This window comes from Streptomyces xingningensis, from assembly GCF_054957865.1.
Map to the genome: position 1 here is coordinate 1 of NZ_JBDJPF010000059.1, position 48,109 is coordinate 48,109.

Here is a 48,109-nt window from a genome sequence, read left to right on the forward strand (position 1 = left end):
GTGGTCCTAATCCAGCCGCGGGGTGTTGGGGTGGTTGTGCCGGGGGCCCACCTGGTCGGCGGGGCGCGGGGGGGCGCCCTCCTCCCGCACCACCAGCGCCCGGTTGCGGGGCGTCTCCAGCCCCCCCCGCCGGCCCCCCACACCGCCCCCCAACCCCCGGGGGGCCCCGCCCCGCCCGCCCGCCCGGCCCCGCGCCTGGGTGGAGGACGAGCTCCTGGCCAACGGCCTGTTCGGCGCCGTCTGCGCGCTGGGCCGGGCGGTGCCCGCCACCGTTCCCGGCATCGCCGGGCTCACCAGCCGGGCGCTGTCCGCCCGCGGCTACACCGATGTCCCGTACAAGGTCTTCACCAGCCCGCGCCGGGTGCGCTTCCTGGAGATGGAGTACGCGCTGCCGCGCGCCGCGGCCATGGCGGCACTGTGCGAACTCCGGGCCGCCATCGAGCGCCGCGGTCTGCGGATCGGCTTCCCGGTCGAGGTGCGCACCGCGCCGGGCGACGACATCCCGCTGTCCACTGCCGCCGGCCGGGACACCGCCTATCTGGCCGTACACATGTACCGCGGTACCCCCCACCAGGCGTACTTCTCACTGACCGAGCAGATCATGATCGCTCATGGTGGACGGCCGCACTGGGGCAAGCTGCACGGTCGCGATGCGGCGTACCTGGCGGCGGCCTATCCGCGCTTCGCGGAGTTCACCGCGGTACGGGACCGGCTGGACCCGTACCGCGTCTTCGGCAACGACTACCTGCGGCGGGTGCTGGGAGACTGAGCGATCGCTCAGGGCGTCTCCGGTTGCCCCTGCGGCGGCTGGGTGCCGGGCTGCCGGCCGCCGCCGGTGCCCTTGCCGTCGTCCGGCGTGCGGGTCGGCCCGGGCGTCCGGTCCGGGGACGGCGAGGAGCCGCCGCCGGAGGGCGACGTCGACGGCCGGGGGGACGGCTCGGCGGTACCGCCGCCCTGCTCGGAGGCGCCGGGGGACGGCGTCGAACCACCCTTCCCCGGCTCCCGGTCCTCCGCACCGTGCGCCCCGCCCGGCCGAGGCGACTGCGGGGCCGGTTCCTCCCGCTGCTTCTTCGGCTTCGGCCCGCCCCCGTCGACGAGCCGGTTGACCGTCGTCCCGCTCACGCTGGAGCCCGAGGTCAGCTCGACCACGGTCAGTCCGCCCATCGCCAGTGCGAAGACCACACCGGCACCCAGCAACGAGCGCTTCCAGCCACGCACCCGGGTGCCGTGCACCGTGCCCTCGGAGTAGCCGCCGTCCGGCGCACCGGGGTACGCCCCGGGCCGCGCCGGTGGCGCCGCGGACCGGGACACCCGGGGCAGCAGCCGCGAATGGTCCTCGCCCTCCGGCAGCGGCGGAACCCCGCCGGTCCGCCCGGACGGCCGGGCACGGCCGGGGTCCGTACCGGACAGCACCGAGTCCGGGGCGCTGTCAAACCGGTCGCGGCCCACGGCCCGGCCCGCCTCGCGGACCGGGACCTGCCGCAGCGTGGGCCGCGCCGCCTGAGTGGTCGCCTCGCGGACCTGCTCACCCGTACGTTTGAACAGGTGCTGAAAGACCGTGCCACCCGTGGTGGCCACGATGCTGACGACGCCGGCACCGATCACGGTGCCGTACACACCGAGCTTGCCCGCGAGCAGTGCGGCGACCACCGCAGCCAGGGCACTGCCGGCGACCTGGGCGACACTCAAGTCCAGACGTTTCCTCTGGTTCTTTGTGTTTTTTGCGTCGCTTTCGGCTTTGTCGTCCATCTCCAGCCTCTGTCGTTCCTTTCATGCCCTCTTGCAGCCAGAAGAGACATTCGAGCGTAACGAACAGTTCCGAATCCGGCGATTGTGTGAACCTCGCCACCCATGGGAAGGTCCTGGGCGCAGAAGGACGCGTCCAACTCCCTTGTCGGACGTGAACATCGATGGCGCGCCGATCCACCCCCAGTGGTCCGAATGGAGTACTGTGGCCAGCCCTGGCCCCGGTAACCCCGTCCGGCTGCCCGGACCCGACGGGAGGGGCCCAGGCGGCTCTCGCCCCGTCAACTCGGCAATGTTGTGGCAGGCTGCTACCCGGGCAGGCCACACTCGACCAGCGGAAGCAGCGACGCACGTGACGTCGGCAGGCACCACCCGGGAGGTCCCCATGCCCGAACTGCGTGTCGTGGCCGTCTCCAACGACGGCACACGGCTGGTGCTCAAGGCTGCGGACAGCACGGAGTACACCCTTCCCATCGATGAGCGGCTGCGTGCCGCCGTGCGCAATGACCGCGCGCGCCTGGGGCAGATCGAGATCGAGGTGGAAAGCCACCTGCGCCCCCGCGACATCCAGGCCCGGATCCGGGCCGGCGCATCCGCGGAGGAGGTCGCACAGCACGCGGGCATCCCCGTCGAGCGGGTGCGGCGCTTCGAGGGGCCGGTGCTCGCCGAGCGCGCATTCATGGCCGAGCGCGCCCGCAAGACCCCGGTGCGCCGCCCCGGCGAGAGCACCGGTCCGCAGCTCGGCGAGGCCGTCGCGGAGCGGCTGCTGCTGCGCGGTGCCGAGAAGGACACCACGCAGTGGGATTCCTGGCGCCGCGACGACGGCACCTGGGAGGTCCTGCTGGTCTACCGGGTGGCCGGTGAGCCGCGCGCGGCGAGCTGGACGTACGACCCGCCACGCCGGATCGTCTCTGCGCTGGACGACGAGGCGCGGGCGCTCATCGGCGAGACCGAGGACACGCCCGAGCCCAGCTTCCCCTTCGTACCGCGCATCGCGCGGCTCCCCCGGGACCGGCCACTGGACCGGCAGGCGACGGCCTCGCCGGCGCCCGACGATCCCGTCGGCGCCCCGGGCGAGGACGGCGGCAAGGAGCGGGATTCGCTGACCAGCCTGCTCGAGGCCGTGCCCAGTTTCCGCGGCGACATGGTCGTTCCCGAGCCGCCGTCGGCGGCCCCGGCCTCCGACGCCCCGGCGGAGGAGACGGAGGCCGTCGAGCCGCCCGCCCCGGCGGCGAGCGCGGGGTCCGCCTACGCGGATGTGCTGATGCCCCGTTCGGTCGCCGGGCACCGCGAGCGGCTGATCGGCACGACGGACCGTCAGGCAGAGGCGGACGGCGTCCGGCCGGGTCGCCGGGCAGCGGTGCCCAGTTGGGACGAGATCGTCTTCGGCACCCGCCGCAAGAAGCAGGATTAGTGACGCGGCACTGACTCCGCTCACCCCGGTCATTCCGCAGGGCGCCGCCGGGACTTCCGGCGGTGCCGGGTGCACAACGCGCTCTGGCCAGACCACGCACGGTTGATCGATACTGGGCGCGGCAATGGCGCCGAAAGGGAAGCGAAACGCGAATTCCGTCTCTTCTTGCGGGAACCCGCGGGATCCCGCGGGAACCAGTGAAATCCGGCGCGGCCGGGGGACGCGTCCCGGCAGGTGGTGCAAACATCTGCTCAGGCACCGTCCCGCACCACCCCGCGCGCCGCAGTCCATGGGGCACCTCCCCCGCCGTTCAGGCAACGGAGGGAAGGACGCGCGGCCACCACGATGGTCCGAGGAGAGAGCGACGATGACCGAGGTATGGGGGTCCTCCCCCCGGCGGAGCGACGGGGAGGCTCGGCAGACACCCGGCACCCCGTGCTGGACGAGCCTCCTGGTGCACGACCTGGAGGCGAGCAAGGACTTCTACGGCGGGTTGTTCGGCTGGAGTTACTACAGCCCCGGCCCGAGCCAACTGGGCCCGTACGCCCGGGCGACGATCGACGGCCGCGATGTGGCCGGAGTGGCCGAACTGACGCCCGACCGTCAACTTCCATCCACTTGGACCACCTATCTGGCGAGCGATGATGCGGACGTCACCGCGGAGTGGATCCGCTGCTCCGGCGGCACGGTGGGCGTGGGCCCGCTGGCCGCGGCCCAGTCGGGACGTCTGGTGCTGGCCAGCGATCCGGCCGGCGCCCCCTTCGGGGTATGGCAAGGGCAGGAGCTGGTGGGCGCCCAACTGGTGGGCGTGCCGGGCACTCCGGTGTGGCACGAGCTGATCACCCACGACGCCGGCACTGCCGTCAAGTTCTACCGGGCCCTCTTCGGCTATGAGACCAAGTCGGCGGGCTCGGTGGACTCCGACACCCTCACCCTGCATGTGGACGGGCGCCCGGTGGCCGCGATCCGCGGCGTCGGCGCTGCGCTGCGGCGCCCGCACTGGATGACGTACTTCGAGGTGGCCGACCCGGACGCCGCCGCCCACCGGGTCACCGAACTGGGCGGGCGGGTGCTCGGCCCACCACAGGAGGCGGCAGCGGGCCGGACCATCGCGGTCGAGGACCCGGAGGGCGCCGCCTTCACCCTCCTGCGGACGGCTCGGTAACCAGCGGCGCCGGGTCGACCGGCAGCACATCCGGTGACAGCGCCGCGGCGCGCGCCGCGGCCGCCGTCAGCCGACGGCGGTGATGGCGACGGCACAGCACCTCGTAACCGACCACGGTCTCCGGCTGGTTGACGTCTCCGACCACGACCTGGGCCCCTTCGACGACCATCTGTCCGCCGATCGTACGGGCGTTGTGGGTGGCCCGGGCCCCGCACCAGCACAGCGCCTCGACCTGCAGGACCTCGATGCGGTCGGCGAGTTCCACCAACCGCTGCGAGCCCGGGAAGAGCTTGGTGCGGAAGTCGGTGGTGATGCCGAACGCGAAGACGTCGAGCTCGAGGTCGTCGACGATCCGGGCCAACTGGTCGATCTGTTCGGGCTCGAGGAACTGGGCCTCGTCGGCGATCACATAGTCGGCGCGGCCGCCCGCGGAGAGATGGCCGACGACATGTGCGTAGAAGTCGAATCCCTCGCCCGCCTCGACGGAGTCGGTGACCAGGCCGAGCCGGGAGGACAACTTGCCCTCGCCCGCCCGGTCGTTGCGGGTGTAGATCATCCCTTGCAGGCCGCGGGCCGAGCGGTTGTGCTCGATCTGCAGAGCGAGAGTGCTCTTTCCGCAGTCCATCGTTCCGGAGAAGAACACCAGCTCGGGCATGGGAAGGCCAATGCCTTTCGTTCGTAGGGGGTTCGGGAAGCGTCCGGGAGCGGGGACCGGAAAACGGTGCCTCAGGAGCGTACTTCCAGCAGCGGCACCAGTTGTTCGACGGGGGTCATCGAGCCGTGCAGCCCGACCATCGCCGACTCATTGGGCTCGGTCCCGGTCGCCACGATCGCGATGTCGTCGCGGGCCGCGGCGACCACATCGCCGATCCTGGCGTACACCCGGTCGTCGACGCCCTGTCCGGGCGGCCCGAACCAGCCGGCCTCGATCGCCTCATCGCGCCCCGCGACCCACATCTGCTCGCCGAGCACCTCACGCCACACGGTCAGCACATCACCGGCGGCTCCGGGCACCGCATAGACATGGCGGGCCCGGGCCTCGCCACCGAGCAGCGCCACTCCGGCGCGCAGCTCCCAGTCCTCGTCGAAGTCGATGCGCGACTGCGGGTCGAAGGGGATGTCGATCATGCCGTGGTCGGCGGTCACATACAGCGCCGAGCGGGGCGGCAACTGCTCGGCCAGGCGCTGGGCGAGCAGGTCCACGTACATCAACTGGCCGCGCCACTCCTCGGAGTCGACGCCGAACCGGTGCCCCTTGCCGTCGACCTCGCTGTAGTAGGTGTAGACCAGCGAGCGGTCGGCGGCACCCAGCCGCTCCGCGGCCAGGTCCATCCGCTCCTCGCCGGAAAGGCGGCCGTGGAAGGTGCCACCACTCAAGGCGATCTTCGTCAGCGGGGTGTGCTCAAAATCGGGTGCGGAGACCTGACAGGTGCTCACCCCGGCGGCGTCGGCGAGCTGGAAGACCGTGGGGTAGGGCTGCCAGCTGTGCGGGTCGGTCCACGGCCGCCAGCGCAGCTGGTTCATCAGCCGCCCGGTGGCCGGGTCGGCGACCGTATAGCCCGGCAGACCATGGGCACCGGGCGGCAGTCCGGTGCCCACCGAGGCGAGCGAGGTCGCGGTGGTGGAGGGGAAACCGGCGGTCATCGGCTCGCCGGTGCCGTTCAGGGAACTGCCCAACAGCGAATGCAGGAACGGCGCCTCGGCCGGATGGGCACGCAGCAGCTCCCAGCCCAGCCCGTCGATGAGGAAGACACAGACCCGGTCGGCGGGCGCCAGCTCCAGGCCGGAGCCGAGCCCGGGCACCCCCAGGCCCGCCGCGACCGCCGGCAGCAGATCGCCGAGTGAGCCGGTGCCATAGCGCGGCAGCGGCGCGGAACGCGGGTCCAACGGGGCGGGTTCGTGCCAGGCCGAAGCGGTGGTCGGGTGGGACATCAGCGGGCGGTCGCCGCGGTCGCCTCGGAGAGGGCCTGGGCGAAGGCGAGGGTCTGCCGGACGCTGTCCGGCCCGTCGCCCGCCTCGCTGACGCGCAGGCTCAGGTCGTCGGCGGTGGAGGAGCCGGTGTAGCCGTGGTCCGCGTCGCAGTTGGGGTCGCCGCAGGCGGCCGGCTCCAGATCGATACGGGACACCGCGCCCCAGCCGATGGTCAGGACGACCTCGCGGGGCGGGGTGCCCGGGGTGTACGACTCGGGGTTGGCCACCACCCGGCTGAGCACCACGGAGGAGATCCGCTCCAGCTTCACGGACTCGGTCGAGGTGGTGGCGTACGGCGACGGGGAGGTGCCGTCGGCGGCCTGCTCGTCGGTGTGGCTGACGATGAAGCGGGTGCCCGTCAGGACGAGCACCGTCACATGCCGGCGCACCTCGTTGGAGTCGAAGGTCGTCTCCTGGTGGACCAGGTACGACACGACCGGCTCCCCGCCCACGGCCGCCTCCACAGCCTCGGCCACGAGGGCCGGGTAGTAGCCGCTGCGCTCGATGGCCGCGCGCAGCCCCTGGGTCGTCGTACCGGTCTTCGCCATATGCCCATCCTACGGGGCGCACGGAGCCTGATTGCCGCCCCGGGCATCAATACGAGGGCAGGCTGCGGGGGCCCAGGTCATCGCGTGCCGGGGGCGGGGCGAGCCGCAGGGACGCGCCGAGGACATGGACGCCGTGCTGGGCGACGATCACCGGCTCGAGGTCGGCGCCCACCACTTCGGGGTGGTCGTCCACCAGGCGGGACAGCCGCAGCAGCAACTCCTCCAGGGCCGGGGTGTCCACGGGCGCGGAGCCGCGCCAGCCGAACAGCAGCGGGGCCGTGCGGATCGACCGGACGAGCTCCGCGGCGTCCCGGTCGGTGGCCGGGACGAGGCAGTGGGCGGTGTCGCCGAGCAGCAGGGAGGGAGCCCCGGCCAGACCGAAGGAGAGCACGGCCCCGGCACCCGGGTCGATGGCGGCCCGCACCACCGTGTCGACACCGCGCGGGGCCATCGACTGCACCACCAGGCGGATCTCGGAGGGCTTGCCGAGCAGTTCGGTCAACTCGCGGTACGCCCGGGTGAGTTCCGCCTCGCCGCCCAGGTCGAGGCGGACCCCGCCCAGGTCGGCCCGGTGGCGCAGGTGCGGGGCGGTGGGTTTGAGCGCCACCGGGAACCCGAGCCGCCGCGCCGCGTCGACGGCGGCGCCGGGGGTGGGTGCGGGCAGCGCGGGCAGGACGGCGATGCCGTACCGGGCGAGGAGGCGCTGGGTGTCGGCGGCGGACAGGGTGACGGCCCGGGGCCCGGTGGCGCCGTGGGCGGTGAGCAGGACGTCGATGTCGGCGGCGGCGCCCGCCTCGTCGATGTCGTCGAATGCCGGGGAGGCCGGGGAGGCAGCCATCCGGCCGGACCGTTCCTCGGTCCGGCGGCGCCAGGCCGCATACCGCACGGCCTCGCCGAGGGCGCGCACCGCCCGTTCGGCGGCCGGGTAGGCGGGGATCCGGACGCCGGTGCCCGCACCGGGAGCGGCGAGCGCCTCGGCGAGGCCCGGGATCTCCAGGTGGACGACGCAGATGGGCTTGGCGGCCGGGGCGGTGGCGGCCGCTTCGCGCAGGGCGGCGGCAAGCCGGGCCGATGCCTGGCCGGCCCGGCCGTCGACCCGGGGGATGGCGGTGACGACGACGGCGTCACAGCCGTCGTCCGCCAGGGCCTCGGCGAGCGCCTGCCGGAAATCCGCCGGCTCGGCGGCCGTGGTCAGGTCGCGCGGCGGCAGCGGGCGCAGGCCGTCGGTGCGGCAGGCGTCATAGGTGAGCAGGTCGAGGGACTCGGAGTTGCCGAGGATGGCGATGCGCGGGCCGGCCGGCAGCGGCTGGGAGGCGAGCAGCAGCCCGGTGTCGATGAGCTCGGTGACGGTGCCGACGCGGCTGACACCCGCCTGCCGCAGCAGATCGGAGACGGTGGCGTCGGGGAGGCGGCTGGCGGGCACGGCGTGCCCGGCGGGGGCGGCGGCGCCGTGCCGGGCGCCCTTGACGACGACGACCGGTTTGCGGGCGGCGGTGCGCTTGGCGAGGCGGGTGAACTTGCGTGGGTTGCCGAGGGATTCCAGGTACATCAGGACGACGTCGGTGTCCGGGTCGTCGTGCCAGTACTGCAGGAAGTCGTTGCCGGAGACATCGGCGCGGTTGCCGGCCGAAACGAAGGTCGAGACCCCGGCCAGCCCGGCGGACCGGCGGTGCAGCTCGGAGAGCAGGGCGATGCCGATCGCGCCGGACTGGCTGAACAGCCCGAGCCGCCCGGCGGCGGGCGGCTCGGGTGCGAGCGAGGCGTTGAGGCGGATGCCGTCGGCGGTGTTGACCAGGCCGAAGGAGTTGGGGCCGATGACGCGCATGCCGTACGAACGGGCCCGGCGGACCAGCTCGCGCTGGCGCTCCCGCCCCCGCGGCCCGGCCTCGGCGTATCCGGCGGTCAGCACGAGCAGGCCCTGGACCCCGTGCTCGCCGCAGTCGGTGACGACCGACGGGACCTGCTCTGCGGGCACGGCGACGACGACCAGATCGATGGGGCCGGTGATGTCGCTCAGCGAGCGATGGGCGGGGACGCCCTCGGGCTCCAGCACCGAAGTGCCCTCCGGAAAGGCCCGGTTGACGGCATGGAGGCGCCCGGTGAAGCCGCCCGCGAGGAGGTTGCGCAGCACGGAGCGGCCCATGCCGCCGTCCCCCCGGCCGGTGCCGACGACGGCGACGGAGCCGGGGGTGATCAGGCGCCGGACGGAGCGGGCCTCGGCGCGCTGCTCGCGGGCGCGCTGGACGGCGAGCGACCGGTCGGTGGGTTCCAGGTCGAGCTCGAGGCGGACGACGCCGTCCTCGAAGCTGCGCTTCTGGGTGTAGCCGGCATCCGTGAACACCTTGATCATCTTGGTGTTGGCGGGCAGCACCTCGGCGGTGAAGCGTCCGATGCCCCGCTCGCGCGCGACGGCCGCGATGTGCTCGAGCAGCACGGAGGCGACGCCGCGGCCCTGATGGGCGTCCTGCACCAGAAAGGCGACCTCCGCCTGCACGGCCGCATCGGCGCGGGCCCCGGCGGGGAGGCGGTCATAGCGCACGGTCGCGATGAACTCACCGCCGACGACGGCGGCCAGGCCCACCCGGTCCACATAGTCGTGGTGGGTGAAGCGGTGCAGGTCACGGTCGGACAGCCGGGGGTGGGGCGCGAAGAAGCGGTAGTACTTGGACTCGTCCGAGACCTGTTCGTAGAAGTCGACCAGGCGCTGCACATCGTCGGGGGTGATGGGGCGGATCTGGGCGGTGCCACCGTCGCGCAGCACCACATCGGCTTCCCAGTGGGCCGGGTAGGCGTGCTCTGGCGGCGTCTGCATGAGGTCAGCGTACGGCCGGGGACCGACAGCACGGGGCGCTGCGCCGGAGCACCACGCACCCCGTGAGACACTGGTCTAGACAACCAATTCGACTTGAAGGGCAACACCATGGTTGAGCGCCGCGTAAACGTCGGCTGGGCCGAGGGGCTGCACGCCCGCCCGGCGTCGATCTTCGTCCGTGCGGCGACTGCTGCCGGCGTCCCCGTGACGATCGCCAAGGCCGACGGCAGCCCCGTCAACGCCGGGTCCATGCTGGCCGTGCTGGGCCTGGGCGCCCAGGGCGGCGAGGAGATCGTGCTGGCCAGCGAGGCGGACGGCGCCGAGGCTGCGCTCGACCGGCTGGCGAAGCTGGTCGCCGAGGGGCTCGAGGAGCTTCCGGAGACCGTCTGAGCCGACGGCCCGCAACGGGGCCGTGGCAGCCCCGGTCGGGGCCGCCGCGGCCCCGTTGTGCTGTTGTGCTGTTGCCGCGCACCATGCGCGCGGCTACCCGGCCGGGAACCGCCACAATTCCCGGCCGGTCTTTATCAAGGAATAGCGCCCGTTTGTTAAGAACGAGCGCTCGCCGTGTTTACAGGCCGTTTCCGGCCCTGCTCGCCGACTCCCCCGGCCGGCCGCCACAACCTGAATTCCCCGGGAAAACGCCCGGCGCGCGCGGCGGCGAGCGCCCGCGCCCGTTCCGCGTCCCTTCTGGCGATGGCGTCGACGAGGGCTCCGTGCGCCTCCCAGGTCTCCACCGGGCGCGCGGGCGGCTCGGCCGCGTACACCCAGGCGATCTTGCGCCGCAGCTGGGTGAGGAGCGCGGCGAGGCTGGGGCTGCCGCAGGCCTGGGCGAGCGTCTCGTCGAACCAGTCGCCGAGCGGGCACAGCTCGCCGGTCCGCCCGGTGCGGGCGCGCTCCCGGCCGAGCCTCACCAACCCCCGCAGAACCTTCAGGTGCGCCTCGGTGCGGCGCTGTGCGGCCCGGGCCGCGCCCAGCGGTTCGAGCAGGGCACGCACATCGAGCAGATCGGCCGCCTCCTGCCGGGTGGGTTCCGCGACACAGGCGCCCGCATGCCGACGGGTGACCACAAAGCCCTCGGACGCGAGGGTGCGCAGAGCCTCACGCACCGGCACCCGGGAGACGCCGTAGCGACGGGCCAGCAGGTCCTCGATGAGCCGGGCGCCGGGCGGGAAGGTCCCGGCGACGATGTCGTCACGGATCGCCGTGCACACGGCGTGCGCGGAAATCCCGCGGCCCTCGTGCACCGCTTCGCCAGCACCATTCACGAGCCGTCCCGCATGGACGAACCTCCGCTGCTCAGAGAACTCGGCCGACTCTATTGCAATCACGTGCGATTTCCGATGGCCCCGGAGATCCCAGGGATATTTTTGGCCATGCGCGAAGGCCCCGGCCAAGGGGCCGGGGCCTTCGCGAAGTGTGGCATGGGGCCTGGATGTCGACTAGATGTCGACGCCGTGCGCGCGCAGATAGGCGACCGGGTCGATGTCCGAGCCGTAGGTCGGAGCCGTACGCGCCTCGAAGTGCAGATGCGGGCCGGTGACATTGCCGGTGGCGCCCGAGAGGCCGATCTGCTCGCCGGGGGTCACCGTCTGGCCGACGGAGACGCCGATGGACGACAGATGGCCGTACTGGGTGTAGGTGCCGTCGGCCATCTTGATCACGATGTTGTTGCCGTAGGCGCCGCCCCAGCCGGCCTCGACCACGGTGCCCGCGCCCACCGCGTGCACGGAAGTGCCCGACTCGGCATGGAAGTCGACACCGGTGTGGCTGCCGGAGGACCACAGTCCGCTGGTCGCCTGGTAGGCGGTGGAGACATAGGAGCCGTCGATCGGCAGCACAAAGGTGTTGAGGCGCTTGCGCTCCTCCTCGCGGGCGGCACGCTCCTTGGCGGCGCGCTCGGCGTCCGCCTTCCGCTTGGCCTCGTCCGCGCGCTTCTTGAGCAGCGCCGCCTGCCTCTTGGCGGCCACCTCCGCCTGGTGCCTCGCCTCGGCCTGGTCGGCGGCCCCGCGCTGGGTGTCGGCCTGCGCACCGACGTTCTGGGCCACGTCGTCGGTGATGACAATGGCCTGGGTCAGGCCGGTGTCCTCGTGAAGCGGAGAGTCGTCGGAGGCCGCGAAGGCCGGAGCGGCGACGCCGACGGCCACACCCGTGGCGGTGAGGGTGGCTATGCCCGCTATGTTGGCGCTGACGCGCACGGCACGGCTCGGACGACGGTGTTTCCCGGTAGGACGGGTGAACGCCATAAGCGCGGCTGATCCTTTCCTTCCCTCTCGCCTACCGGGTTAGCTGACGGGTTCGGAGCAGGAAGGTCTCCTACGGAGCCCTCCGGAGAGGGGCCCGATTCACCCCAGGGAACAAGTGGTTCCCCGGCTCCCCTGGCTCGCGCCGTACGGGGACTCGGCGATGGCTGCCCGGGGCCGCGGGTGCGGCTCCGATCTGACGGACTGCCGCACAGAAGCTAATCGGCGTCAGATTCGAACGGCAAACGGAACCACGATTTAGTGACACACGCCACAGGGATGGCGTGCAACCGCCGTGCCCACATCGGGCATATGGGAGGCGCAGGAGCCTCCATGGCCCCTGCGCCTCCCTGTCCGTCCGGCCCTTGAGCCTCCGTCAGGCGGAGCTGACCGTCACCTCTCCGATCCCCAGCGCCTTGACGGGCTCCAGGATCTCGGAGGCGTCACCGACGAGCACCGTCACCAGACGGCCGGCCGGGAAGGCGCTGACGACGGCCGCGGTGGCCTCCACGGTGCCGGTCTCCGCGAGGCGTTCGTACAGCCGGGCCTGGAAGTCGTCCGGCAGGTGCTGCTCGACCTGGTCGGCGAGGGTGCCCGCGACGGCCGCCGCCGTCTCGTACTTCAGCGGGGCGACGCCGACGAGGTTCTGCACGGCGACATCGCGCTCGGCGTCCGTCAGGCCCTCGGCCGCGACGGTGCGCAGCACCGCCCACAGGTCCTCCAGCGCCGGGCCGGTGTTCGGGGTGTCCACCGATCCGCTGATGGCGAGCATCGCGGCACCCGTGGAATCGGGGGCGGAGCGCAGCACTTGGGCGTAGGCCCGCACGCCGTAGGTGTAGCCCTTCTCCTCGCGCAGCACCCGGTCCAGCCGGGAGGTGAGGGTGCCGCCCAGGCAGTAGGTGCCGAGCACCTGGGCGGGCCAGACCCGCTCGTGCCGGTCGGCGCCGATCCGGCCGATGAGCAGTTGGGTCTGCACTGCGCCGGGGCGGTCGACGATCAGGACCCGGCCGGTGTCGTCGGCGGTGACCGGTGGCACGGGCCGGGGCTCGGCGGTGGAGCCGGTCCAGGCGCCGAGCGAGTCGGCCAGGGCCTGGTCGAGGTCCACGCCCGTGAAGTCGCCGACGATGACGGCGGTCGCGGTGGCGGGGCGGACGTGCGCCTCGTAGAAGGCCCGCACGGAGGCGGCGTCGATGTGCTCGACGGTCTCCTCGGTGCCCTGGCGGGGGCGCGACATCCGCGAGTCGGCCGGGAAGAGCTCCGCGGACAGCGCCATGGCCGCCCGGCGGGCGGGGTTGGCCAGCTCGTGCGGGATCTCATCCAGGCGGTTGCGGACGAGGCGCTCGATCTCGTTGTCCGGGAAGGCGGGGGCGCGCAGGGCGTCGGCCAGCAGGCCGAGGGCCTTGGGCAGCCGGGAGGCCGGGACCTCCAGGGAGACCCGGACGCCGGGGTGGTCGGCGTGGGCGTCGAGGGTGGCGCCACAGCGCTCCAGCTCGGCGGTGAAGTCCTCGGCGCTGAGCTTGTCGGTGCCTTCGGAGAAGGCCCGCGCCATGATCGTGGCCACGCCGTCGAGCCCGGCGGGTTCGGCGTCCAGGGGGGCGTCCAGGATGACCTCGACGGCGACCACCTGCTGGCCGGGGCGGTGGCAGCGCAGCAGGGTGAGGCCGTTGGGCAGTTGTGCGCGCTCGGGGGCCGGGAAGGCCCAGGGGGTCGCGGCGCCCGGCTGTGGCCGGGGGTGGAACTCCATCGCTGGGCTGGTGGTGCCTGCGGCTACGGCGTCGCTCACTGGGCCGTCTCCTCTTCCTGTGCGTTCTCGGCGGCGGCGCCGGGGGCTTCGGCGGCGGTGTCCGCGCCGGAGGCCGGCTCGTAGACCAGCACGGCGCGGTTGTCGGGGTGCAGGCGGTCCTTGGCGACGGCCTGCACCTCCTCGAGGGTGATGTCCAGGATGCGCCGGACCGCGGTGAGGGCGAGCTGCGGGTCGCCGAACAGCACGGCGAACCGGCACAGTTCATCGGCCCGGCCGCTGACGGTGGCGAGCCGGTCCAGCCACTCGCGCTCCAGCTGGGCCTGGGCCCGCTCCATCTCCTGCGGGGTCGGGCCCTCCAGCGCGAAGCGGGCCAGCTCCTCGTCGACGGCCGCCTCGATGGCGGGCACCTCCACCCCGGCCGAGGCCTTGACGTCCAGCCAGCCCAGCGAGGGGGCACCGGCCAGGCGCAGCATGCCGAAGCCGGCCGCGACGGCCGTGCGGTCGTGCCGGACCAGGCGGTTGTGCAGGCGGGAGGACTCGCCACCGCCGAGGATGGTCAGAGCGAGGTCGGCGGCGTCGGCCTCGCGGCCGCCGTCGTGCGGGAGGCGGTAGGCGGCCATCAGCGCGCGGGAGGGGACCTCCTCGCGCACCACCTCGCGCAGCTGCCCGCCGATGGTGTCCGGGAGGGAGCCGTCGCGCGGGGGCTGCTTGCGGTCATGGGCGGGAATGGAGCCGAAGTACTTCTCGATCCAGGCGAGCGTCTGCTCGGTGTCGATGTCGCCGACGACCGCGAGAACGGCGTTGCCCGGGGCGTAGTACGTGCGGAAGAAGGCGCGCGCGTCCTCCAGGGAGGTGGCGTCCAGATCGGCCATCGAGCCGATCGGGGTGTGGTGGTAGGGGTGGCCCTCGGGGTAGGCCAGGGCCGTCAGCCTTTCGAAGGCCGTGCCGTAGGGCACGTTGTCGTAGCGCTGGCGGCGCTCGTTCTTGACGACGTCGCGCTGGTTCTCCATGGACTCCTCGTCCAGCGCGGTGAGCAGGGAGCCCATCCGGTCGGCCTCGAGCCACAGGGCCAGCTCCACCTGGTGGGCGGGCATGGTCTCGAAGTAGTTGGTGCGCTCGAAGCTGGTGGTGCCGTTGAGCGAACCGCCGGCGCCCTGCACCAGCTCGAAGTGACCGTTGCCCTTGACCTGGGCCGAGCCCTGGAACATGAGGTGCTCGAAGAGGTGGGCGAGGCCGGTGCGCCCCTTGACCTCGTGGCGCGAGCCGACGTCGTACCAGAGGCAGACGGCGGCGACCGGGGTCAGATGATCCTCCGAGAGCACCACCCGCAGGCCATTGGCCAGGCGGTGCTCAGTCGCTGTCAGGCCGCCGGTGCCGGCCTGTTGCGTGGCCGTGTGACCCATGGGCATGTACGTCCCTTCGATCGCTGTGGGATCCCGTGCCGACTCGCGATGGCTCGCGATGTCCGGCGTGATGAAGACTGGTGTCACTGTATGCAAGCGCACTGACATTCCGCGAAGTTCCCGACCCGGTGCGCTCTTGCGGACGGGTCGCGGTCGGGGTTGTCGGTGAGGCGGTCCACAATGGACCGCGTCATTGAGAGTCCGCCCCCCGCCTCGGCAATCGATCGAAGGAGCCGCAGCCGCGATGGCCCGCCGCAGCACGAAGACCCCGCCGCCGCCGGAAGACTTCGAGGAGCGCATCCTCGACATCGACGTCGTCGACGAGATGCAGGGCTCCTACCTCGAGTACGCCTACTCGGTCATCTACTCGCGGGCCCTGCCCGATGCCCGCGACGGGCTCAAGCCCGTGCACCGCCGCATTCTCTACCAGATGAACGAGATGGGGCTGCGGCCGGAGCGGCCGTATGTGAAGTGTGCCCGGGTTGTCGGCGAGGTGATGGGCAAGCTCCACCCGCACGGCGACGCCTCGATCTACGACGCCCTGGTGCGCCTGGCGCAGCCCTTCTCGCAGCGGGTGCCGCTGGTCGACGGGCACGGCAACTTCGGCTCGCTGGGCAATGACGACCCGCCCGCCGCGATGCGGTACACCGAAGCCAGGATGGCCCCGGCGACCTCGCTGATGACCGAGTCGATCGACGAGGACACGGTCGATTTCGCCCCGAACTACGACGGCAGCGAGCGGGAGCCGGTGACCCTCCCGGCCGCGTACCCCAACCTGCTGGTCAACGGCACCTCCGGGATCGCGGTCGGCATGGCGACCAATATGCCGCCGCACAACCTGGGCGAGGTCGTCGCCGCCGCCCGGCACCTGATCAGGCATCCGGGCGCCGACCTCGACACTCTGATGAAGTACATCCCGGGCCCCGATCTGCCCACCGGTGGGCGGATCGTGGGGCTGAGCGGAATCCGTGAGGCCTATGAGACGGGCCGCGGCACCTTCCGGATCCGCGCCACCGTCTCCGTGGAGGATGTCACCGCCCGCCGCAAGGGGCTGGTGGTCACGGAGCTCCCCTTCACGGTCGGCCCGGAAAAGGTGATCTCCAAGATCAAGGAGCTGGTCGGCGCCAAGAAGCTCCAGGGCATCGCCGATGTGAAGGACCTCACCGACCGCGCCCACGGCCTGCGGCTGGTCATCGAGGTCAAGAACGGCTTCATCCCGGAGGCCGTGCTGGAGCAGCTCTACAAGCTGACGCCGATGGAGGAGTCCTTCGGCATCAACAATGTGGCGCTGGTGGACGGTCAGCCGCTCACCCTCGGGCTCAAGGAGCTGCTGGAGGTCTATGTCGACCACCGCTTCGAAGTGGTGCGCCGGCGCAGCGAGTTCCGGCGGAGCAAGCGGCGCGACCGGCTGTACCTGGTCGAGGGCCTGCTGGTGGCGCTCGTCGACATCGACGAGGTCATCAGAATCATTCGATCGAGTGAGAACGCAGCGGCGGCCAAGGAGTCACTCGTCGAGCGCTTCTCGCTCTCCGAGGTGCAGACGCAGTACATCCTCGACACCCCGCTGCGCCGGCTGACGAAGTTCGACCGGATCGAGCTGGAGTCGGAGCGCGACAGGCTCACCGCGGAGATCGAGGAGCTGACCCGGATCCTCGAATCCGATGCCGAGCTGCGCAAGCTCGTCTCCGGGGAACTGGCCGCCGTCGCCAAGCAGTTCGGCACCGACCGGCGCACGGTGCTGCTGGAGTCGGCCGGCACGCCGGTGTCGGCGGTGCCGCTGCAGGTCGCGGACGACCCGTGCCGGGTGCTGCTCTCCTCCACCGGCCTGCTGGCCCGCACGGCGGGGGCCGAGCCGTTCGCCGACGAGGGCGCCGAGGCCAAGCGCGTCAGGCACGATGTGATCGTCTCGGCCGTCCCGGCGACGGCCCGCGGTGACCTGGGTGCGGTGACCTCGACCGGGCGGCTGCTGCGGCTGTCCGTGGTCGACCTGCCGCAGCTGCCGGAGACCGCGGCGGCGCCGAGTCTGGCGGGCGGGGCGCCGGTCTCGGAGGTCCTGTCGCTGGAGGAGGACGAGCGGGTGGTCTGCCTCACCACGCTGGACGAATCCTCCCCGGGCCTGGCGATCGGCACGGAACAGGGCGTCGTCAAGCGGGTGGTCCCCGACTACCCGGCCAACAAGGAGGAGTTGGAGGTCATCTCCCTCAAGGAGGGCGACTCGGTGGTCGGCGCGGTCGAGCTGCGGACGGGCGAGGAAGACCTGGTCTTCATCACGGACGACGCCCAACTGCTGCGCTACCAGGCCGCGCAGGTGCGCCCGCAGGGCCGCCCGGCGGGCGGCATGGCGGGCGTCAAGCTGTCCTCCGGGGCGAAGGTGATCTCCTTCACCGCGGTCGACCCGGCCGATGACGCGGTGGTGTTCACGGTTGCCGGTGCCGCGGGCGGCCTGCCGGGTGCGGCCTCCCAGGGCTCGGCCAAGCTGACCCCGTTCGACCAGTACCCGCGCAAGGGCCGGGCCACCGGTGGGGTGCGCTGCCAGCGCTTCCTGAAGGGCGAGGACTGCCTGGTGCTCGCCTGGGCGGGCGCCGCCCCGGCCCGCGCCGCGACGGCGAACGGCTCCCCGGCCGTCCTCCCCGAGCCCGACCCGCGCCGCGACGGCTCGGGCGTGGCACCGGCCAAGCCGGTCGCGGTGGTGGCCGGTCCGGTCTGAGCGGATCCTCACCCTCCAGGGCGGGCTTGACCATTCAGCCCGTCCTGGGGCGCCTCCCGGCGCCGGCCGGGAGAAGGTCAGGAGCGGCACCCCCGGCGCTCAGCCCCGCGCATACCGCAGCACCCCCCACATGCTCCGGTCATCACCGCCAGGTGGACCCGCGTCCCGGCAGGCGAGGAGCTCCTCCCGCAACGCCTGCCCGTCGATCCCCCTGCCGATCAGCACCAGTTGTGTCGCCCGCCGCTCCGAGCGCGCCCACGGTGACGGGCGGAACCGCAGGAAGTCACCGACCGCGTGCACCACAAACTTGTCCCGGTGGCCGGCCACCCCGAAATGGACGAATCCCTTGATCCGGTAGAGCCCTTCCGGCCTGCGGTCGAGGAAGTCCATCAACCGCCGCGGATGCATGGGCTCATCGGAGACGAACTCGACGCTCTCATAGGCGGCATGCAGATGACCGTCGTGAGCACGCTCGCGCTCCCCCGCACAGAGATCCTCGAAGGAGAGCTGCCGCACCGCCTCTGCCAGGTCCTCCCGGGGCTTGCGGTCGAAGAGCAGCTCGGGATCCACCCGCCCGTACGAGGCGGTGACGACGGGCGTACCGGGCGCGAGCCCGGCGATCGTCTCCAACAGGCCCTCGCGTGCCGCGTCCCCGACCCGGTCGGCCTTGTTGAGGACCACCAGATCGGCGATGCCCAGGTGCCGGTCGAGCTCCGGGTGCCGGGCGCGGGTACCGGAGAACTCCGCCGCGTCGACCACCTCGACCAGCCCGCCGTACACAACGCTGTCGTTCTCGCCGGCCAGAATCATCCGGACCAGTTCCTGGGGCTCGGCCAGCCCGCTGGCCTCCACGACGATGACATCGATCCGGGCCGCCGGGCGGGCCAGCCGGTCCAGGAAACCGTCCAGCTCGTCGGTGTCCACGGCGCAGCACAGGCAGCCGTTCCCCAGCGACACCATGGAGTCGACCTGACCGGCCACGCTCATCGCGTCGATCTCGATGCTGCCGAAGTCATTGACGATCACGCCGATGCGGCTGCCCCCGCTGTTCTTCAGCAGATGGTTGAGCAGAGTGGTCTTGCCCGATCCCAGAAATCCGGCGAGCACTATGACCGGGATCTGTCGCTTGGCCACGGGGGCGCCTCCTCGTCGGTCGGGCGTCGTCAGCCGAGCGCGGCGGGGACCGGCTGCGGCGGGGGCGGGCCGACATAGCGGGCCGCCGGGCGGATGATCTTGGAGTCTTCCGCCTGCTCCAGGATATTGGCGCTCCAGCCGACCGCGCGGGCCGCGCAGAAGGTGGGGGTGAACATCTCCCTGGGCAGCCCGCACAGCTCCATGACCACGCCGGCGTGGAACTCCACATGGGTGTGCAGCTCGCGCCCGGGCTTGAGCTCCGCCAGGATCTCCTCCACCTGCCGCGCGACCTCGACCGCGAACTCCACCAGCGGCCCGCCGAACCCCTGGACGATCCCGCGCAGCATCCGGGAGCGCGGGCCCTCGGTGCGGTAGACGGGGTGGCCGAAGCCCATGATCCGCTCACCGGCGAGCACCCGGTCCCGGATCCAGGGGCCGATGCGGTCCTGGGTGCCGATGGCATCGAGGGTGTCGAGTGCCCGGCTGGGGCGCACCACCGTGCAGCGGCCCGGACAGGGCGCCGATCGCCCCGCACAGGCAGGCGGCGAGATCGGCGCCGGTGGAGGCGATGACGCGGGCGGTGAAGGTCGAGGCGTTGAAACCGTGGTCGATGGTGGAGACGAGGTACTGTTCGATGGCACGGGCCCGCCGCGGAGTGGGCTCCGAACCGGTGAGCATGTAGAGGTAGTTGGCGGCGTACGGGAGGTCGTCGCGCGGCTCGACGGGGTCCAGTCCCCGGCCCGGCCGGTGCAGCGCGGTGAGCAGGGTGGGTACGGCGGCGCAGGCCACGAGCGCGTCGGCACGGCGCCGGGTGGTGTCCAGGTCGTACAGCGGTCGCAGCCCGATGGCACCGCCGAGGAGGGAGAGCGCGGCCCGCAGCCCGGCGAGCGGGCCGGCTCCGGCGCAGGAACGGGCGATGCCCGGCAGGGCGTCCCATACGTCCGCGGGCAGGTGACACAGCGCGGCGGTACGGGCGGTGAAGGCGGCGCGTCCCGCCACGTCCGGCAGCCCGCCGTGGAACATCAGGTGCCAGACGTCCTCGAAGATGCGGCCCTGCGCGAGCTCGACGGCCGAGTACTGGCGGTAGTGGTAGAAGCCCTCGCGTGCGCGCACATCTCCCAGGGCGGTGTCGGTCACAACGACGCCCGCTCGGCGTCAAACCGGAGACGGTCTACGCATATGTGAGCCGGGGCCAGCTCAGCAGCAGCCGTGCCCCGGGCGGCCGGGGCAGCACCTTCGACGCGCGCGAAGTCGAGGCACTGGTGCGGCGGGGCGGCACCCGGCGCGAGCCTTCCTTCGGCGACGAGAGCACCATCCGCACCGGCATCACCCTGATCGGAGAGGACCGCTACTACTACCGCGGCGTGGATGCCGTCGCCCTCGCCGAACGGCACGGCTACGAAGAGGTGGCCGACTGGCTGTGGACCGGGCAGTTGCGGCCGGGCATCCGGTTCACCGCCCCCGAGGAGGCCCTGACCGCGGCCGGCCGCGCGTGACGGCACTGCCCGCTGCCGGCGGGTCGACCGACCGGCTGCGGGTGGCCGCGATCGCCGCGGCCACGGCCGATCCGCTGCGCTTCGACCTGTCGCCGGAGGCCGTGCTGGGCACGGCACGCGGACTGATCCCGACCCTGGTCGACGCCCTCCCGCCGGCCGGAACGCCGCACCGGGGTGACGGACCGCTCGCCCGGCGGCTGTGGTCACGGCTCACCGCGCGGAGACCCGACGAGGCATCGCTGCGCGCACTGGAGGCCGCGCTCGTCCTGCTCATCGACCACGACCCCGCCGCGTCCACCCTCGCGGTGCGGGTCGCCGCCTCGGCACGGGCCAACCCCTACGCCGTCGTCTCGGCCGGACTGGGCGCCCTCGACGGCCCGTTGCACGGCGCGGCCAGCGGCCTGGCGCACAGGATGCTCGCCGAGGTGCTGGAGCGCGGCAGCCGTGGTCGCGGACCAGCTCCGCGGCGGTCGGCGGGTGCCCGGGCTCGGCCACCGCCGGTATCCCGGGGCGGATCCCCTGGCCGGTGCGCTGTTCGCCCGGCTGGAGTCGGTCCCCGATGCGGCACAAGCCCTCGCGGCGGCGCGGGAGATCGAGGCGATCACCGCCCGGCATGTGTCACTTCACGCCAATGTGGACCTGGCGCTCGCCGTGCTGTCGGTCTCCGCGGGCATGCCGCCCGAGGCCGGGGAAACGGTGTTCGCGGTGGCCCGGACGGCGGGCTGGATCGCGCACGCGCTGGAGGAGTACACCGAGCGCCCGCTCCGGCTGCGCCCGTCCGGTCAGTACCACGGGCCCCGGCCCCCGCAGCCCCTTCCCTGACGGTTCGGACGCCGGGCGGCCCGGAAGTCGTACGAGCCGATCAACTCCCGCGCAGTGCGCACAAAGTCAGGTTAGGCTCGCCTACGTGAGTATGTGCTCGACCGCCTCCCGCCGACTGACCGAGCCCCTGGCCGGTACGGCGGCCACCGCACGGACCTGGTTGCTGATCGAACAGCCCGGGCCCTGGGGCGCCGACGCCCTCGCCTCCAGCCATCTCGCCCCGGCCGTCGCACGGGCGCTCGAAGCCGCGGCCGAGGGCACCGGGGTGCGCATCGCGCTGATCCGCCGCCCCGGGCGGCACGCGGACTGCCACCGGCCGGCCGGCCAGCGGGTCTTCGGCGCCCACACGTCCCCCGGCCGCTCCTGGATCCGCACCGCGGAACTCACCGACCCCGCCTGCCTTGCCGGGCTGGACTTCGCGGCGCTGGGGGCGGGCGAGCACGGGGGGCTGTGGGATCCGTACGACGGAGACCCGCTCGCCCTGGTCTGCACCAACGGCAAGCGGGACCGCTGCTGCGCCCTGCTGGGCCGCCCGCTGGCGGCGGAGCTGGCCGCCGCGGGCGGCGCAGAGGTCTGGGAGGTCACCCACATCGGGGGACATCGCTTCGCACCGACGCTGTTCGTCCTGCCTTATGGCTACGCATACGGGCGGGCCACCGCGCATGGCGTCAAGGAGGTGCTCCAAGCCGCCCGCGAGGGCCGCGCCGTCACCGTGAACTGCCGGGGGCGCTCCACCTGGGAGCGCCCCGCGCAGGCCGCCGAGCTGGCGGTCCGGGAACTGACCGGTGAGGAGGGCGCGGACGCCCTGGATGTGTCCGGGACCCGGGGCACGGCGCCGCGCTGGACCGTGACCGTGGTCCACACCGACGGCCGTGCCTGGCGGGTGGTGGTCGAGCAGGGCGCCGCGGAACCGCCCCGTCCGGAGAGCTGTGGCCGGGCGCCGGGCACCCCGGCCCGGATGGACGTCGTCTCCGTCAGCCCGCTTTCCTGACGAACTCCGTGGTGTAGGTCTTCTCCAGGTCCACCGAGACGTTCTTGAGCTCGGAGTTGAAGGACTTGAGGACCTCGTGCACGGTCCTCGGCCCGTCGGCGGGCATCACGCCGTCCTTGGTGAACATCGGCAGGGTGGCCCCGATCGCCTGTGTGTAGAGCTCCTTGCCGCCCTTGGCGTAGTCGGCGGGCATCTTGGCGGCGATCTCCCCCGGCTTGTGCACGGACATCCATTTGAGGCTCTTGACCAGGGCGTTGGCGAGCTTCTGAACGGTGTCCCGGTGATCGTTCGCCCAACTGCTGGTCATATAGAGGCAGGAGGAGGGGTAGAGCCCGCCGAGCGCGGCCTTGGAGCCCTCGGGGGTCCGCATGTCGAGCATGACCTTGCCGGTGTTCTTGGCGAGGATCTGCGCGACGGTGGGGTCGGTGGTCATGCCGCCGTCGATGGAGCCCCGTTGGAGCGCGGCGATGAACGTCTGGCCCGCGCCCACCGCGACCGGGGTGAACTCGCTGACCTTCACCCCGTTCTTGACGGCCAGATACTTCGTCAGGAAGTCGGTGGACGAACCGAGTCCGGTGACCCCCAGCTTCCTGCCCTTGAAGTCCTTGGGTGAAGTCAGCTCCGCCGCGGCCTTCCTGGACACCACCTCCACCTCCCCCGGCGTCTGCGCCAGCTGGACCACGGACTCCACCTTCTTGCCCTTGGCCTGGAGGTCGAGCGTGTGGTCGTAGAAGCCGACGGCACCCTGGACATCGCCGGAGACCAGCGCGGTGGCGGCCTGCACACCGGCGGGCTCGGTCAGCAACTTGACCGAGACGCCTTCCTGCTGGAAGTAGCCGAGCCGTTCGGCGAGCATCACCGGCAGGTAGATCACCTTGTCCAGACCACCGACCATGATCTTGACGGTGTCTCCCTTGGCCACCTCGTTGCCCTTGGCGGCGGCGTTCGACGACGAGTCGTCGGCACAGCCGGCGAGCACGAGACACAGCGCCCCCGCCGTCACCATCGCGGAGACCCTGGCGGACTTTCCGAACATACGCATGTGCGGTTCCTTATGGTCAGGGATATATGTCGGGGGGTGTGGATCCGGCGGGGGTCACCGCATCAGCGCTCGCCCGGCACCGAGGACTTCCAGCGGAAGAGGCGTTTCTCCACGAAGGTCAGCAGCCCCTCCGCGAGCAGTGCGACCACGGCCAGGATCGCCATCGCCGCATACCCCCCGGCCGTGTTGAAGTTCCCCTGAGAGGTGGCGACGAGCAGCCCGATGCCCTGGCTCGCTCCGATGTACTCACCGACAATGGCGCCGATCAGGGCGAAGCCGAAGCTGACATGCAGGCTGGTGAAGATCCAGGAGGTGGCGGCCGGGATGACGACCTGCAACGTCACCCGGCGGTTGCTCGCACCCAGGATGCGGGCGTTGGCGACCAGGTTGCGGTCCACCTCGCGGGCGCCCTGGAAGGCGTTGAAGAAGACCGGGAAGAACACCAGCACCACGGCCGAGGCGACCTTGGAGGCGGGTCCCAGCCCGAACCAGATCACAAAGATCGGTGCGAGGGCGATCCGTGGCAGCGCATTGAGCATCTTGATGAACGGGCCCAGGACTTCGGCGAGAAAGGACACCCGGCCGAGGGCGATGCCGAGCACCACCCCGATCGTCACCCCGACCACCCATCCGTACAGGGCCTCGTAGAGCGTGGTCCAGATCTGCTCCCCGAGTGATCCATACGCGGTGCCATGCATGGTCCACTGCACGATCTGATCCCAGATCTTCGATGGCATCGAGTAGTTGAAGGTATCGATGACACCCTTCCGGGCCATGACCTCCCAGGACCCCAGCACCACGGCGAGCAGCACCACACGTGCCGCGAACACCAGGACCCTGCGGTTACGGGCGGCCCGCGCCCTGGCCTGGGTGCGGCCCGAAGCACGCTGTGCCGCGGGCGCCCCGGCGGTGACGGACTCAGGCGACATGAGGGGTGCCCCTCTCTCGGGTGATGCGGACCTCTTCGCCGAGCGAGGACCAGATCTCGCGGTAGATCTCGATGAATCGCGGTTCCAGGCGCACGGTTTCGACCTTGCGGGGCCTGGGGAGGGCGATCGGGAAGACTTCCCTGACGGTGGCCGGACCGGCCGTCATCACCACCACCTTGTCGGCCAGCGCGATGGCCTCCTCGAGGTCATGGGTGACAAAGACCACGGAGGCGCGAGGCACGTTCCGCCCGTCCGCACGGAAACCGCCCCACAATTCGAGCAGTTCGTCCGACATCAGCGCCCGGGTCTGCACATCCAGTGCGGAGAACGGCTCGTCCATCAGCAGAATGGTGGGGTCGTTGACAAAGGTCTGGGCGAGCGCCACCCGCTTGCGCTGCCCGCCGGAGAGCTGATGCGGATAGCGGTCGGCGAAGGTCCCGAGGCCCACCCGGCCGAGCCAGTCCCGGGCCCGCTGCCGGGCCTCCGTCTTGCGGACGCCCCGGAAGCGCGGGCCGGCCATCACATTGGACAGCACGGTCCGCCAGGGAAAGACGGCGTCCTGCTGGAAGACGAAGCCGACCTCCGGCGGGATGCCGTTCACCGGCCGCCCGCCGACCAGCACTTCGCCCTCGGTCGGCTCCTCCAGCCCGCTCACCAGGGTGAGCGTGGTGGACTTTCCGCAGCCGGTCGGACCGACGACCGCCACGAACTCCCCCTGCCCAACGGTGAGATCGAGATCGCGCACCGCCGGGTGGTCCGCTCCCGAGGGCGTACGGAACACCTTGCTCGCACCGCGCAGCTCGATCGCCGGGACACCTCCCGACATGTTGTCATGGTTCATCCATCCGCCTCCGCTGCCGGCACTTCGGCCCCGCGATCCGGGGGCGGGGCACCGGTGCTGGAGGTTAGGAGCGGCGGATGACACCAGGGCAGCCTTGTGAGCGCTGTGCGGCTTAAGTGCACAAACCCTGTTCTACTCGTTTTGCTCGCGCTAGAACAAGTGACAGACATGGAAGGGCCGGGTAACCGGGCATGATCCACGCGGTGTTCGGCCCCTGCCGCCGAATCGGAACGCCGCACTCCGACAGGTGCCGACACGAAAGAGACACCCATGCGCCCCCGGTGGCCCCGACGCGTCTTCGCCCAGGTACTGTCCGTCCAGCTGCTCATCATCACCGGTGTCACCCTGCTCACCGCGGGCCTCTTTCTCGCCCCGCTCGGCTCCCGCCTGGACGACCAGGCCGAACACCGGGCGCTGGCCATCGCCCAGGCCACCGCGGCCCAACCCGGCATCGCCCACGCCCTGCTGGCCGGGCGGCCCGAGCCGGACGGCCCGGTCCAGACCGACGCGGAGCGCATCCGCCTTGCCACCGGGGCCAGTTATGTGGTGGTGACCGACGTCCAGGGCATCCGCTACTCTCACACCAACCCCTCGCAGATCGGCCAACACGTCAGCACCAACCCGGAGGCCGCGCTGTCCGGACGGGAATGGACCGGCATCGAGGTGGGCACCCTGGGCCGCTCGGCACGCGGCAAGGTCCCCCTTCGGGACACCGACGGCGCCATCGTCGGCGTCGTCTCGGTCGGCATCCCCTACGACAGCGTGCGCGTGCTGCTGCTGCACTCCGTGCCCGACATCCTGCTGTACGCCGGTGCGGCGCTGGGCGTCGGCGCAATCGCCGCGGTCGCCGTCTCGTGGCGGCTGCGCAAGCGCACCCATGGCATCGAACTCTCGGAGATCTCGGCCCTGCTCGATGAGCGGGAGGCCATGCTGCACGGCATTCGCGAGGGTGTGGTCGCCTTGGACCGGCATCAGCGCATCCGGCTCGTCAATGACGCGGCACAGCGCCTGCTGGGCCTGGGCCCCGAGGCCATCGGCCACCGGCTCGACACCGTCCTGCCCGCCTGCCGGACCGCCGATGTACTGGCCGGACGAGTGGCGGGCACCGACCTGCTCACCGTCCGGAACGACCGGGTTCTGGTCGTCAACCGCATGGCCACCGTCGGCCGAGGTGCAGTGGCGACGCTGCGCGACCGCACCGAACTCGAGCAGCTGAGCCGGGAGTTGGATGCCACCCGGGGGCTGACCGAGGCGCTGCGCGCCCAGGACCACGAGCACGCCAACCGCATGCACACCCTCGTCGGGCTGCTGGAACTGGGGCTGCACGAAGAGGCGGTCGAGTTTGTGTCGGAGGTGGCCGGAGCGCACCGGGCCACAGCCGAACAGGTCACCGAGCGGGTGCGAGATCCGCTGATCGGCTCCCTGCTGGTGGGCAAGAGCGCGGTCGCCGCGGAACGCGGGGCAACGCTGCGGGTGAGCGGGACGACCCATCTGCCGGGCCGGGTGGTGGACCCCAGGGACGTGGTCACCGTGCTCGGCAACCTGGTGGACAACGCCCTCGACGCGGCCACCGCCGCCCGGTCGCCGCAACCGCCCGCGGCACCCCTGGTGGAGGTCGACCTGCGCGCGGAGGGATCCACCGTCGTCCTGCGGATCTCGGACAACGGTCCGGGCATCCCCGCCGAGGCCCGGGAACTGGTCTTCACCGACGGCTGGACCACCAAGGAACCCGTCCCGCACCGCCGTCGGGGCCTCGGACTCTCGCTGGTGCGACGGCTGGCCGAACGGTACGGCGGATCCGCCCGGGTGGCCGAACGCCAGGGCGGCGGCGCGGTCTTCACCGTGGAACTGCCGGAAGCGCTGCGCCGACTCGAAGGAGTGAACCGATGATCGAAGTGCTCGTCGTCGACGATGACTTCCGCGTCACCCAGATCAACGCCGCCTATGTCGCCAGGATTCCGGGCTTCCATGTCACCGCCAAGGCCCACGATGCGGCGCAGGCCCTCGATGTGCTGGACCGGCAAAAGGTCGACCTGATGCTGCTCGACCACTACCTGCCGGACGAGACGGGCCTGTCATTGATCCGCCGCATCCGGCAACTCGGCCATCTGACCGATGTCATCATGGTCACGGCCGCCCGCGACATCGCGACCGTCCAGATGGCGATGCGCTACGGCGCCCTGCAGTACCTGGTCAAGCCGTTCACCTTTTCCGGCCTGCGGGTGAAGCTGGAGGCATACGCTCAGCTGCGCCGGGCGCTGGACGGCACCGCGGAGGCGGAGCAGGACCAAGTCGACCGGATCTTCGGCGCCTTGCGCACCGCCGCCGCCACCGCGCCGCTGCCCAAGGGGCACTCGGCCCCGACGGCCGAACTGATCCGCCAGGTGCTCTCCGCCGCGGCGCAGCCCTTATCGGCGCACGAGGTCGCGGCACGGTCGGGGCTGAGCCGCTCCACCGCTCAGCGCTACCTCAAGCGGCTCGAGGAGTCCGGCAGACTCAGCCTCACCCTCAGATACGGCGAGACGGGGCGGCCGGAGCACCGCTACGTCTGGGCCGTCCGGTGACACACCGCCGGCTCCCCCTGCTCCACAGGCCGTACGGCGCTCAGGGAGGCTGGGCGATGCCGTTCCGGAAGGCATAGCGGACCGCCTGGGCCCGGTCACGCACCCCGGTCTTGGCGAAGAGGTTGTTGATGTGCGTCTTCACCGTCGCCGTGCTCACATGCAGCCGACGGGCGATCTCCGCGTTTGACAGACCTTCGGCGACCAGGGCCAGAACCTCTGCCTCACGGGCCGTCAGCCCGTCCGGCAACCCATGGGCGGCCATGGCACCGGGTGTTGGAGCACCGGCGCTGGAAGCCTGGGCGCCGGACTCGGCAAGCCGCTCCAGCAAGCGCCGTTGTACCTGCGGCGAGAGCCCCGCCTCCCCCGACCTGACATGCTGCACCGCCCTGACGATCTCCTCCCCGCCGGCGTCCTTGGTGAGATAGCCGCGCGCACCGGCCCGGAGGGCGGGGAACATCGAGTCGTCGTCACCGAAGGTGGTCAGCACCACGACCTGCGTGGCCGGGTACTCGGCCCGGATGCGCCGAGTCGCCTCCACCCCGTCGCAGCGCGGCATGCGCAGATCCATCAGCACCACATCCGGGGCGTGTTCGGCGACCAGCCGCAGGGCTTCCAGCCCATCGGCCGCCGAACCAACCACTTCAATGCCGGGCAACAGCCCCAGCAGCATCACAATCCCCTCGCGCACTACGGTCTGGTCGTCGGCGACCACCACCCGTACCGCTTCACCACCCACCCGACTCGACCCCTCCGCACCACTCGTCACGTGGGCACCCTCAGACGCACCACAAAACCCTTCTGCTCAGCCCCGGCCGGTCCGGCGTCCAGCGTGCCGCCCAGCAACTCGGCACGCTCCCGCATCCCGAGCAGACCGTACCCGGCCCCGGAGGCCGCCAGACCGCCGGTTTCCACCCGTGCCCCGCCATCACGGATCAACAGCTCCACCTCTCCCTCCAGATAGGCGAATCTCATCTCCACCCACGCCCCGGGAGCGTGCTTGCGCACATTGGTCAGCCCCTCCTGCGCGACCCTCCGCACGGCCAGCCCGGCCTCCGCGGGCAGCCGGCGCGGCTCGCCCGTCACCTCGAGACGCGCCCCTTCGGAGGCCGCGACCTCCCGCAGGAAGTCCTCCGGCTGAGTCATCTCGCCCCGCAGCGCCGACAGTGCCTGCCGGGTCTCGGCCAGCCCTTCGCGTGCCATGCCCCGCGCGGCCGCCACCCGTTCCAGCACCCGTGTCCGGTCCGCCCCGCTCTCGATGAGCAGCCGGGCGGCCTCCAGATGGACAAGCTGGGCCGAGAGGCTGTGCGCGAGCACATCATGGATCTCCCGGGCGATCCGGGCACGCTCGGCCAGCGCCGCCGACTCGGCCTCCGCGCGCCGTGCCGCCCGCTCCTGCGCCAGCAGCCGGAACCCGGCGCCCCTCGCTTCGTCGTCCAGCCTGAGCGAATACCCGATCAGCATGACCGCGGCGACCGTCCCCGCGGTCGCAAGCGCCCGGTGCCCGCCGATCAGGATCCAGTACGCGCCCATGGCGACCGCCGCGACGGCCAGGCCGTACCCGAGCGGCAGCCGCTGCACCGCGATGGCCGCAGCCACACACCACAGCCCGCCCGCCGCGACATGCGCACCCACGGACGCCGCGCCCGCACCGACGATGACGAGCACCCCCAGCAGCCCCACCGACGGCAACAACCGCTGGGCCAGCGTCGAGTGGTAGCAGCCCCGGACGGCGACGGCACAGACCAGGAACCCGGCGGCAAAGCCGGCATAACCCCACCCATGGAAGACGCCCTCGCTCACCGTCCCCCAGAGGAACGCGCCGACCAGGACGACCCGCACCACCCAGGTCACAACCCGTCGCCGCAGGGGCACGTTCGCCCGGCACAGAGCCTCACGGGCAGGCCATTCGGTCCAGTTCTCGATCGGCACGTACCGTCCCTCCGCCGAGGCGCCAGTCTCAGCCACCGGCAGTGACCCGGTACATCGGGCGCAGACTCCGAACCCGCCGGAGCACGACGCCGGTTATTCGGGTGGTCCACGCCCAGGCCACCCCGGTCGCGAACCCGACCACTGCACCGCAGGCCGGCAGCCCCGAGGAGGCCGCACCACGGCGGGAATCGATCAGCCCCGGCCCGCGCAGGGCCACGAAGACGAGGACGGCCGGAAGCAGCCACCAGCACCTGGCGACCGAGGCCGATGGGTACGGCTTCATCTGTCGCGCCGACACGATCGTCAGGACCGCGACGATCAACACCGCTTCGGTCACACCGGACATGGGCAGAGCCTCCGTGGAGCGCGGATCAACAACACATCCGACGTTACGGAGACGGCGCCCGGCCCGGATCGGACCAGGGGTGGGCTCCGGGTGGAGATCCGCTCTCCACCCGGAGGTGGAGAATCATGCGTCGATGCGCGAACGGTCCAAGGTGGCCGCGGAGTTGGTGATGAACTCCTTGCGAGGGGCAACCTGATTGCCCATCAGCAGGTCGAAGGCGCGCTCCGCGGCCTCCAGATCGCTGATGTTGATCCGCCGCAGCGTGCGGTGGCGGGGGTCCATCGTGGTCTCCGCGAGCTGGTCGGCGTCCATCTCACCCAGACCCTTGTAGCGCTGGATGGAGTCCTTGTACCGCACGCCCTTGCGCTCGAGTTCCAGCAAGGTCTGCCGCAGCTCGCCGTCGGAGTATGTGTAGACGTACTTGTCCTGGCCCTTCTTGGGATGGGTCAACTCGACGCGGTGCAAGGGCGGCACTGCCGAAAAGACCCGGCCCTCCTCCACCATCGGCCGCATATAGCGCTGGAAGAGCGTGAGCAGCAGACAGCGGATGTGTGCCCCGTCCACATCCGCGTCGGCGAGGAAGATGACCTTCCCGTACCGGGCGGCGTCGATGTCGAAGGTCCGGCCCGACCCCGCTCCTATCACCTGGATGATCGCTCCGCACTCGGCGTTTTTGAGCATGTCCGAGACCGACGACTTCTGAACATTGAGGATCTTGCCGCGGATCGGCAGCAGCGCCTGGAACTCGGAGTTCCGCGCCAACTTGGCCGTGCCGAGCGCCGAATCGCCCTCGACGATGAACAGTTCGCTCCGGTCGACGTCGTCGCTGCGGCAGTCGGCGAGCTTGGCCGGCAGCGAGGAGGACTCCAGGGCCGTCTTCCGCCGCTGGGCCTCCTTGTGCTGCCGGGCGGCGATGCGCGTACGGGCCGCCGCGACGATCTTCTCCAGCACGGCTCGCGCCTGCTGCTTGGCGTCGCGCTTGGTGGAGGTCAGGAACGCCTTGAGTTCCTTGGCGACCACATTGGCCACGATCCGGGAGGCGGCCGAGGTGCCCAGGACCTCCTTGGTCTGCCCCTCGAACTGCGGCTCCGCCAGCCGCACGGTGACCACCGCGGTGAGCCCCTCCATGGCGTCGTCCTTGACGACGTCGTCCTCGGCGACCCTCAGTAGCTTCGACGCCCGCAGCACCTCGTTGACCGTCTTGGTGATCGAGCGCTCGAAACCGGTCACATGTGTGCCGCCCTTGGGGGTGGCGATGATGTTGACGAAGGACTTCACCGAGGTGTCGTACCCGGTGCCCCAGCGCAGGGCGATGTCCACGCCGAGTTCCCGCGTGACCTCGGTGGGGGTCATATGGCCACGGTCGTCCAGGACCGGCACGGTCTCCTTGAAGGTGCCCTGCCCGCTCAGCCGCAGCACATCGCAGACCGCCTTGTCCTGCGCGAGGTACTCGCAGAACTCGCTGATGCCGCCGTCGTAGCGGAAGGTCTCCTCGGTCTTCCCCTCGCCACCCAGGCCGCGCTCGTCCCGGACGACGATCGTCAGCCCCGGAACCAGGAACGCGGTCTGCCGGGCACGCCCGTAGAGCGTCTCGAGCGAGAGCCTGGCGTCCTTGAGGAAGATCTGGCGGTCGGCCCAGTAACGCACCCGGGTGCCGGTGCGGGTCCTGGGGACCTTCTTGCCCTTGAGAAGGCCGTTGGCCGGATCGAACGGGGCGTCGGGGCCGGACTCGGTGAAGATGCCGGGGACGCCCCGGCGGAAGCTGATCGAGTGCGTTCTGCTGCCGCGGTCCACCTCGACGTCCAGCCGGGCGGACAGTGCGTTGACAACGGAGGCGCCGACACCGTGCAGGCCGCCGGAGGCGGCGTACGAGCCGCCACCGAACTTGCCGCCCGCGTGCAGCTTGGTCATCACGACCTCGACGCCCGACAGCCCGGTCTTGGGCTCGACGTCCACCGGGATGCCCCGGCCGTTGTCGCGCACCTCCACCGAACCGTCGTCGTGGAGGATCACCTCGATGTGGTCGCAGAAGCCGCCGAGGGCCTCGTCGACGGAGTTGTCGATGATCTCCCAGAGACAGTGCATCAGGCCACGGCTGTCGGTCGAGCCGATGTACATGCCGGGGCGCTTGCGGACGGCTTCCAGTCCCTCGAGGACGAGCAGGTGCCGCGCGGTGTAGTTGGATCCGTCCCGGTCTGCCCCGGTCAGCAATGCGGTGGACGGCACGGACGTATCGGCGGTCACGCGGTTCGCTCCTCGCTGAATTTTTCTCTGGCCCGGTGGTGGGCACATGGATGGCTCGGTCGCCGTTCAGAGGGTACCGAGGCCTGATAGAGCCTTTGCGCCGCCACCCGCGGCGATGCCCATGCTAGTAGAGCATCGATCAGACGTTCGATGACTCGATGGGGTGACGTGCACATCACGTTCCCTTGGAGGCATGAACCATTTAGGCTCCGGGCACGTCCTCAAGAACAACCCGGCAAGCCAGCCGGAGGACAAAAGCCCCCAGCGACGTGAAACCGTAAACCCACGCAATACGGCTCATTCGCCGCCAAACGTCAAGGTCCGGCTCACTCGGAAGGAAGTTTCGAGGAAAAGCCACGAGCGGGAACGTTTTCGGCCTGGTTGGATGTTGACCCTGGTACGACAGCTCGTCGAGCTAGAGAAGAGGCGACGTGACTACTGTTCTGACCCCCGCGAGCCCGCTGACGGCCGCTGACCGCTGCGACCGGTGCGGCGCTCAGGCATACCTGCGCGTCGTTCTCTTGAGCGGCGGTGAACTGCTCTTCTGCGCTCACCATGGGCGCAAGTTCGAGCCAGAACTCAAGAAGATCGCCGCGGAGATACAGGACGAGACGGAGCGGCTGACGGCCGTCCCGGCGTCCGCGTCCAACGAGGACCGCTGAGTCCACAAAGGAACGCTGACACATCGCACCCGACGACGAGCGAGGTCCCGCCATCCAGGGCTGGACAGCCGCGGGCGGCCACCCTCACCGGGAGGCCGCCCGTTCTCGTGCGCTCCCGTGCCCTTGCACCGGAGGACATCAGGGCCCGGGCTTCGGCTGCGCCACCCCGGGCGATGCGACTGGAGTGGCAGGCGGGGCAACCAGGACGGCAGGAGGCCTGAGGACATCGGCACGGTGCTCCATGACCAGGGGCGCCACGGCCGAGATCCGCGTGTAGACCCCGGGGCGCCCCGGCAGCCCGCACCCGCTCCCCCAGGACACCAGCCCGATCAGTCGCCCGCGCGCCACCAGAGGCCCGCCGCTGTCCCCCTGGCAGGCGTCCAGCCGGCCCTGCGGCCACCCGGCGCAGAGCATGGACGCGCGGCTGTATGTGCCTTCCGGCCCTCCCGGGTACGCCTGCTCGCACAGGTCGTCACCCAGCACCAGCACCGGGGCACCGTGCAGCGTCTGGGCATAGGCGCCGTTCCCGGTCAGATCGCCCCACCCGTAGACGGCGGCGACTGTGCCGGACTGATAGGTCGCGTCTCCCTGCTGTGCCAGCGGAAGGGCATAACCCTCCGCCAGGGGCTGCGCCAGGGTGAGCACGGCCACATCTCCGGCATTGGTGGTCGTATCGAAGTTCGGGTTGACCCAGACGTCGCGCAGTGCCACCTCCGCCCCACCCGCACCCCGCAGATCACCGCGCCCAATGATGACCCTGAGGTCCTTGGCCTCGTTCGCGTCAACGCCCAGCACATCACGGCCCACACAGTGAGCGGCGGTGACGACGGTGGTGGGCCCCACCACGACCCCGCCGCAGAACTGTCCGTCCCTGGATCCACCGAACCGCTCACGGCTCGCCAGAGCCACCGCCCAGGGCGCATCAGTGATCTTCACGATCTGCCCCCCGACGACGACCCGGTCCTGAGCCGAAGCCGGACCGGGGAGCGTCAACAGCAGCACGACCACGCCGACCAGACGGCAGCTCAGGGCACGCATATCATCTCCTGACCAGGCGGAGTTCCTTGCGTACCCAGCGTCACCCCGGATCGGGGTCCCCGCATCCGGAAGCGGCTGGGCCCGGCCCCTCCGAGGAGAGACCGGGCCCAGCCGGGAGCACTGCTTTCGGGATCTGTTCGATCTAGTCGAGATAGTCGCGCAGCACCTGAGAGCGCGACGGGTGGCGCAGCTTGGACATGGTCTTCGACTCGATCTGGCGGATGCGCTCACGCGTCACCCCGTAGACCTTGCCGATCTCGTCGAGGGTCTTGGGCTGACCGTCGGTGAGGCCGAACCGCATGGACACCACACCCGCCTCACGCTCGCTGAGCGTGTCCAGCACGGAGTGCAGCTGCTCCTGGAGGAGCGTGAAGCTGACCGCATCGGCCGGGACGACAGCCTCCGAGTCCTCGATGAGGTCACCGAACTCGCTGTCGCCGTCCTCACCCAGCGGCGTGTGCAGGGAGATCGGCTCACGCCCGTACTTCTGGACCTCGATGACCTTTTCCGGGGTCATGTCGAGTTCCTTGGCCAGCTCCTCCGGGGTGGGCTCGCGGCCCAGATCCTGAAGCATCTGGCGCTGAACGCGCGCAAGCTTGTTGATGACCTCGACCATGTGCACCGGGATGCGGATGGTGCGAGCCTGGTCGGCCATCGCACGCGTGATCGCCTGGCGGATCCACCAGGTCGCGTACGTGGAGAACTTGTAGCCCTTGGTGTAGTCGAACTTCTCGACGGCACGGATCAGACCGAGGTTGCCCTCCTGGATCAGGTCCAGGAAGAGCATGCCGCGGCCGGTGTACCGCTTGGCCAGGGAGACCACGAGCCGGAGGTTGGCCTCCAGAAGGTGGTTCTTGGCACGGCGCCCGTCCTCGGCGATGATCTCCAACTCACGCTTGAGCTTGGGGGCGAGCTTGTCGGAATTCGCCAGCTTGTCCTCGGCAAACAAACCGGCCTCGATGCGCTTGGCGAGCTCGACCTCCTGCTCTGCGTTGAGGAGCGGGACCTTGCCGATCTGCTTGAGGTAGTCCTTGACCGGGTCGGCCGTGGCACCGGCCACCGCGACCTGCTGCGCGGGGGCGTCGTCCTCGTCGTCGTCGGACAGGACGAAGCCCTTGTTCTCGCCCGCCTCGTCCTCGTCGTCGCCCTTGCCCGGGGTGGGGCTCTCCTCGACGAGATCCTCGTCGAGGATCTCGTCGGCGTCCTTCTTGGCGGTGGTCTTCTTGGCCGTCGTCTTCTTGGCGGCGGCCTTTTTCGCCACCGTCTTCTTGGCGGCCGTCTTCTTGGCGGCGGCCTTCTTGGCGGGTGCCACGGCCTCTTCGCCCGTGTCATCCCCGTAGTCGCCCACCGTGGCGGAGTCGGCGGATGCCGTGGACTGAGCCGACTGGGACGTGACCGCCTTCGAGGAGACGGCCTTGGTGGCGGTGCGCTTCGCCGGGCTCTTCGCTGCGACGCTCTTGCGGGTGCGCTTCGGCGCCTCTGCGGCACTGACCATCAGCGTCACACCCTCCTCATCGAGGACCTGGTTGAGGCTGCGCAGAACGTTCTTCCACTGGGTTGGCGGAATCTGGTCAGCCTCGAAGGCCCGACGCACGTCGTCGCCGGCGATCTGCCCCTCGGCCTTTCCCTGCTCGATGAGCGCCATCAGAGACTCGGATTCGGCGATCTCCGGCGGGAGCGTACGGGATGTGCTGGCCGACACGAACAACCTCTCGGAACGATGGAAATGGCTTCCGGCCCCATCCGCGGCGGGTTGGGGCCGACGACCGCCGGCAAGGATGAACCGACGGCGCGGGCGGTGGCGCGGTGCAACACAGCGCCTCTGACGAGACTTGTATTCCCTCCGCGGCCACCACCTCTTTAGTCATCGCGCTGCCTCAAGGAGCGTTACACCCAATCCTCGTGGCCCGAGTCACACCACATACCGGAGTGAAAGACCATCCAACTGGACAGACCACCACGCGCGGTACGCGCGGGGCTGCTCATCCGGCTCGCGCGTACGGTCGTACGCGCGAGCCGGATGAGCAGCCCCGCGCGTACCGTTCCGTCCGTCCAGCCCGACTCCCGCGGTCAGTGCTCGCGCGGCGCGGGCACCACCCGCTCGACCTCCGGGTGGGATACCAGGAGTTGACGCATCGCGGCCTCCGCCCCGGCGGCGTCCCCCGCACCCACGGCGTCGACGATCCGCAGATGGTGCCCGACTCCCGCGTCGGTGGGACGGTCACAGCCGCCGGCCGATGCACCGGAGACATGGAGAGCGGCGGAGACGATGCCCGAGAGGTGTTCCAGCATGCGGTTGCCCGCGACCTGGAGCAGCAGGGTGTGGAACTCCGCGTCGGCCCGGGAGAAGGTGAGCGAGTCACCCTGGGCCAACGCGTGGCCCATGATCTCGGCCATGTCCGCGAGCCGCTGCTGGACTTCCTCGCGCCCGTGGCCCGCGGCGAGCCGGGCGGCCAGCGGCTCGATGATCCAGCGCAGCTCGCACAGCTCACGGCGCTGGTCGTCGCGCTGCGGCCCGAAGGCCCGCCATTCGATGATGTCCGGGTCGAGGAGGTTCCAGTCGCTGACGGGACGGACGCGGGTGCCGACGTTCGGCCGGGCACTGACGAGGCCCTTGGCCTCGAGGACACGCAGGGATTCGCGGACGACGGTGCGGGAGACTTCGAAGCGCTGTCCGATCTCCTCGGGGACGAGCGGGCGGTCGGCGCCCAGGTCGCCGGAGACGATCATCTGGCCCAGCTGCTGGACGAGCTGGCCGTGCAGCCCCCGGCCGCGGCTTCCGGCAGCGCGGCGGCCGGCCCGGCCCAGTTCCGCTTCGCCGTCCCAGGCCAGCGGGGAACCGCGGTCCGCCCCGGGGGCGTCCGCATAGGAGTATCGGTCAAGCTCGCCCGGGCCGGTAAGGCCGGAGTCGGCGGGGCGAGCCGCGGTCATCATGGTGTGCGCAAGGGTACTCACGCTTCCTTTGTCGGCGACGGGTGGAAGCGCCTTGAGGTCTTTGGTGAAAAGCACACGAAAGGGTGATCGCCCATTACCTCACAATTGACGCCCAAACGGACACAAAACGGCACGCTCTGAGGTTGAGTGAGTACGGAGAGCGACCATGCTGTAGTTCGGGCTTGGTCATGGAGCACGTCTTGAGGTCATTTCCATGGATCTTGACGAGCGTTCCTCCGGCTCCTCCCGCCGTTGATCGTCACCCTGTGTTGGCCGTGCGCTCGGGGAATGCACCACCGGCGCAATAGCACAGCCCTCAGCGCGGCCGGCCACGGAGCACCGTGAGGACATAGGCTCCGAGGAGCGCCGCGAGCGACAACGCCAGGGCCCAGCCGACGGGTTGGGACATCAGCCGCAGCACGACCGCGAGGCCTTGATCCAGTCCGGACGGCCATCGGACCAGTGAGGTGGAGCGCAGTCGTTCCGGCAGCCCGACGAGGGACCGCACCGCGGGCCGGGCGAGGAGACCGCCCACGAGCGGCACCACGAGAGTCGGCACCGCCAGCACCGCGAGCAGCCCCAGGGCGGTGGATCGGAAGAGTCCGGCACCGAGCAGACCGGCCCAGGCACACCCCAGGGTGAGACCGACCCATCCGGTGAGCGCGACCCCCCAGCCGACGGGGAGCGCGATGGCGGATCCGCCGAAGAGCAGCCATGCGACGACCGCGTCGAGGGTGATGGAGGAGAGCGCGAGGAGCACGGCCGCGACGCCCGTGACGACGAGCTTGGCACCGAGCAGACCGAAGCGACGCGGAACGGTGCCTCCGTCCGGGACCAGCGCGGGGTAGCGGAACTCGTGCCCGAAGGCGAGCGCACCGAACAGCCCGGCGCCGAAGGCGGCCGGGGACAGCGGCAGCACGGTGGGCCAGCCCGCGAGCATCCCGGGCACCGGAGCACCGGCGCGGGCGAGCAGCACGGAGGCGAGCAGCGAGGCCGCGAGGGCAACGGCCATCACGAGCCAGGCGGTGCGCACCCCGACGACCCGGCAGAGCTCGTAGCGGAGCGGCCATACCGGGCTGGGCCGGGGCAGAGGAGGCTGGACCCGGGAGCGCGGACCTTCCGATGCGCCGGTCCCGGTGCCGTCGGCGGACGGGCGGCGGCCATCGGCGCGTTGCAGAGGAGGGGCGGCGGCGAGATATTCCTTCTCTTCGGCCAGGCGGTGCACGAGGATGCCGTGCCGATGCGCGGTCTCCCCCACGGCGGCGCAGCTGCTTCCGTAGACCGAGAGTCGGGTGCCGTCTTCGTGCACCACTTCGACGGGCGGCCCGTCCGGCGTCGGCCCGTTCACGGCCGCTTCCGTCGAGATGAGGTGGGCGAGGCGGCTCGCATGCGGCGATTGGACGGTGACCCGGGGCCGCATCCGCGAGCGGGCGAAGTCGGCGGCGTCCTGGTCGGCGACCAGACGGCCGTGGTCGATGGTGACAACCCGGTCGGCGATGCGTGCCGCCTCGCCGGGTACGCGTGAGGTGACGAGGACGGCGCCGCCCTGGGCCGCGTAGCCCCGCAGCATCCCGTGGAGCCAGGAGGTCTCCCGGGGGGAGAGGTCATGGGCGGGCTCGTCGAGCACGAGCGTGTGAGGGTCGCCGAGGAGGGCCGCCGCAAGGCCGAGACGGCGGTCCATGCCCCGGGAGAAGCCACCGAGGCGCTGGTCGGCGAGGCCGCTGAGCCCCACCACGTCGAGCACCTCGTCGACGCGCGCCGAGGGAACCCCGGCAGCCGCACCGAGCATCCTCAGGTGGCTGCGGGCGGTACGGGCCGGATGGCCGGGGACGTCGCCGAGGAGCACGCCGATCTCGCGCGTGGGATGAGGCACCCGGTCGAGGCCGCGGCCCCGGAAAAGAGCGACGCCGCGCCCCGGGTCGAGGCGCAGCATCAGGCGCAAGGCGCTGGTCTTGCCCGCGCCGGGCTCACCGAGCAGGACGGTGACGCATCCGGGCCGGGCTTCGAAGGTGAGGTCGTCGACGGCGAGGGGCCGGTTGCGGCGGGGGACGCTGGTCAGTCCGATGGCCTGGATCATGACTTCTCTCGCGGGACGTGCGACGGCCCTGCGCGCGGGCGTCGGCGGGCATGCTGAGACGCGGAACTACCGCAGCACCGTAACCCGTTATGTCCTATTTGCTACGCAATGAAGGCTTTTGGTGGGCGTGTCCTGCTCCGCGAGCAGACGGGAGCAGGTCGGAACGGTTCCCTACGCTTCGGGGCGCAGCATGGGCGGGTTGAGCAGGGTGGCTCCGCCCGCCCGGAAGAGCTGCGCGGGACGGCCGCCCTGGCGGGTCGTCGTACCGCCGGTGGGGACCAGGAAGCCCGGGGTGCCGGTGACCTTGCGGTGGAAATTGCGCGGGTCCAAGGCGACCCCCCACACCGCCTCGTACACCCGGCGGAGTTCGCCGACGGTGAATTCCCGGGGACAGAAGGCGGTGGCGAGGGAGGAGTACTCGATCTTGGAGCGGGCGCGTTCCACCCCATCGGCGAGGATGCGGGCGTGATCGAAGGCGAGCGGGGCGGGCTGCTCGCCCTCCCGCTCATACGCGGCCCCCTGGTTGAGCAGGTCGTCCACCGGCGCCCAGCGGACGCTGTGTGCGTCACCGCCGGCGCGCGGTGCCGGCAGGTCGGGGGCGAGGGCGAGGTGGGCCACGCTGACCACGCGCATGCGCGGATCGCGCTTCGGGTCGCCATAGGTGGCGAGCTGTTCCAGGTGCGCGGCGTTGGTGAGCACCGGACAAGCCGGGTCATGGGCGTGCAGCCCGGTCTCCTCGGCCAGCTCCCGGGCCGCCGCGGCCGCCAGGTCCTCATCCGCCCGCACGAACCCGCCCGGGAGCGCCCATCGGCCCTGGTAGGGGGGCTCGCCACGGCGGACGGCCAGCGCGCACAGCGCGTGCCGACGCACAGTGAGGACGACCAGGTCGACGGTGACGGCGAAGGGCGGAAAGGCCGACGGGTCGTAGGGCATGACGCGATCATAGTCGTCTGCCTGACGATAAACAGGGTCTTGACCATGGCCGATCGCAGTGACCTGCGACCGGCCGGACGGCCTGACACGCATCGTGCTCACACCCCCAGCTGCAGGCCGTCCGCCGCCTCTTCGACCATGCCCAGCCCAAGCCTGCTGATCCGTACGGCGAACGGCTGCTCGGCGACCCGCAGCCCCGTGAATCGCAAGGCGCCGAGCGGGGCGGAGCGCAGCGGGCGAACGGTCACGCTTCCGGCCGGCACGTCCGGCCGCACACCGGCGAGGGTGGTCAACAGCTGAACCGCACCCGCCGCCGCGACGGCGGCGGGCCGACAGGCGGCGGGGTGGAGCAGTGGAGCGCTGCCGGTGCTGCGCTGCTCGCCCGCGTACATCTCCGGCAGCCGCCAGTCGAAGGCCTCGGCGGCGTCGAGGGTTCCGCGCAACAGGGCAGCCGCCTCCTTCTCATAGCCGGCTGCCGCCAGCCCGGCCACGGCGACGGCCGTCTCGTGCACCCGCACCGCGCCGCTGCGGTGCCCGAACGGGTTGTGCCCCGGTTCCTTCGCCCCGAGACTGCGCAGGCCCCATCCGGAGTCCAGGGCGGGACTGCCGAGAAGCCGGGCCAGTTGCTCGGTCTGCACCTTGTCGAGCAGCCCCTCCGCGTATGTCCCGGCACCGAGCAGACCGGTGTCCAGCAGGTATGCGGCGGCACTTCCCAGATGCGGTATCCGGCGGCCCTCGGGAGTACGGGCCGTCACCGGGCGCCCGCCGGCCCGGTCCTCGGCCCAGAACTCCTCGCGGAATCGACGCCGCAGGCCATATGCCCAGTCCCGCCAGTTCTCCGCTCCGGGGTGGTGGAACGCCTCCAGGAGGTCCGCGCCGAGCAGTGCGGCCCGGTGGGCATGCGCCTGTACCTCACAGCGGTACGGACCGCCGGGCACCGGGTCCGCGAGGTATCCGTCCCCGGCCGCCGTCCGCAGCCACGCCAGACAGCGTTCGGCGGCGGGCAGCAGGGACTCCACCTCCGGTCCGGGGAGCCCCCACCGCCAGGCTTCGGCGAGGACGGCGGGAAACAGCAGGGTCGCCTCGACGCCCGTGCAGCCGGGCGGCAGATACGCGCCGACATGGCGCAACGCTCCCGGAATGCGGCCGTTGTCCGGGCCGGGCCCGGACAACTGGGTACGGGCCAGGGCACGCAGCGTCCCGGCGGCCAGCCGGACGCCCAGCGGCAGCATCATGCGCGCCGCCCACAGCGCCTCCGCGGGAGCGAGGCGGCCACAGCGCCAGGGAACGCCGGCGGCGAGGTGGACGGCCGACCGGCCCTGGTCGCGCACGAGCAGGGCCCGAAGATCGTCGAGACTGGTACCCAGGAGCGCGGCGGCTCTCGAGTCGTCCCCGTCCGCCTGGGCGTCGCCCCACGGTGCACCGGCCCGGCCAAGGGATGTCGCGCTCTCCGGCGGACGTGGCCTGCCGGGCAGCTCGGGCCGGACCCGGAGCTCGATGCTCCTGGTGCCGCCGGGCGGCAGATGTATCTCCCAGCGCAGCAGTCCCGCGGAAGCCAGGACGTCGCCGGGCGGGGGGTCGGCCGTGACCACCGAGTGCATCCCGGGCGCCACCCAGCGCAGCCCCGAGGCGTGTACCCCGGCGGGGATCTCGGGGCCGCCCCGGCCCGCCGCGACCGCGCCCAGGTCGGCGAGGTCGGTCGCCAGCGACACCTCCACCGCCAGCCGCAGCTCACGGGTGGCCGAGCTGCGCACGGTGATCCGCTCGATGCCCTCGGCGTCCCTCAGCCGTTCGACGGTCACGGCGGGATCCGGCCCCTCGTCCGCGGTGGTCCGCACCGTGCCCACGAAGCGCGCCCGGCCGGCCTGGAGCAGCCGCCCCTGCACGGGAACCGGCTCGGCACCGGCGACCTGCACCCGGCACCGCGCCAGCATCCGCCGCCCGCCGCGGTAGAAGCCGTCGAGTCCGTGCCCGGAGAGCTGGCCATGCTCACCGGAGATCGCGAGGGCGGGCAGTGCGACGCAGATCAGTGCAGTGTGCACGGGCTGCGGCCCGAGGGAGCGGGCGGTTCCGGTGCGCTGGGAAGCGGACGGGCGGAGGGCCGAAGGGGCATGGGGAGCGATGTCATGCACTGTGTCTGCACTCCGTGCGGGCGTCAGGACCGGGACGACGGACCACGGTTGAAGTCGATGGGGCCACTCAGGTGAACGCAGCCGGACCCGCGGAGGTCACGGTGGGCGAGCAGGCACCCCGGTCAGCGCCGGTCACGGGCCCCGCGTCGGCCGGAGTGCCGCCGGGGGCGCGGCTTCCCGGCGGGCCCGTTCGATGCTCCGGGGCCCGTGCTTCCCGGCGCGCCGCCCCGGCCGGTCCCGGGCGCGATCGTGACGCCCCGGCCGGCCGTTGACGGCGGACCGGCGGGGATCTCCACCGGGGCGGTGCGCCCCGCCGCCCGGTCGGCCTGCCCTTGCCTCAGACAGCTCCGCAAGCGTTCCGGGTCCATGCCCTCATTGCATGCGTGGTGCAGGAGTTGCGCGAAGAGATACTCGGGGTCGGCACTCAGCGCACGGCCGAGGGCGACCCTGGCCTCCGGGTGGCCGCCGACCGACCAGGCAACCCAGCCCGCAAGAGTCAGGGGCGCGGCCGCGTGCTCGGTGTACGGGGGGACACAGCGGCGGGCGAGGGCGCGCCAGAGGCGCAGGACCGTCGGCGCCTGCGGGCCCTCCATCCACTCCGCGGCATGGTCTCGCGTGGTGCGGTCCTGCAGCCCGAGAATGATCGCAGCGGCTTCGTCGACGGTGACGAGGCCGTCGTCGCGTGCGTCGGCCTCCGGCCTCCCGGTGACGGGTGGGACCTCGTGGAGTCGTCGCAGCACCAGTCGTGCCAGGTCGAGCGTCTCCTGCCGCACGGTCTCGCAGTCGGCACCGCGGAGCATACGGGGAACGAGCTCGGCCGCGGCGGAGTCGAGGGCCCGCCGCTGCTCCTCGGCCCGGCCGCCGGTGAGGGGCGCGTATCGGGCCTCCAGCTGCCGCAGCGAGCCCGCGACCTGGATGCCCGCGTAGGCGGCTGCCGCCGCCATGACGGACGTGCCGGGCAGGGCCAGGGGCACCCCCTCCGGTGGGCAACAGCGCGCGTCCGAGCAGCAGTACGACCAGAAGCGGTCGCCGGAGATGCACAGCGCCTCGAACACCGGGACGTCGAGCCCGCCGCAGGAGACCCTGAGGCACTGGGCGAGCGGGCGCAGCCGCTCCATCACGGCGCGGGAGGTCTCTTCTCCCGCGGGGTCCTGGCACAGGAACAGGACGACGCCGTCGGGCGGGGTGCCGCGCTTGGCGCAGCCCGCGACCAGCGTTTCGGCGAGCTGGTCGCAAATCTCGGGCCAGCCTTCCCGGGCTGCCGGGATGCCGGTCCTGAGCCGGCCGCCAAAGCGGCCGCGCTCGCCGTGCAATGCCACCAGCACCACGCTGTCGTCGGGATGGAAACCGAGCAAATACGGTAGTGCGTCGGCCAGTTCGGCCGGGCTGCGGAGTGTGACGTGCCCTTCCGCCGGGGGATCCCAGGCGGGGGACGAGACGGGTGGGCGGGCTGATTCCTCGTGGCTGGTCATGGCAGGAGAGTCCCGCGAATTCGCCCCCCTTCGCCAGGCCTGTGGATAACTGCCCGCATATTGTCCTACTACTCCTGTGGACAGTGCCGCCCCGGCACCATGGGTTCGCGCATTGTCAGTGGCCTCGTGTTGCATGGGGGCATGAGCAACGAAGCCCTCCGCACCGCGGCCGACACCGTCCTGGCCCGTCTCGTCGGCGACCCCACGGGCGCGGCACAGCTGCGCGAGGACCAATGGCGCGCCGTCGCGGCCCTGGTCGCCGACCGCCGCCGGGCCCTGGTGGTGCAGCGCACCGGCTGGGGCAAGTCCGCCGTGTATTTCGTTGCGACGGCGCTGCTGCGCGAGCGCGGCAGCGGCCCGACGGTGATCGTCTCCCCGCTCCTGGCGCTGATGCGCAACCAGGTGGAGGCGGCGGCGCGGGCGGGAATCCACGCCCGCACGATCAACTCCTCCAACCCCGAAGAGTGGGACACCATCCAGGCGGAGGTCGCCGCCGGCGAGGTCGACGTACTGCTGGTGAGCCCCGAGCGGCTCAACAACCCCGACTTCCGCGACCAGGTCCTGCCCAAGCTCGCGGCCGCCACCGGACTCCTGGTCGTCGACGAGGCGCACTGCATCTCCGACTGGGGCCACGACTTCCGGCCCGACTACCGCCGGCTGCGCACCATGCTGGCCGACCTGCCCCCGGACGTGCCCGTGCTGGCGACGACCGCCACCGCCAACGCCCGGGTGACCGCGGATGTCGCCGAACAGCTGGGCACGGGGGAAGGAGCCGAGCAGGCACTCGTGCTGCGCGGGCCGCTCGACCGGGAGAGTCTGAGCCTGGGCGTCCTGCAACTCCCGGACGCGGCCCACCGCCTGGCCTGGCTCGCCGACCACCTCGACGAGCTCCCGAGCTCCGGCATCATCTACACCCTGACCGTCGCCGCCGCCGAGGAGGTGGCGGCCTTCCTGCGCAACCGCGGGCACACGGTCGCCTCCTACACCGGCAAGACCGAGAACGCCGACCGGCAGCAGGCGGAGGACGACCTGCTCGCGAACCGGGTGAAGGCGCTGGTGGCCACCTCCGCCCTGGGCATGGGCTTCGACAAACCGGATCTCGGCTTCGTGGTCCACCTGGGCTCGCCCTCCTCTCCGATCGCCTACTACCAGCAGGTCGGCCGGGCCGGGCGCGGTGTGCGGCATGCCGAGGTCCTGCTGCTGCCCGGCCGTGAGGACGAGGCGATCTGGAAGTACTTCGCCTCGCTGGCCTTTCCTCCGGAGGAGCAGGTGCGCCGCACGCTGGACGTGCTGGCGGCCGCCGACCGGCCGCTCTCCCTGCCCGCCCTGGAGCCCCAGGTGGAACTGCGCCGTTCCCGGCTGGAGATCATGCTCAAGGTCCTTGACGTCGACGGCGCGGTGCGGCGCGTGCGCGGGGGCTGGACCGCCACCGGGCAGCCCTGGTCATACGACACCCGGCGATACGCCTGGGTGGCCCGGCAGCGCGAGACGGAGCAACAGGCGATGCGGGAGTACGCCACCACGACACGGTGCCGAATGGAGTTTCTGCGACGGCAGTTGGACGACGACCGGGCGACCTCGTGCGGGCGGTGCGACAACTGCGCGGGGCCCCGGTTCACCGCCGAGGTGTCCGATGCGGCACTCGCCGCGTCCAAGGGTGAACTGGGCCGCCCGGGCGTGGAGCTCGAACCGCGGCGGATGTGGCCGACGGGGATGCCCGCGGTCGGAGTGGCCCTCAAGGGCCGCATCCCCGCGGACGAGCAGGCAGCTCCCGGCCGGGCCCTCGGACGGCTCTCGGACATCGGCTGGGGCAACCGGCTGCGGCCGCTCCTCGCCCCCCAGGCACCGGACGGTCCTGTTCCGGACGATGTGGCCGACGCCGTGGTCACCGTGCTCGCCGACTGGGCCCGGGGGTCCGGCGGTTGGGCATCCGGCACCAAGGAGGCCCCCGCCCGCCCGATGGGCGTCATCACCATCGCCTCCCGCACCCGGCCACAACTGATCCGCACGCTCGGCGAACACATCGCCGGTATGGGCCGTATGCCGCTGCTCGGCACGGTCGAATACCAGGGCGAGGAAGCGAACGCCCCGCTGTCGCGCGCCAACAGCGCGCAACGCCTCAAGGCACTGGCCGATGCGCTGACCGTGCCACCGCCACTCGCCGAGTCCCTGTCGGCGGCACCCGGCCCGGTGCTGCTCGTCGATGACCTGACCGACACGGGCTGGACCCTCGCCGTCGCGGCCAGGCTGCTGCGGCGAGCGGGAGCCACGGGAGTGTTTCCCTTGGTCCTGGCCACGCAGACGTGACCCCGGCAGTCCGGCGGTAGCACGGCGCGAACTGGCGGGAACTTAGGCGGCGGAACGCCCAATACCGGTCACTGGCGTCAATTGATCGTTGCCGCACAGTAGTCGGGGCCGCGAGAATTGAACCGGCTCCCCGCTCCCGTCCGTTCACGGCTCGCCGGGGCCGTCCTCACGCAATGCCCGGTGCCTGATGCCCCGTCCCCCGATCGTGGGCACGCAGACGAAGGGAGAATCATGGCCTTCGGCTTGGCTCCACCTCCGTCCGCCGACTCCGCTTCCCGCCTGGGCCGGCTGCTCGAGCCGACCGAGTGGGCCGCGGCCGGGATCCCGCTGCTGCGCAACCCCCGGGAAGTCGTCACGGGACTGCACGCCCGCCATCTGCCGACACCGTCGACGGCCGTCATCGCCGTGCTCGGCCCGGACGAACGGCTGGCGGCCAGCGCCTCGTTCACCCATGGCAACGGCTCGGCCGACGGCTGGGAGCGCCGCAACGCACTCCTCGCCCAGCTGCGCCGGGTGATACCGCACGATCTGCGGCGGCGTGCCCCCATCCGCACCGCGGTGCTTCTCTACTGCCGTAAGGGCGAGGCCTATTGGACCGTGGAGGACGGCGCCTGGATGTGGGGCCTGCGTGACGCCTGCATTCTGCACGGGTTGCGCTGCGGCGCGTACATCACCCTGACCACGGCCGGCTGGCACATCCTGGGTGAGGGCCGGAGCGGACGACAGCCGCACTCACCCTCACCTGCGGCACCACCCTCCGATGGCGCCGCGCCGGAAGCACATCGCCGGCCGGCGGCCCGGTGACGCGCGTGCCGCGGTGACGACCCGGGCGCCCCGGCGGACCCTGCCCTCGGTGCAGCGGCCCGCCGTCGGGGCGGCCGTCAGACGGCCGCGGACAGAAGGGCGTTGACCCGCTGGGGGTCACCACAGACGATCAGCAGCACACCGGCGCGGGCGAGGGCCGCGGGAAGCGCATGGGCCACCGCGGAGTCCGCACCACCGTTGACCGCGAGCACCACGACCGGGCGGCGGGTGGCCCGATCCGCGGCCGCGGCAGCGTAGAAGACATCGTCCGAGGCGTCGTGCTGCGCCCAGTACGACGCCTCGCCGAAGGAGAGTTCATGCGCCGCCCACGGGTGTGGGTCGCCGGTGGTGAGCACCAAGATCTCACCCGGCGCCCGGCCGGTGTCGAGCAGCAGGTCGACGGCCTCGTCCGCAGCATCCAGGGCACCCTGCGCGGGAGCGGGGATCAGCTGGATCTGCGGGGTGGCCGACGTGACGGGGGCCGGGCTCGCACCACGGCGCGGGCCGGGGGAACCGGGCCGCATCGGGGCCGGGCGGGGGCCGGGACCAGGAACAGGGCGAGGGGTCGGCGCGGTGCGGCCGGTGGCCGGAACAGCGCGGGGACCCGGGACACTCTCGTGAATCTGAGGCTCCTCGGGGATGAGAGGCATGAGTTGATGTTTATCAAACGCCGGTGCGAGTCGCATCGGCGGGTGGCCCTTTGGAGCGGTCAGAAGCCGAAGCCGAGCTGACCGCGGGCCTCCAAGGCGTTCTTTCCGCGGCTTTCAGGGCCTTCCGGGCTTCCGGGGACGACCCGGACCCGCTTCAAATGCTGCCACCGCGGCAGCCCGTCCAGATAGGCCCAGGACAGCCGGTGATGCGGCGTCGGACCCAGCCGCTCCAGGGCCGAGCGGTGCACCGGCGAGGGGTAGCCGGCATTGTCATGGAATCCGAACTCCAGGTGATCCACGCCCAGTTGGGCCATCATCGCGTCCCGCCGGACCTTGGCGATCACCGACGCCGCCGCGACGACCACACAGGACTGGTCACCCTTGATGACCGTACGGACCCGCCACGGATCCCCGAGGTAGTCGTGCTTGCCATCGAGGATGACCGCGTCGGGCCGCACCGGCAGGCCGTCCAGGGCACGGGACGCGGCCAGCCGCAGCGCCGCCGTCATACCCAGCTCGTCGATCTCCTCGGGCGAGGAATGCCCGAGCGCGTAAGCGGTGACCCACGACTCCAACTGCCCGGCGAGGACCTCGCGCCGTCCGGGGCTCAGCAGCTTGGAGTCGGTGAGGCCCTCCGGGGGGCGGCGCAGTCCGGTGACGGCCGCGCACACGGTGACCGGACCGGCCCAGGCACCCCGGCCGACCTCGTCGACCCCGGCGACGACCTTGGCTCCGGTCGTCGCTCGAAGCGAACGCTCGACGCTGTGGGTAGGCGGTTGGTAGGGCATGGCGCCAGCAAGGTTACGCCCCCGCGGCAGGCCGTGCGGCCCCGGCCCCCCACCTCGCCCGGTGGGTCAGCCCGAGGCGTCCGGCAGCCAGCCGGGAAGCGCTTCGGCGGACCTCAGCCAGCCGGCGGGCGGCGCGCCCGCCCCGCCCCCCCCCCCCCCCCCCCCCCCCAGCGCCCCCCCGGTGCCCCCCCCCCCCCCCCCCAGCGCAGGGGTCCACAACGCCC

Annotated in this window: 36 protein-coding genes, 3 pseudogenes and 1 riboswitch; of the genes and pseudogenes, 12 read left to right on the forward strand and 27 right to left on the reverse strand. The window is 71.6% G+C overall.

The window, feature by feature from the left end:
- Positions 1-190 precede the first annotated feature (190 nt).
- Positions 191-769, forward strand: a pseudogene (locus ABCR83_RS25590) (D-arabinono-1,4-lactone oxidase); the annotation flags it as partial.
- An 8-nt stretch (positions 770-777) separates the two neighbouring features.
- Here ABCR83_RS25590 and ABCR83_RS25595 read toward each other — a convergent pair.
- Entirely contained in the window at positions 778-1,689 is a 912-nt protein-coding gene (locus tag ABCR83_RS25595) for a hypothetical protein (protein WP_462697539.1), read from the reverse strand.
- 442 nt (positions 1,690-2,131) lie between these two features.
- On the opposite strand from ABCR83_RS25595, the gene sepH reads away from it, so the two are divergent.
- Together sepH and ABCR83_RS25605 are read left to right on the forward strand one after the other, a co-directional pair.
- Complete coding sequence (sepH, locus tag ABCR83_RS25600) at positions 2,132-3,160, forward strand: septation protein SepH (protein WP_462697540.1); 1,029 nt, start codon at positions 2,132-2,134, stop codon at positions 3,158-3,160.
- Positions 3,161-3,527: 367 nt separating this feature from the next.
- The gene (locus ABCR83_RS25605; protein ID WP_462697541.1) at positions 3,528-4,325 is read left to right on the forward strand and encodes a VOC family protein; all 798 of its coding nucleotides are present in this window, start codon (positions 3,528-3,530) and stop codon (positions 4,323-4,325) included.
- On the opposite strand, the gene ABCR83_RS25610 is transcribed toward ABCR83_RS25605, so the two are convergent.
- The 4 genes from ABCR83_RS25610 to ABCR83_RS25625 form a co-directional block, all read right to left on the reverse strand.
- A complete protein-coding gene (locus ABCR83_RS25610; RefSeq protein ID WP_462697542.1) occupies positions 4,300-4,980 on the reverse strand; it encodes a thymidine kinase in 681 nt (226 codons plus the stop codon). The genes ABCR83_RS25605 and ABCR83_RS25610 overlap by 26 nt on opposite strands.
- A gap of 71 nt (positions 4,981-5,051) precedes the next feature.
- The gene (locus tag ABCR83_RS25615; RefSeq protein WP_462697543.1) at positions 5,052-6,257 is read right to left on the reverse strand and encodes an alkaline phosphatase family protein; all 1,206 of its coding nucleotides are present in this window, start codon (positions 6,255-6,257) and stop codon (positions 5,052-5,054) included.
- Positions 6,257-6,844 carry a DUF5998 family protein gene (locus ABCR83_RS25620; RefSeq protein WP_462697544.1) on the reverse strand — a complete coding sequence of 196 codons (588 nt, stop codon included), beginning with the start codon at positions 6,842-6,844 and terminating at the stop codon, positions 6,257-6,259. Before ABCR83_RS25620 ends, ABCR83_RS25615 begins: the two co-directional genes overlap by 1 nt.
- A gap of 46 nt (positions 6,845-6,890) precedes the next feature.
- The gene (locus ABCR83_RS25625; protein WP_462697545.1) at positions 6,891-9,656 is read right to left on the reverse strand and encodes a bifunctional acetate--CoA ligase family protein/GNAT family N-acetyltransferase; all 2,766 of its coding nucleotides are present in this window, start codon (positions 9,654-9,656) and stop codon (positions 6,891-6,893) included.
- Between the two features lie 108 nt (positions 9,657-9,764).
- Here ABCR83_RS25625 and ABCR83_RS25630 point away from each other — a divergent pair, with 108 nt between their 5' ends.
- Positions 9,765-10,046: an HPr family phosphocarrier protein gene (locus ABCR83_RS25630; protein ID WP_462697546.1), complete on the forward strand. Its 282-nt coding sequence runs from the start codon at positions 9,765-9,767 to the stop codon at positions 10,044-10,046.
- A gap of 155 nt (positions 10,047-10,201) precedes the next feature.
- Here the strand turns inward: ABCR83_RS25630 and ABCR83_RS25635 are convergent, their stop codons facing one another.
- From ABCR83_RS25635 to ABCR83_RS25650, 4 genes are all read right to left on the reverse strand, one after another.
- On the reverse strand, positions 10,202-10,921 hold the full coding sequence (locus ABCR83_RS25635) for a GntR family transcriptional regulator (RefSeq protein ID WP_462697547.1): 720 nt from the start codon (positions 10,919-10,921) through the stop codon (positions 10,202-10,204).
- A gap of 174 nt (positions 10,922-11,095) precedes the next feature.
- Positions 11,096-11,899 carry a M23 family metallopeptidase gene (locus ABCR83_RS25640; protein WP_462697548.1) on the reverse strand — a complete coding sequence of 268 codons (804 nt, stop codon included), beginning with the start codon at positions 11,897-11,899 and terminating at the stop codon, positions 11,096-11,098.
- Between the two features lie 13 nt (positions 11,900-11,912).
- A riboswitch (cyclic di-AMP (ydaO/yuaA leader) is annotated at positions 11,913-12,069 on the reverse strand.
- A gap of 203 nt (positions 12,070-12,272) precedes the next feature.
- The gene (locus ABCR83_RS25645) at positions 12,273-13,640 is read right to left on the reverse strand and encodes a M16 family metallopeptidase (protein ID WP_462697573.1); all 1,368 of its coding nucleotides are present in this window, start codon (positions 13,638-13,640) and stop codon (positions 12,273-12,275) included.
- A 35-nt stretch (positions 13,641-13,675) separates the two neighbouring features.
- On the reverse strand, positions 13,676-15,049 hold the full coding sequence (locus tag ABCR83_RS25650; RefSeq protein ID WP_462697549.1) for a M16 family metallopeptidase: 1,374 nt from the start codon (positions 15,047-15,049) through the stop codon (positions 13,676-13,678).
- 238 nt (positions 15,050-15,287) lie between these two features.
- Here ABCR83_RS25650 and ABCR83_RS25655 point away from each other — a divergent pair, with 238 nt between their 5' ends.
- Entirely contained in the window at positions 15,288-17,750 is a 2,463-nt protein-coding gene (locus ABCR83_RS25655; protein ID WP_462697550.1) for a DNA gyrase/topoisomerase IV subunit A, read from the forward strand.
- Between the two features lie 99 nt (positions 17,751-17,849).
- On the opposite strand, the gene ABCR83_RS25660 is transcribed toward ABCR83_RS25655, so the two are convergent.
- Both ABCR83_RS25660 and ABCR83_RS25665 read right to left on the reverse strand, forming a co-directional pair.
- Positions 17,850-18,884: a CobW family GTP-binding protein gene (locus ABCR83_RS25660; protein ID WP_462697551.1), complete on the reverse strand. Its 1,035-nt coding sequence runs from the start codon at positions 18,882-18,884 to the stop codon at positions 17,850-17,852.
- A gap of 29 nt (positions 18,885-18,913) precedes the next feature.
- Positions 18,914-20,021 (reverse strand): annotated as a pseudogene (locus tag ABCR83_RS25665) (citrate/2-methylcitrate synthase).
- On the opposite strand from ABCR83_RS25665, the pseudogene ABCR83_RS25670 reads away from it, so the two are divergent.
- Together ABCR83_RS25670 and ABCR83_RS25675 are read left to right on the forward strand one after the other, a co-directional pair.
- Positions 19,988-21,202, forward strand: a pseudogene (locus ABCR83_RS25670) (citrate/2-methylcitrate synthase). The pseudogenes ABCR83_RS25665 and ABCR83_RS25670 sit on opposite strands and share 34 nt — an antisense overlap.
- Positions 21,203-21,287: 85 nt before the next feature.
- Complete coding sequence (locus ABCR83_RS25675; RefSeq protein WP_462697552.1) at positions 21,288-22,193, forward strand: sucrase ferredoxin; 906 nt, start codon at positions 21,288-21,290, stop codon at positions 22,191-22,193.
- Here the strand turns inward: ABCR83_RS25675 and ABCR83_RS25680 are convergent.
- From ABCR83_RS25680 to ABCR83_RS25690, 3 genes are all read right to left on the reverse strand, one after another.
- On the reverse strand, positions 22,177-23,229 hold the full coding sequence (locus tag ABCR83_RS25680; RefSeq protein WP_462697574.1) for an ABC transporter substrate-binding protein: 1,053 nt from the start codon (positions 23,227-23,229) through the stop codon (positions 22,177-22,179). The two genes, ABCR83_RS25675 and ABCR83_RS25680, sit on opposite strands and share 17 nt — an antisense overlap.
- 68 nt (positions 23,230-23,297) lie before the next feature.
- Complete coding sequence (locus tag ABCR83_RS25685; RefSeq protein WP_462697553.1) at positions 23,298-24,164, reverse strand: ABC transporter permease; 867 nt, start codon at positions 24,162-24,164, stop codon at positions 23,298-23,300.
- Positions 24,154-24,990 carry an ABC transporter ATP-binding protein gene (locus ABCR83_RS25690; RefSeq protein WP_462697554.1) on the reverse strand — a complete coding sequence of 279 codons (837 nt, stop codon included), beginning with the start codon at positions 24,988-24,990 and terminating at the stop codon, positions 24,154-24,156. Before ABCR83_RS25690 ends, ABCR83_RS25685 begins: the two co-directional genes overlap by 11 nt.
- A gap of 285 nt (positions 24,991-25,275) precedes the next feature.
- On the opposite strand from ABCR83_RS25690, the gene ABCR83_RS25695 reads away from it, so the two are divergent.
- Entirely contained in the window at positions 25,276-26,895 is a 1,620-nt protein-coding gene (locus ABCR83_RS25695; RefSeq protein WP_462697555.1) for a sensor histidine kinase, read from the forward strand.
- Complete coding sequence (locus ABCR83_RS25700) at positions 26,892-27,569, forward strand: response regulator (protein ID WP_462697556.1); 678 nt, start codon at positions 26,892-26,894, stop codon at positions 27,567-27,569. The genes ABCR83_RS25695 and ABCR83_RS25700 overlap by 4 nt, the downstream gene beginning before the upstream one ends.
- A gap of 40 nt (positions 27,570-27,609) precedes the next feature.
- Here ABCR83_RS25700 and ABCR83_RS25705 read toward each other — a convergent pair whose 3' ends face one another.
- From ABCR83_RS25705 to ABCR83_RS25720, 4 genes are all read right to left on the reverse strand, one after another.
- Complete coding sequence (locus ABCR83_RS25705) at positions 27,610-28,305, reverse strand: response regulator transcription factor (protein ID WP_462697557.1); 696 nt, start codon at positions 28,303-28,305, stop codon at positions 27,610-27,612.
- Positions 28,306-28,331: 26 nt separating this feature from the next.
- Positions 28,332-29,498: a sensor histidine kinase gene (locus ABCR83_RS25710; RefSeq protein ID WP_462697558.1), complete on the reverse strand. Its 1,167-nt coding sequence runs from the start codon at positions 29,496-29,498 to the stop codon at positions 28,332-28,334.
- 28 nt (positions 29,499-29,526) lie between these two features.
- Positions 29,527-29,844 carry a hypothetical protein gene (locus ABCR83_RS25715; protein ID WP_462697559.1) on the reverse strand — a complete coding sequence of 106 codons (318 nt, stop codon included), beginning with the start codon at positions 29,842-29,844 and terminating at the stop codon, positions 29,527-29,529.
- 123 nt (positions 29,845-29,967) lie between these two features.
- On the reverse strand, positions 29,968-32,088 hold the full coding sequence (locus tag ABCR83_RS25720; RefSeq protein WP_462697560.1) for a DNA gyrase/topoisomerase IV subunit B: 2,121 nt from the start codon (positions 32,086-32,088) through the stop codon (positions 29,968-29,970).
- A gap of 431 nt (positions 32,089-32,519) precedes the next feature.
- On the opposite strand from ABCR83_RS25720, the gene ABCR83_RS25725 reads away from it, so the two are divergent.
- Entirely contained in the window at positions 32,520-32,750 is a 231-nt protein-coding gene (locus tag ABCR83_RS25725) for a DUF7455 domain-containing protein (protein WP_462697561.1), read from the forward strand.
- A gap of 138 nt (positions 32,751-32,888) precedes the next feature.
- Here ABCR83_RS25725 and ABCR83_RS25730 read toward each other — a convergent pair whose 3' ends face one another.
- The 7 genes from ABCR83_RS25730 to ABCR83_RS25760 form a co-directional block, all read right to left on the reverse strand.
- Positions 32,889-33,788: a S1 family peptidase gene (locus ABCR83_RS25730; RefSeq protein WP_462697562.1), complete on the reverse strand. Its 900-nt coding sequence runs from the start codon at positions 33,786-33,788 to the stop codon at positions 32,889-32,891.
- 142 nt (positions 33,789-33,930) lie between these two features.
- The gene (locus ABCR83_RS25735) at positions 33,931-35,490 is read right to left on the reverse strand and encodes an RNA polymerase sigma factor (protein WP_462697563.1); all 1,560 of its coding nucleotides are present in this window, start codon (positions 35,488-35,490) and stop codon (positions 33,931-33,933) included.
- A 368-nt stretch (positions 35,491-35,858) separates the two neighbouring features.
- Positions 35,859-36,797 carry a FadR/GntR family transcriptional regulator gene (locus ABCR83_RS25740; protein WP_462697564.1) on the reverse strand — a complete coding sequence of 313 codons (939 nt, stop codon included), beginning with the start codon at positions 36,795-36,797 and terminating at the stop codon, positions 35,859-35,861.
- A gap of 241 nt (positions 36,798-37,038) precedes the next feature.
- Entirely contained in the window at positions 37,039-38,799 is a 1,761-nt protein-coding gene (locus tag ABCR83_RS25745; RefSeq protein WP_462697565.1) for an ABC transporter ATP-binding protein, read from the reverse strand.
- A 171-nt stretch (positions 38,800-38,970) separates the two neighbouring features.
- Entirely contained in the window at positions 38,971-39,732 is a 762-nt protein-coding gene (locus ABCR83_RS25750; RefSeq protein ID WP_462697566.1) for an NUDIX hydrolase, read from the reverse strand.
- A 98-nt stretch (positions 39,733-39,830) separates the two neighbouring features.
- Positions 39,831-41,774, reverse strand: coding sequence for a glycogen debranching N-terminal domain-containing protein (locus ABCR83_RS25755; RefSeq protein WP_462697567.1), 1,944 nt, complete (start codon positions 41,772-41,774; stop codon positions 39,831-39,833).
- 212 nt (positions 41,775-41,986) lie between these two features.
- The gene (locus ABCR83_RS25760; RefSeq protein WP_462697568.1) at positions 41,987-43,336 is read right to left on the reverse strand and encodes a DUF4192 domain-containing protein; all 1,350 of its coding nucleotides are present in this window, start codon (positions 43,334-43,336) and stop codon (positions 41,987-41,989) included.
- A gap of 141 nt (positions 43,337-43,477) precedes the next feature.
- Here ABCR83_RS25760 and ABCR83_RS25765 point away from each other — a divergent pair, with 141 nt between their 5' ends.
- Positions 43,478-45,643 carry a RecQ family ATP-dependent DNA helicase gene (locus ABCR83_RS25765; RefSeq protein ID WP_462697569.1) on the forward strand — a complete coding sequence of 722 codons (2,166 nt, stop codon included), beginning with the start codon at positions 43,478-43,480 and terminating at the stop codon, positions 45,641-45,643.
- A gap of 231 nt (positions 45,644-45,874) precedes the next feature.
- Positions 45,875-46,447: a hypothetical protein gene (locus ABCR83_RS25770; protein ID WP_462697570.1), complete on the forward strand. Its 573-nt coding sequence runs from the start codon at positions 45,875-45,877 to the stop codon at positions 46,445-46,447.
- A gap of 77 nt (positions 46,448-46,524) precedes the next feature.
- Here the strand turns inward: ABCR83_RS25770 and ABCR83_RS25775 are convergent, their stop codons facing one another.
- Entirely contained in the window at positions 46,525-47,097 is a 573-nt protein-coding gene (locus tag ABCR83_RS25775; protein ID WP_462697571.1) for a hypothetical protein, read from the reverse strand.
- A gap of 59 nt (positions 47,098-47,156) precedes the next feature.
- On the reverse strand, positions 47,157-47,885 hold the full coding sequence (locus ABCR83_RS25780; RefSeq protein ID WP_462697572.1) for a ribonuclease HII: 729 nt from the start codon (positions 47,883-47,885) through the stop codon (positions 47,157-47,159).
- Positions 47,886-48,109 lie beyond the last annotated feature (224 nt).

Bases quoted from the DNA above. Each gene is read 5' to 3' on its own strand.
- sepH (WP_462697540.1), top strand. From the start codon at position 2,132: ATGCCCGAACTGCGTGTCGTGGCCGTCTCCAACGACGGCACACGGCTG.
- ABCR83_RS25605 (WP_462697541.1), top strand. From the start codon at position 3,528: ATGACCGAGGTATGGGGGTCCTCCCCCCGGCGGAGCGACGGGGAGGCT.
- ABCR83_RS25610 (WP_462697542.1), bottom strand. From the start codon at position 4,980: ATGCCCGAGCTGGTGTTCTTCTCCGGAACGATGGACTGCGGAAAGAGC.
- ABCR83_RS25615 (WP_462697543.1), bottom strand. From the start codon at position 6,257: ATGTCCCACCCGACCACCGCTTCGGCCTGGCACGAACCCGCCCCGTTG.
- ABCR83_RS25620 (WP_462697544.1), bottom strand. From the start codon at position 6,844: ATGGCGAAGACCGGTACGACGACCCAGGGGCTGCGCGCGGCCATCGAG.
- ABCR83_RS25625 (WP_462697545.1), bottom strand. From the start codon at position 9,656: ATGCAGACGCCGCCAGAGCACGCCTACCCGGCCCACTGGGAAGCCGAT.
- ABCR83_RS25630 (WP_462697546.1), top strand. From the start codon at position 9,765: ATGGTTGAGCGCCGCGTAAACGTCGGCTGGGCCGAGGGGCTGCACGCC.
- ABCR83_RS25640 (WP_462697548.1), bottom strand. From the start codon at position 11,899: ATGGCGTTCACCCGTCCTACCGGGAAACACCGTCGTCCGAGCCGTGCC.
- ABCR83_RS25645 (WP_462697573.1), bottom strand. From the start codon at position 13,640: ATGGAGTTCCACCCCCGGCCACAGCCGGGCGCCGCGACCCCCTGGGCC.
- ABCR83_RS25650 (WP_462697549.1), bottom strand. From the start codon at position 15,049: ATGCCCATGGGTCACACGGCCACGCAACAGGCCGGCACCGGCGGCCTG.
- ABCR83_RS25655 (WP_462697550.1), top strand. From the start codon at position 15,288: ATGGCCCGCCGCAGCACGAAGACCCCGCCGCCGCCGGAAGACTTCGAG.
- ABCR83_RS25680 (WP_462697574.1), bottom strand. From the start codon at position 23,229: ATGTTCGGAAAGTCCGCCAGGGTCTCCGCGATGGTGACGGCGGGGGCG.
- ABCR83_RS25685 (WP_462697553.1), bottom strand. From the start codon at position 24,164: ATGTCGCCTGAGTCCGTCACCGCCGGGGCGCCCGCGGCACAGCGTGCT.
- ABCR83_RS25690 (WP_462697554.1), bottom strand. From the start codon at position 24,990: ATGTCGGGAGGTGTCCCGGCGATCGAGCTGCGCGGTGCGAGCAAGGTG.
- ABCR83_RS25695 (WP_462697555.1), top strand. From the start codon at position 25,276: ATGCGCCCCCGGTGGCCCCGACGCGTCTTCGCCCAGGTACTGTCCGTC.
- ABCR83_RS25700 (WP_462697556.1), top strand. From the start codon at position 26,892: ATGATCGAAGTGCTCGTCGTCGACGATGACTTCCGCGTCACCCAGATC.
- ABCR83_RS25715 (WP_462697559.1), bottom strand. From the start codon at position 29,844: ATGTCCGGTGTGACCGAAGCGGTGTTGATCGTCGCGGTCCTGACGATC.
- ABCR83_RS25730 (WP_462697562.1), bottom strand. From the start codon at position 33,788: ATGCGTGCCCTGAGCTGCCGTCTGGTCGGCGTGGTCGTGCTGCTGTTG.
- ABCR83_RS25745 (WP_462697565.1), bottom strand. From the start codon at position 38,799: ATGATCCAGGCCATCGGACTGACCAGCGTCCCCCGCCGCAACCGGCCC.
- ABCR83_RS25750 (WP_462697566.1), bottom strand. From the start codon at position 39,732: ATGCCCTACGACCCGTCGGCCTTTCCGCCCTTCGCCGTCACCGTCGAC.
- ABCR83_RS25760 (WP_462697568.1), bottom strand. From the start codon at position 43,336: ATGACCAGCCACGAGGAATCAGCCCGCCCACCCGTCTCGTCCCCCGCC.
- ABCR83_RS25765 (WP_462697569.1), top strand. From the start codon at position 43,478: ATGAGCAACGAAGCCCTCCGCACCGCGGCCGACACCGTCCTGGCCCGT.
- ABCR83_RS25770 (WP_462697570.1), top strand. From the start codon at position 45,875: ATGGCCTTCGGCTTGGCTCCACCTCCGTCCGCCGACTCCGCTTCCCGC.
- ABCR83_RS25775 (WP_462697571.1), bottom strand. From the start codon at position 47,097: ATGCCTCTCATCCCCGAGGAGCCTCAGATTCACGAGAGTGTCCCGGGT.
- ABCR83_RS25780 (WP_462697572.1), bottom strand. From the start codon at position 47,885: ATGCCCTACCAACCGCCTACCCACAGCGTCGAGCGTTCGCTTCGAGCG.